At 63.6% G+C, this 57671-nt stretch carries 51 protein-coding genes, 1 tRNA gene and 3 pseudogenes (2 of these 55 only partly in view); 45 read left to right on the top strand and 10 right to left on the bottom strand.

Annotated features, from left to right (window positions below; translation table 11 throughout):
- The 5 genes from glgX to ABH924_RS02145 form a co-directional block, all read left to right on the top strand.
- Positions 1-1081, top strand: the end of a protein-coding gene (glgX, locus tag ABH924_RS02165; protein ID WP_404496523.1) for a glycogen debranching protein GlgX. Its footprint begins 1280 nt before the window's first position; 1081 of the gene's 2361 nt are visible here — the last part of the coding sequence; the start codon falls outside the window, past its left edge; it ends in the stop codon at positions 1079-1081.
- Positions 1078-3396: a malto-oligosyltrehalose synthase gene (gene treY / locus ABH924_RS02160; RefSeq protein WP_404496521.1), complete on the top strand. Its 2319-nt coding sequence runs from the start codon at positions 1078-1080 to the stop codon at positions 3394-3396. Before glgX ends, treY begins: the two co-directional genes overlap by 4 nt.
- Before the next feature lie 58 nt (positions 3397-3454).
- Complete coding sequence (gene treZ / locus ABH924_RS02155; protein ID WP_404496520.1) at positions 3455-5212, top strand: malto-oligosyltrehalose trehalohydrolase; 1758 nt, start codon at positions 3455-3457, stop codon at positions 5210-5212.
- A gap of 77 nt (positions 5213-5289) precedes the next feature.
- On the top strand, positions 5290-6327 hold the full coding sequence (mgrA, locus tag ABH924_RS02150) for an L-glyceraldehyde 3-phosphate reductase (protein WP_404496518.1): 1038 nt from the start codon (positions 5290-5292) through the stop codon (positions 6325-6327).
- 165 nt (positions 6328-6492) lie between these two features.
- Positions 6493-7578 carry an inositol-3-phosphate synthase gene (locus ABH924_RS02145; protein ID WP_234749126.1) on the top strand — a complete coding sequence of 362 codons (1086 nt, stop codon included), beginning with the start codon at positions 6493-6495 and terminating at the stop codon, positions 7576-7578.
- A gap of 144 nt (positions 7579-7722) precedes the next feature.
- On the opposite strand, the gene ABH924_RS02140 is transcribed toward ABH924_RS02145, so the two are convergent.
- From ABH924_RS02140 to mshA, 3 genes are all read right to left on the bottom strand, one after another.
- Complete coding sequence (locus tag ABH924_RS02140) at positions 7723-8682, bottom strand: DUF559 domain-containing protein (protein WP_404496516.1); 960 nt, start codon at positions 8680-8682, stop codon at positions 7723-7725.
- 232 nt (positions 8683-8914) lie between these two features.
- Positions 8915-10609, bottom strand: a complete 1695-nt coding sequence (locus tag ABH924_RS02135; protein ID WP_404496514.1) for a formate--tetrahydrofolate ligase — start codon at positions 10607-10609, stop codon at positions 8915-8917.
- 167 nt (positions 10610-10776) lie between these two features.
- The gene (mshA, locus tag ABH924_RS02130; RefSeq protein WP_404496512.1) at positions 10777-12021 is read right to left on the bottom strand and encodes a D-inositol-3-phosphate glycosyltransferase; all 1245 of its coding nucleotides are present in this window, start codon (positions 12019-12021) and stop codon (positions 10777-10779) included.
- Between the two features lie 175 nt (positions 12022-12196).
- On the opposite strand from mshA, the gene ABH924_RS02125 reads away from it, so the two are divergent.
- The 7 genes from ABH924_RS02125 (at position 12197) to tsaD (ending at position 17989) form a co-directional block, all read left to right on the top strand.
- On the top strand, positions 12197-12700 hold the full coding sequence (locus tag ABH924_RS02125) for a GNAT family N-acetyltransferase (protein ID WP_404496572.1): 504 nt from the start codon (positions 12197-12199) through the stop codon (positions 12698-12700).
- 40 nt (positions 12701-12740) lie between these two features.
- Positions 12741-13847, top strand: a complete 1107-nt coding sequence (locus ABH924_RS02120; RefSeq protein ID WP_404496510.1) for a carbohydrate kinase family protein — start codon at positions 12741-12743, stop codon at positions 13845-13847.
- A gap of 72 nt (positions 13848-13919) precedes the next feature.
- The gene (alr, locus tag ABH924_RS02115) at positions 13920-15125 is read left to right on the top strand and encodes an alanine racemase (RefSeq protein WP_404496508.1); all 1206 of its coding nucleotides are present in this window, start codon (positions 13920-13922) and stop codon (positions 15123-15125) included.
- 26 nt (positions 15126-15151) lie between these two features.
- Complete coding sequence (gene tsaE, locus ABH924_RS02110; RefSeq protein WP_404496570.1) at positions 15152-15727, top strand: tRNA (adenosine(37)-N6)-threonylcarbamoyltransferase complex ATPase subunit type 1 TsaE; 576 nt, start codon at positions 15152-15154, stop codon at positions 15725-15727.
- On the top strand, positions 15727-16398 hold the full coding sequence (gene tsaB, locus ABH924_RS02105; protein WP_234749137.1) for a tRNA (adenosine(37)-N6)-threonylcarbamoyltransferase complex dimerization subunit type 1 TsaB: 672 nt from the start codon (positions 15727-15729) through the stop codon (positions 16396-16398). The genes tsaE and tsaB overlap by 1 nt, the downstream gene beginning before the upstream one ends.
- A gap of 44 nt (positions 16399-16442) precedes the next feature.
- Positions 16443-16883 carry a ribosomal protein S18-alanine N-acetyltransferase gene (rimI, locus tag ABH924_RS02100; protein WP_268818876.1) on the top strand — a complete coding sequence of 147 codons (441 nt, stop codon included), beginning with the start codon at positions 16443-16445 and terminating at the stop codon, positions 16881-16883.
- On the top strand, positions 16880-17989 hold the full coding sequence (tsaD, locus tag ABH924_RS02095) for a tRNA (adenosine(37)-N6)-threonylcarbamoyltransferase complex transferase subunit TsaD (protein WP_404496506.1): 1110 nt from the start codon (positions 16880-16882) through the stop codon (positions 17987-17989). The genes rimI and tsaD overlap by 4 nt, the downstream gene beginning before the upstream one ends.
- A 34-nt stretch (positions 17990-18023) precedes the next feature.
- Here tsaD and ABH924_RS02090 read toward each other — a convergent pair whose 3' ends face one another.
- Positions 18024-19175, bottom strand: a complete 1152-nt coding sequence (locus tag ABH924_RS02090; RefSeq protein ID WP_404496504.1) for a glutamate--cysteine ligase — start codon at positions 19173-19175, stop codon at positions 18024-18026.
- A 175-nt stretch (positions 19176-19350) separates the two neighbouring features.
- Between ABH924_RS02090 and ABH924_RS02085 the strand changes: the two genes are divergently transcribed.
- The 3 genes from ABH924_RS02085 to ABH924_RS02075 all read left to right on the top strand — a co-directional run bounded on the left by ABH924_RS02085 (position 19351) and on the right by ABH924_RS02075 (position 21569).
- The gene (locus ABH924_RS02085; protein ID WP_404496502.1) at positions 19351-20511 is read left to right on the top strand and encodes a GTP-binding protein; all 1161 of its coding nucleotides are present in this window, start codon (positions 19351-19353) and stop codon (positions 20509-20511) included.
- 66 nt (positions 20512-20577) lie between these two features.
- Positions 20578-20700 (top strand): type B 50S ribosomal protein L36, encoded by a 123-nt coding sequence (ykgO, locus tag ABH924_RS02080; RefSeq protein WP_184740519.1) that lies wholly within the window; start codon positions 20578-20580, stop codon positions 20698-20700.
- 50 nt (positions 20701-20750) lie between these two features.
- Positions 20751-21569: a shikimate 5-dehydrogenase gene (locus tag ABH924_RS02075; RefSeq protein WP_234749146.1), complete on the top strand. Its 819-nt coding sequence runs from the start codon at positions 20751-20753 to the stop codon at positions 21567-21569.
- A 23-nt stretch (positions 21570-21592) separates the two neighbouring features.
- On the opposite strand, the gene ABH924_RS02070 is transcribed toward ABH924_RS02075, so the two are convergent.
- The gene (locus ABH924_RS02070) at positions 21593-22831 is read right to left on the bottom strand and encodes an SAM-dependent methyltransferase (protein ID WP_404496499.1); all 1239 of its coding nucleotides are present in this window, start codon (positions 22829-22831) and stop codon (positions 21593-21595) included.
- A gap of 77 nt (positions 22832-22908) precedes the next feature.
- On the opposite strand from ABH924_RS02070, the gene ABH924_RS02065 reads away from it, so the two are divergent.
- From ABH924_RS02065 to ABH924_RS02005, 13 genes are all read left to right on the top strand, one after another.
- The gene (locus ABH924_RS02065) at positions 22909-23319 is read left to right on the top strand and encodes a hypothetical protein (protein ID WP_404496497.1); all 411 of its coding nucleotides are present in this window, start codon (positions 22909-22911) and stop codon (positions 23317-23319) included.
- A 221-nt stretch (positions 23320-23540) separates the two neighbouring features.
- Positions 23541-23837 carry a co-chaperone GroES gene (groES, locus tag ABH924_RS02060; RefSeq protein ID WP_133202308.1) on the top strand — a complete coding sequence of 99 codons (297 nt, stop codon included), beginning with the start codon at positions 23541-23543 and terminating at the stop codon, positions 23835-23837.
- A gap of 86 nt (positions 23838-23923) precedes the next feature.
- On the top strand, positions 23924-25534 hold the full coding sequence (groL, locus tag ABH924_RS02055) for a chaperonin GroEL (protein ID WP_234749153.1): 1611 nt from the start codon (positions 23924-23926) through the stop codon (positions 25532-25534).
- Positions 25535-25790: 256 nt separating this feature from the next.
- Complete coding sequence (locus ABH924_RS02050; protein ID WP_404496494.1) at positions 25791-27836, top strand: acyltransferase family protein; 2046 nt, start codon at positions 25791-25793, stop codon at positions 27834-27836.
- A 207-nt stretch (positions 27837-28043) separates the two neighbouring features.
- The gene (gene guaB / locus ABH924_RS02045) at positions 28044-29555 is read left to right on the top strand and encodes an IMP dehydrogenase (protein ID WP_236812187.1); all 1512 of its coding nucleotides are present in this window, start codon (positions 28044-28046) and stop codon (positions 29553-29555) included.
- 147 nt (positions 29556-29702) lie between these two features.
- Positions 29703-30839, top strand: a complete 1137-nt coding sequence (locus tag ABH924_RS02040; RefSeq protein WP_284980772.1) for a GuaB3 family IMP dehydrogenase-related protein — start codon at positions 29703-29705, stop codon at positions 30837-30839.
- 103 nt (positions 30840-30942) lie between these two features.
- Positions 30943-32703, top strand: a complete 1761-nt coding sequence (locus tag ABH924_RS02035; protein WP_404496491.1) for a glycerol-3-phosphate dehydrogenase/oxidase — start codon at positions 30943-30945, stop codon at positions 32701-32703.
- 39 nt (positions 32704-32742) lie between these two features.
- Positions 32743-33231, top strand: coding sequence for a PTS sugar transporter subunit IIA (locus ABH924_RS02030; RefSeq protein WP_404496489.1), 489 nt, complete (start codon positions 32743-32745; stop codon positions 33229-33231).
- Positions 33232-33325: 94 nt separating this feature from the next.
- Positions 33326-34168 (top strand): SURF1 family protein, encoded by an 843-nt coding sequence (locus ABH924_RS02025; protein WP_404496487.1) that lies wholly within the window; start codon positions 33326-33328, stop codon positions 34166-34168.
- On the top strand, positions 34165-34683 hold the full coding sequence (locus ABH924_RS02020) for a DUF3817 domain-containing protein (RefSeq protein WP_404496485.1): 519 nt from the start codon (positions 34165-34167) through the stop codon (positions 34681-34683). The genes ABH924_RS02025 and ABH924_RS02020 overlap by 4 nt, the downstream gene beginning before the upstream one ends.
- A gap of 120 nt (positions 34684-34803) precedes the next feature.
- Positions 34804-36408, top strand: coding sequence for a glutamine-hydrolyzing GMP synthase (gene guaA / locus ABH924_RS02015; protein WP_404496483.1), 1605 nt, complete (start codon positions 34804-34806; stop codon positions 36406-36408).
- A gap of 128 nt (positions 36409-36536) precedes the next feature.
- Positions 36537-40433: an AAA family ATPase gene (locus ABH924_RS02010; protein WP_404496481.1), complete on the top strand. Its 3897-nt coding sequence runs from the start codon at positions 36537-36539 to the stop codon at positions 40431-40433.
- Positions 40434-40442: 9 nt separating this feature from the next.
- Positions 40443-40688, top strand: a complete 246-nt coding sequence (locus ABH924_RS02005; RefSeq protein WP_404496579.1) for a hypothetical protein — start codon at positions 40443-40445, stop codon at positions 40686-40688.
- Between the two features lie 19 nt (positions 40689-40707).
- Here ABH924_RS02005 and ABH924_RS02000 read toward each other — a convergent pair whose 3' ends face one another.
- The 3 genes from ABH924_RS02000 to ABH924_RS01990 all read right to left on the bottom strand — a co-directional run bounded on the left by ABH924_RS02000 (position 40708) and on the right by ABH924_RS01990 (position 42671).
- Positions 40708-41511 (bottom strand): Flp pilus assembly protein CpaB, encoded by an 804-nt coding sequence (locus tag ABH924_RS02000; protein ID WP_404496568.1) that lies wholly within the window; start codon positions 41509-41511, stop codon positions 40708-40710.
- A gap of 135 nt (positions 41512-41646) precedes the next feature.
- The gene (locus ABH924_RS01995; protein WP_404496479.1) at positions 41647-41910 is read right to left on the bottom strand and encodes an FmdB family zinc ribbon protein; all 264 of its coding nucleotides are present in this window, start codon (positions 41908-41910) and stop codon (positions 41647-41649) included.
- 155 nt (positions 41911-42065) lie between these two features.
- Complete coding sequence (locus ABH924_RS01990; RefSeq protein ID WP_234749169.1) at positions 42066-42671, bottom strand: 5-formyltetrahydrofolate cyclo-ligase; 606 nt, start codon at positions 42669-42671, stop codon at positions 42066-42068.
- A gap of 117 nt (positions 42672-42788) precedes the next feature.
- On the opposite strand from ABH924_RS01990, the gene galU reads away from it, so the two are divergent.
- Both galU and ABH924_RS01980 read left to right on the top strand, forming a co-directional pair.
- Positions 42789-43694: a UTP--glucose-1-phosphate uridylyltransferase GalU gene (gene galU / locus ABH924_RS01985; protein WP_234749171.1), complete on the top strand. Its 906-nt coding sequence runs from the start codon at positions 42789-42791 to the stop codon at positions 43692-43694.
- Between the two features lie 6 nt (positions 43695-43700).
- Positions 43701-44321, top strand: coding sequence for a GNAT family N-acetyltransferase (locus ABH924_RS01980; RefSeq protein ID WP_234749173.1), 621 nt, complete (start codon positions 43701-43703; stop codon positions 44319-44321).
- 129 nt (positions 44322-44450) lie between these two features.
- Here the strand turns inward: ABH924_RS01980 and ABH924_RS01975 are convergent, their stop codons facing one another.
- Positions 44451-44579 carry a hypothetical protein gene (locus tag ABH924_RS01975; RefSeq protein ID WP_404496477.1) on the bottom strand — a complete coding sequence of 43 codons (129 nt, stop codon included), beginning with the start codon at positions 44577-44579 and terminating at the stop codon, positions 44451-44453.
- Positions 44580-44630: 51 nt separating this feature from the next.
- Between ABH924_RS01975 and ABH924_RS01970 the strand changes: the two genes are divergently transcribed.
- The 12 genes and pseudogenes from ABH924_RS01970 to ABH924_RS01915 form a co-directional block, all read left to right on the top strand.
- Positions 44631-45356, top strand: a complete 726-nt coding sequence (locus ABH924_RS01970; RefSeq protein ID WP_404496475.1) for a hypothetical protein — start codon at positions 44631-44633, stop codon at positions 45354-45356.
- A gap of 6 nt (positions 45357-45362) precedes the next feature.
- Positions 45363-46163: an SDR family oxidoreductase gene (locus ABH924_RS01965; protein WP_404496473.1), complete on the top strand. Its 801-nt coding sequence runs from the start codon at positions 45363-45365 to the stop codon at positions 46161-46163.
- Positions 46164-46194: 31 nt separating this feature from the next.
- Positions 46195-46267: transfer RNA gene (locus tag ABH924_RS01960), tRNA-Ala, on the top strand.
- Positions 46268-46601: 334 nt separating this feature from the next.
- Positions 46602-47396 carry a DeoR/GlpR family DNA-binding transcription regulator gene (locus tag ABH924_RS01955; RefSeq protein ID WP_404496472.1) on the top strand — a complete coding sequence of 265 codons (795 nt, stop codon included), beginning with the start codon at positions 46602-46604 and terminating at the stop codon, positions 47394-47396.
- A 464-nt stretch (positions 47397-47860) separates the two neighbouring features.
- A complete protein-coding gene (locus tag ABH924_RS01950) occupies positions 47861-49396 on the top strand; it encodes an amino acid permease (protein WP_404496470.1) in 1536 nt (511 codons plus the stop codon).
- A pseudogene (locus tag ABH924_RS01945) lies at positions 49393-50016 on the top strand (FGGY family carbohydrate kinase); the annotation flags it as partial. The gene ABH924_RS01950 and the pseudogene ABH924_RS01945, both read left to right, overlap by 4 nt.
- 409 nt (positions 50017-50425) lie before the next feature.
- A pseudogene (locus ABH924_RS01940) lies at positions 50426-50617 on the top strand (FGGY-family carbohydrate kinase); the annotation flags it as partial.
- 54 nt (positions 50618-50671) lie between these two features.
- A complete protein-coding gene (locus ABH924_RS01935; protein ID WP_404496577.1) occupies positions 50672-50812 on the top strand; it encodes a hypothetical protein in 141 nt (46 codons plus the stop codon).
- A 17-nt stretch (positions 50813-50829) separates the two neighbouring features.
- Positions 50830-52278: an NAD(P)/FAD-dependent oxidoreductase gene (locus ABH924_RS01930; RefSeq protein ID WP_404496468.1), complete on the top strand. Its 1449-nt coding sequence runs from the start codon at positions 50830-50832 to the stop codon at positions 52276-52278.
- Positions 52275-53531, top strand: a complete 1257-nt coding sequence (locus ABH924_RS01925; RefSeq protein ID WP_404496466.1) for an NAD(P)/FAD-dependent oxidoreductase — start codon at positions 52275-52277, stop codon at positions 53529-53531. Before ABH924_RS01930 ends, ABH924_RS01925 begins: the two co-directional genes overlap by 4 nt.
- Before the next feature lie 90 nt (positions 53532-53621).
- Complete coding sequence (locus ABH924_RS01920) at positions 53622-54008, top strand: RidA family protein (RefSeq protein WP_404496464.1); 387 nt, start codon at positions 53622-53624, stop codon at positions 54006-54008.
- A 151-nt stretch (positions 54009-54159) separates the two neighbouring features.
- Positions 54160-54270, top strand: a pseudogene (locus ABH924_RS01915) (ketol-acid reductoisomerase); the annotation flags it as partial.
- A gap of 88 nt (positions 54271-54358) precedes the next feature.
- Here the strand turns inward: ABH924_RS01915 and ABH924_RS01910 are convergent.
- Complete coding sequence (locus ABH924_RS01910; protein ID WP_404496462.1) at positions 54359-54799, bottom strand: VOC family protein; 441 nt, start codon at positions 54797-54799, stop codon at positions 54359-54361.
- Between the two features lie 220 nt (positions 54800-55019).
- Here ABH924_RS01910 and ABH924_RS01905 point away from each other — a divergent pair, with 220 nt between their 5' ends.
- The 3 genes from ABH924_RS01905 to ABH924_RS01895 all read left to right on the top strand — a co-directional run.
- Entirely contained in the window at positions 55020-56159 is a 1140-nt protein-coding gene (locus tag ABH924_RS01905) for an App1 family protein (RefSeq protein ID WP_404496460.1), read from the top strand.
- A gap of 61 nt (positions 56160-56220) precedes the next feature.
- Positions 56221-56892: a response regulator transcription factor gene (locus ABH924_RS01900; RefSeq protein WP_234748544.1), complete on the top strand. Its 672-nt coding sequence runs from the start codon at positions 56221-56223 to the stop codon at positions 56890-56892.
- Positions 56889-57671: the 5' portion of a sensor histidine kinase gene (locus tag ABH924_RS01895; RefSeq protein WP_404496458.1), read on the top strand. Its footprint extends 510 nt past the window's final position; the window shows 783 of its 1293 coding nt (coding positions 1-783); it begins with the start codon at positions 56889-56891; its stop codon lies beyond the right edge, outside the window. The genes ABH924_RS01900 and ABH924_RS01895 overlap by 4 nt, the downstream gene beginning before the upstream one ends.

Genomic DNA, 57671 nt, shown 5'->3' with positions numbered 1-57671 from the left:
CGGATCGGCGGACCTTTACGAGCATTCCGGCCGCCGCCCGGTGGCTTCCATCAACTTCGTCACGGCCCACGACGGCTTCACCCTGGCCGATCTGGTGTCCTACAACGAGAAGCACAACGAGGCGAACGGCGAGGGCAACAACGACGGCGAATCCCACAACCGTTCCTGGAACTGCGGTGTCGAGGGGCCCACGGAGGATCCGAAGGTGCTGGGTCTTCGTGCCCGACAGCAGCGGAACTTCATCGCCTCCATGCTCTTGTCCCAGGGTGTCCCGATGCTGCTGCACGGTGACGAGCTCGGGCGGACACAGCGGGGCAACAACAACGGCTATTGCCAGGACTCCGAGCTGACGTGGATCAACTGGGACAGCGTGGACCAGCCGCTGGTCGAGTTCACGGCCGCGGTCAGTGCTTTGCGCGCCAAGCATCCCACCTTCCGGCGCAGCCGCTTCTTCGACGGACGCCCGGTACTGCGAGGCGAAGGCGAGAGGCTTCCGGACATCGTATGGCTTGACGTCGACGGAACCACCATGACGCCGTCGGACTGGGACAGCGGCTTCGGCCGCTCGGTAGGCGTGTTCCTCAACGGTGACGGGATCCGCGGCCGGGACAACCAAGGCCGGCGCATCACGGACGTCAACTTCCTGCTCTACTTCAACGCCCACGACGACGAAGTCGGTTTCAAGGTGCCCTCGGACGAATATGCTCCTGCCTGGGACATCATCATCGACACCGCGGGCGGCGGAGCCGACACCGAACCCGTGCAGGCTGAAGCAGTCCTGGGTGTCGGGGCCAAATCACTCGTGGTGTTGAGGGCACACAGCGTCCCGGACACCGATCCGGACCATTCCGTAGCAGCGTCCCTCGCCGCGTTGTCGCAGACAACCACAACCGAGACGGCTTCCTTGACTGCGCCCGCCACACCGGCACCCTCCACCCGGACGCTCCGGGCTGTACCGGAGGCAGCCCCTGAACCGAAAAAGCACCATTCCCCGGAGACGAAGGCTGCCCCCGAAACCAAACCCGCCCCTGCGCCGAAGAAGCCCAGAAAGTCACGCGCCCACAAGAACGGGGGATCATGAGGACGCCCGTCTCCACATACAGGCTCCAAATCAGGCCTTCGTTCACGCTCCAGGACGCGGCTGCCCTCACGGGTTATCTGCGCGAGCTCGGGGTGGATTGGGTGTACCTGTCGCCTATCCTGACGGCGGAGGAGGGCTCGGACCACGGTTACGACGTCACCGACCCCTCCACCGTTGATGCTTCACGCGGCGGCGCCGAAGGGCTCGCCGCGCTCTCCAAGGCAGCAGGGGAAGCCGGCCTCGGGGTCCTGGTGGACATTGTCCCGAATCACATGGGCGTTGCGTCGCCCCCGCAAAATGCCTGGTGGTGGTCCCTCCTCAAAGAGGGCAAGGCCTCCCGCTATGCAGAAGCGTTCGACGTCGACTGGGACTTCGGCGGCGGAAAGCTCCGGCTCCCGGTCCTCGGCAGCGACGCCGACGTCGACAAGCTGGAAATAGTCGACGGCGAATTGCGCTACTTCGACCACCGATTCCCTCTGGCCGAAGGAAGCTACGTCGCGGGCGACAATGCCAGGGACGTCCATGCGCGCCAGCACTACGAGCTGGTCGGCTGGCGCCGGGCTGACGACGAACTGAATTACCGCCGGTTCTTCGCGGTCAGCACGCTGGCCGGGATCCGAGTCGAAATCCCCTGGGTTTTCCAGGAAGCCCACGCGGAGGTCGCCCGATGGTTCCGTGACGGGCTTGTGGACGGGCTGAGGATCGATCACCCGGACGGGCTCGCGGATCCGGCCGGCTACCTGGAGCGCCTGAAGGAAACCACGGCCGGCTCCTATCTGCTCGTCGAGAAGATCCTCGAGCCCGGGGAGGAGCTTCCGGAGAACTTCGACTGTGAGGGGACCACAGGCTACGACGCCCTCGCCGACATCGACCGCCTTTTCGTGGATCCCGACGCCGAAGTGCAGCTTGACGCCTTGGATGCGAAGCTCCGGGGCACCGGCTCGCCCGCCGATTACCAAGCCATGATCCACAGCACCAAGCGGCGTGTTACGGACGGCATCCTGCATTCGGAAATCCTGCGGCTCGCGCGGCTCGTCCCGGAGTCTCCGGAACTGCCCCGCCAAGGGGTGGCCGACGCCCTGGCTGAAATCATCGCTTCGTTCCACGTCTACCGGAGCTATCTCCCGTATGGCAAAGACACCTTGGTAGAGGCCGTTGAACGGGCTGCCCGGAGCAGGCCGGAACTGGCCTCAGTCCTCAAAGCGCTGCTTCCGCTGCTGCTCGACGCCGGCAGTGAACTGGGCCGCCGCTTCCAACAGACCTCCGGCATGGTCATGGCCAAGGGCGTGGAAGACACAGCGTTCTTCCGCTACACGCGCCTTGGCACGCTGACTGAAGTGGGAGCAGATCCCACGGAATTCGCCTTGTCCACGGCCGGATTCCACGAGCGCATGGTACGTCGCGAGGCACTGCTGCCGCTGTCCATGACCACACTGACCACGCACGACACCAAGCGCAGTGAAGACACCCGGGCCAGGATCTCCGTTATCTCCGAGGCAGTCTCCGAATGGGAAGCTTTCGTGGATCGTATGCAGGAACTGGCTCCGATTCCCGACGGGCCACTCGCTGTCCTCGTATGGCAAGCCATCGTAGGTGCTTGGCCGGCCAGCCGTGAACGACTCCAGGGTTACGTCGTCAAGGCGGCACGCGAAGCCGGCAACTCCACCAACTGGACCGAGCCGAACGAGGCCTTCGAAGCGAAGCTCGCCTCCGCCGTCGACGCCGTCTTCGACGTGCCGGAGGTGACGGCCGCCCTGGAAGGGTTCGTTGCCCTTGTGGATCCGTACGGGACGTCCAACTCACTGTCGGCAAAGATTGTCCAGCTGACCATGCCGGGCGTACCGGACGTCTACCAAGGCACCGAGTTTTGGGACCGTTCACTCACTGATCCCGACAACCGGCGCGCGGTCAACTTCGAACGGCGCAGGGCCGCTCTCGCAGCCCTCGACGCCGGTGTCCAGACTGAAGCGCGGGACGAGTTGGCCAAGCTGCTGCTGACTTCCCGGGCATTGCGCTTGCGCCGGGACCGGCCGGAGCTTTTCGGTGGCTACAGTCCCATCAATGCCGAGGGTCCGGCGGCCGAACATCTGATCGCCTTCGGCCGTGGCGCCCTTGCCGCCGGTGGCGGTGCCATCATTTTGGCCACGAGGCTCCCGCGGAAGCTTGAGCGGAACGGCGGGTGGCAAGACACCTTCATTCGTCTTGGGAGCGCGGTCCAGGATGAGCTCACAGGCAACAGTTACCCTCCAGGCGAGGTTGACGTCGCAAGGCTTTTGCAAAGATACCCTGTGGCCTTGCTCGTACCCATTAGCTAGCCAGAGCACCAACAACGGCGGGCAAACGAAGCCCGGACAAGACGATTGAGGGGGAGCGATGGCTGAGAAGACCAGCGCGGGGAAACGATTCGATGTGTGGGCCCCGTTTGCAGAATCGGTCACTCTGCTCGCGGAGGGTCAGCACCATGAAATGCGGTCGCTCGACGGCGGCGCGGCGGGCTGGTGGACGGCGGACGTACCCCGGCGGCCCGGGACTGACTACGGTTATCTGGTGAACGGGGAGGGGCCCTTTCCCGATCCGAGGTCGCAGCGGCAGCCGGACGGGGTCCATGCTCTTTCCCGCACCTTCGACGCCTCGTCCTATGCGTGGAACGACGCGGATTGGGCGGGGCGCGGGCTCGGCGGCGCGGTCATCTACGAGCTTCACCTCGGTACCTTCACTCCGGAAGGCACGCTGGACGCGGCCGTGGAAAAACTGGACTACCTCGTTGAACTGGGAATCGACTTCGTGGAGCTTCTGCCGGTCAATGCCTTCAACGGCCCCCACAACTGGGGGTACGACGGCGTGCTGTGGTTCGCCGTCCACGAGGCCTATGGGGGACCCGAGGCGTATCAGCGATTCGTGGAGGCAGCGCATGCTGCCGGACTGGGTGTGATCCAGGATGTGGTCTACAACCATCTGGGGCCCAGCGGGAACTACCTGCCGAAATTCGGCCCCTACCTGAAGTCCGGCGAAGGCAACACGTGGGGCGACTCAGTGAATCTGGACGGCCCCGGCTCCGACGACGTCCGTCAGTACATCCTGGACAACGCCGCTATGTGGTTGGGCGACTTCCACGTGGACGGGCTACGCCTCGACGCCGTGCACGCCCTCCGCGATGAGCGCGCCGTCCATATCCTGGAAGACCTGGCCAGCCTCGCGGATGGCATCGAAGCTGAAACGGGCGTCCCCAAGACCTTGATTGCAGAATCGGACCTGAACAATCCGCGCCTGATCTACCGCCGGGACACCAATGGCTACGGCCTGGAAGGGCAGTGGAGCGACGACTTCCACCACGCCGTGCACGTGAACCTCACCGGGGAAACAGCTGGCTACTATGCGGATTTCGATTCCTTGGGCGCACTGGCAAAGGTGCTTGAACACGGTTTCTTCCACGACGGGAGCTACTCAAGCTTTCGCGGCAGGCATCATGGCCGCCCCATCCGCCCGGGGCTGGTTCATCCTGCCGCTTTGGTGGTCTGCAACCAAAACCACGATCAAATCGGCAACCGCGCCGCCGGCGACCGACTGGGTTCGAGCCTGTCTTACGGCGGGCTGGCGCTTGCCGCTGTACTGACCATGACGTCGCCGTTCACCCCGATGCTCTTCATGGGCGAAGAATTCGGCGCGTCCACGCCTTGGCAGTTTTTCACATCGCATCCCGAGGAATGGCTCGCTGAGGCCACAGCGGACGGCCGGCTCAAGGAATTCGAACGGATGGGCTGGGACCCCGCATTGGTGCCCAACCCCCAAGACCCGGAGACGTTTGAACGCTCCAAGCTCAAGTGGGAGGAAGCGCATGACGGCGATCACGCCCGATTGCTGGAACTTTACCGGGCGTTGGCGAACCTCAGGCGCTCGACGCCGGAGCTTGCGGGCGGCGGATTCACTGACACGCACGTCGACTTCAGCGAAGAGGACAAATGGCTGGTTCTTAGCAGGGGCGCCGTGAGGGTTGCCTGCAACTTCGGGGACGGGACCCTGACGAAGGCGATGGATGGCGAAGTCTTGCTCGCCACGGACTCCGCGGCCGCCGTCGGGAACGGAAAGCTGACACTCCCGGGGGAGAGCGCCGCCGTCGTGCGCCTTAAGTGATCGTGCGCCTTAAGTGACCGCGCCCACATGACGGACATCGCGCTTCGAGGCTCGAAGGCGGTGGCAGGATGGTAGGTATGACTTATTCGGCTGCGGAAAACCGCTATGAAACCATGCCCTACCGTCGCGTCGGACGCAGCGGCCTCAAACTTCCCGCGATCTCGTTGGGACTATGGCACAATTTCGGCGACGACAAGCGTTTCGAAGAGCAGCGCGCCATCCTGCGGCGGGCGTTCGATCTGGGAGTCAACCACTTCGACCTTGCCAACAACTATGGTCCGCCGGACGGATCGGCTGAAACGAACTTCGGCCGCCACCTGAAGGACGACTTCACGCCGTACCGCGACGAACTCGTCATTTCGACCAAGGCCGGTTACTACATGTGGCCCGGCCCCTACGGGGAATGGGGCTCCCGCAAGTACCTGCTCTCCAGCCTTGATCAGTCGCTTCAGCGCATGGGACTGGACTACGTGGACATCTTCTACAGCCACCGTCCCGATCCCGAAACCCCGCTGGAAGAAACCATGGGCGCCCTGGACCACGCAGTCCGTTCCGGCAAGGCGCTCTATGCCGGAATCTCGTCCTACACCCCGGAGCAGACCCTCGAGGCCGCCCGGATTCTCAAGGAGATGGGCACGCCGCTTCTCATCCACCAGCCCAGCTATTCCATGCTGAACCGCTGGACCGAGAACGGTTCGCCCAACCTCTACGAAACACTTGACCAGGTTGGCGCAGGATCCATCGCCTTCTCCCCGCTGGCACAGGGGATGCTCACCAACCGGTACCTGAACGGAATCCCCGCGGATTCACGCGCCGCCAAGGAACGGTTCCTGTCCGAATCAGCGCTGACCGAGGAAAAGCTGAGCCGGGTGCGTGGTTTGAACGCCATTGCCGAAGGACGCGGCCAGACCCTCGCCCAGATGGCTATCGCCTGGATCCTGCGCGAGCAGCCCAAGGGTTCGCCTGTGACCTCCGCGCTTGTCGGGGCGTCGAGCGTGGCCCAGCTCGAGGACACCGTGTCCGCGATCAACAACCTCGACTTCACGTCAGAGGAACTGACGGCGATCGACGAGTTCGCCGTCGAATCCGACATCAACCTGTGGGCGCAGAAGTAGATTCGGAAACTTAATACACGAACGGGGCCGGCTGGGAACAAAGCCGGCCCCGTTCGGGTTGGCTACAATGCAAAGAGCGCCGAATGGCGCTGTGCCTTTAAGACGCCGTCGTACATTCAGGTACGGACGCGCTAGGCACCTGAGGTTAGTTCTCAAAGGAGTTCCGTGTCTTCACATCCGATTCGTGTCGCCATTGTCGGCGTAGGTAACTGCGCCGCTTCGCTGGTCCAAGGTGTCCACTACTATCGCGATGCCGACCCCCAGGCCACAATTCCGGGTCTGATGCATGTTGAGTTCGGCAAATACCACGTCAACGACGTCCAGTTCGTCGCTGCCTTCGACGTCGACAGCAAGAAGGTCGGCCTCGACCTCGCTGACGCCATCGGCGCCAGCGAGAACAACACCATCAAGATCGCGGATGTCCCCTCCACTGGCGTGACCGTGCAGCGCGGCCACACCCTGGACGGCCTGGGCAAGTACTACCGCGAGACCATCGTCGAGGCCCCGGAAGAGGCAGTGGACATCGTCGCCGCACTGCGCGAATCCAAGGCCGACGTCATGGTCTGCTACCTGCCGGTCGGTTCCGAGGACGCCGCGCACTTCTACGCGCAGTGCGCCATCGACGCCGGTGTTGCCTTCGTCAACGCCCTGCCGGTCTTCATTGCGGGTACCAAGGAATGGGCCGACAAGTTCACCGCAGCCGGCGTGCCGATCGTCGGCGATGACATCAAGAGCCAGATCGGTGCCACCATCACGCACCGCGTCATGGCCAAGCTCTTCGAAGACCGCGGCGTCACGCTGGACCGCACGTACCAGCTCAACGTCGGCGGCAACATGGACTTCAAGAACATGCTCGAGCGCGACCGCCTGGAATCGAAGAAGATCTCCAAGACCCAGGCCGTGACCTCCAACGTCGAGGCCGTCCTGCACGCCGACGACGTCCACATCGGCCCGTCCGACTACGTCGCCTGGCTCGATGACCGCAAGTGGGCGTTCGTCCGCCTCGAAGGCCGCAACTTCGGCGATGCCCCGGTGTCGCTCGAGTACAAGCTCGAGGTCTGGGACTCCCCGAACTCCGCCGGCGTGATCATCGACGCCATCCGCGCCGCCAAGATCGGCCTGGACCGTGGCATCGGCGGCCCGCTGCTCTCCGCTTCCAGCTACTTCATGAAGTCCCCGCCGGAGCAGTTCAACGACGACCTCGCCCGCGACAAGGTCGAGGCCTTCATCCGAGGCGACGTCGAGCGCTAACTCCGCTTCTTCCTCCCGCCCTCCCGGACGCTCGCTCACTTATATCGGGTTTTTGACTGACGCTCGCTCACTTATGTGGGGTTTTTGACTGACGCTCGCTCACCTACATACGTGAGCGGGCGTCCGTCGTCTAACGTTCAATCACTACACGGAGCTTGCAAAGCCGGATGCGACGGCGGGATCGACCCACGCCGATCGCAGTGCCTTCTTGATCTTCTTGGTCGCCAGCTCGAAACCATCCGCCAAATCGTCCTTGCGGAACACGAGGACGGTCCATCCCGCTGTTTCGAAGGCATTGTTCCGGCGTCGATCACTGAGTGTCTGGGCCTCCGCGAGGTGATGGCCGCCGTCGTACTGAATGGCGACCCGCCTTTGGCGGAACCCCAAGTCGGCCGACGGCGAGAACGGATCGTCACTTCGCAACTTGAGTTGAAGTTCGGGTTCGGGGATTCCAGCGTCCAGCATAGCCAAGCGAAGCAGGGACTCAGGCGCGGAATCCGCGCCCACGCGCATCAGTTCGAGCGCCTGCCGGGCCCGCACGACGCCTTGTAAATTTGGATGCCGCTCCACCAGGGCACGCAGTTCTTCAAGGGTCGCGAACGGTGTGTCTCGTCCTTCCAGCGCCTGGCGGGGTACGCGAATCAGCTCGTCGCCCATACAGACGAGGTCGTTCAAAGGCAGCAGCCGGGCCATGTCCAGCCAAGTGCGGGGGCGCGTGCTGATCCGTATTCCATCAACCGATTCGACCTCGTTCTCGGCCGCGATCACCCTATGCCCGATCACCCCTTTGCGGCGCGCTCCAGGCACCGATCGCGGCTTGCTGAGGTGCAGCTCCGTTGAATCGGCAAGCCAAGGCGGAAGGCAGGAACAGCGAAGGCGCGCTGCCGTCACATGGGAGATCCAGGCCCCGGAGGTAGCGGCCGACAGCGCACGGGCGGCGGACTCAAGATTGAAGTCCCAGCCGATCGGACGGTAGAGGCTTCGGCTGACGCGTTCGACGTCGGCGCGAAGCAGGCGATCGCGCGGGACACCTCGGGCTTGGGCCTGGGCGAGCGTGAAAGGTCCTGAAAGCAGTTCAGCGGGAAGGGCAAACTCGTTTCGCATACCCGCATTGTTGCGCAAATGGGCGGGTGCCTGCAGAAGTTATCCACAGGCTCGGGATTCGGCTGTAGATCTTGTCGTCCTCGGGGGCCATGGGTGAGCGAGCGTTTCCCGAAAGTGCCCTATAGGTGAGCGAGGGTTCCTCGAAATTGCCCTATAGGTGAGCGAGGGTTCCTCGAAATTGCCCTATAGGTGAGCGAGCGTTCCTCGAAAGTGCCACATACGTGAGCGAGCGTCAGAAGAGGCCGACCGGATTGCCGTGCTCATCGACGTCCATCCGCATCGCGGCGGGCTCCTTGGGCAAACCGGGCATGGTCATGACGGCACCGGTCAGCGCGACAATGAAGCCCGCCCCGGTCTTGGGAATCAGCTCGCGCACGTGCACCGTGAACCCCTTGGGGGCACCCAACTGGGAGGCGTCGTCGGTGAATGAATACTGTGTCTTGGCCATGCAAACCGGCATTCCGCTCCAGCCATTTTTCCGGATGTCCGCCAGGCGCCTGAGCGCGGGGACGGAAAACTCCACTCCGTCGGCGCCGTAGATTTCCTGTACGATCGTGCGGATCTTGTCCTCCACAGACAGGCTCAGAGGATACAAATGGCGGAAGTCCGACGGCGCTGCTGCCGCCACCGCCGCGGCGACCTTCGCCGCGAGCTCATCACCGCCGTCGCCCCCTCCACCGCGGCCCCAGACATCCGCCACAGCCGCCTGCACTCCCTCCTGGGCGCACCAAGCCAGTAGCCATTCGAGCTCTTCTGTTGTGTCCGTCGCGAATTTATTGATTGCAACAACCGGTGTGACGCCAAACTTCTCGACATTGTGCACATGCCGTTTCAAGTTCTCGACGCCGGCAGCGAGCGCTTCGACGTTCGGCTCCTTGAGAAGCTCCTTCGGGACGCCGCCCTGCATCTTCAGAGCCCTGATAGTCGCGACGACGACGACGGCGGATGGCGCCACGTCTGCGATGCGCGACTTGATGTCCATGTACTTTTCGGCCCCAAGGTCGGCGCCGAATCCCGCTTCCGTGACCACGATGTCCGCGAGCTGTTGGGCCGTTCGTGTGGCGATGAGCGAGTTGCAGCCGTGCGCGATATTGGCGAACGGGCCGCCATGCACCAGGGCCGGGGTTCCTGCGATGGTCTGCACGAGATTCGGCTTGATGGCGTCCTTCAGCAGCATGGTCAGCGCACCCTGGACACCGAGATCGGCCACGGTGGCCGGCCGCCGGTCATAGCTGTATCCGAAAGTGATGCGGCCGAGGCGCTCGCGAAGATCATCCAAATCCGTCGCGAGGCAGAAGACGGCCATGATTTCGGAGGCGACGGTTATGTCGAAACCGTCCTGTCGCGGCACTCCTTGAGCGGGTCCGCCCAGGCCAATGATGACCTCGCGCAGCGAGCGGTCGTTCATATCAAGGACCCGTTTGAAGGTCATGCGGCGGGGATCAATGTTGAGCTCGTTGCCTTGGAAGATGTGGTTGTCCACGAGGGCCATGAGGGCGTTATTGGCCGAGGTGATCGCGTGGAAGTCGCCGGTGAAATGCAGGTTGATCTCGTCCATGGGGAGAACTTGGGAGTAGCCGCCACCGGTCGCTCCTCCTTTCATACCCAGGATCGGTCCAAGGGACGGTTCGCGCAGCGCGATCATCACCCGGTGACCGGCCCGCGCCAAGGAATCGGCGAGGCCTACCGTGGTTGTCGATTTTCCCTCACCCGCCGGCGTCGGAGACATGGCCGAGACGAGGACTATCTTGCCTGCGCGTTTGGCATCTGGGAGACGGAGCTTGGCGGGATCGATTTTCGCCTTGAACCGGCCGTACAGTTCCAATGCATCGACGTTGATCCCGGCACGCTCCGCGATCTCCTCGATGGGACGTATCGCTGCGTTCTGGGCAATTTCAAGGTCGCTCAAGATCTTGTTTTCAGACATCCTTGTCCTCAACTCCGCGGGAACACTGTCCGCGACAATCTATCAGTCGGGTCCCCGAGGTGAGCGAGCGTTTGGGGAATTGACTTCAGAGGTGAGCGAGCGTTTGGGGAATTGCCCTTATAGGTGAGCGAGCGTTTGGGGAATTGCCCTTATAAGTGAGCGAGGGTTTAGCTTGGGCGGACGAGGACCGCACCGATGGCTGCGTGGTAGCTCTCGAGCGTGATGGCTGCTGTCCTGTGCCAGCCGAAGGCCTCCGCATGAACGGCAGCGGCACGGCCCATGTCTTCGCGGGTGCGGGGATCGTCGTACAGGGCTTCGATGACGTCGGCCCAGCGGGATGGATCGTGGCCGTCAACCAAAATACCCGTCCGCCCGTCGGCAACGGCACGGGACAGGCCGCCCACGTTGGTAGCCACCACCGGGGTGCCGCAGGCCTGCGCCTCAAGGGCAACCAGCCCGAACGATTCGCTGAAGGAAGGCATCACGACGACGTCGGCCGAACGGAACCAGCCCGCCAGCTTCGGCGCCTTGACCGGCGCGCGGTGCGTTACGACGTCGTCGAGCCCCGCGGCCGTAATGAAGGACTGCAGATTGAAGTCCTTGGCGCCGCTCAAGGCGCCCAGGATGGTCAGTTCGAGGTCGATGTCGGGCCGCCTCTTGCGGAGGATGCCAACAGCTTCGATGAAAACCTGCGGGCCTTTGAGCCGCTGGATGCGTCCGGCGAAGAGCAGGTGGAAACTGCCGGGCCGCACGCCAAGCTCGGCGCGGGACCGGGCCCGGAACGCGGGAGTGAACACGGTCAGGTCAACGCCGGGGGGAGCGATGTCGATATGGTCGAAATCGGCGTTGTAGTGCGATACAAGCTCCTGGGCTTCGGCGGGAGTGTTGGCCACGAGGCGCGTGGCTCCATCCACGATCCTCTGTTCGCCGTCTTCACGCACTCGCGGTTCGGGCCGCTCGCCGGATTCGAGCACCAGGTTCTTGACCTTCGCCATCGTGTGCATCGTGTGGATCAGCGGCACGTTCCACAATGCGGAGAGTTCAAGGCCGGCCACACCGGACACCCAGTAGTGCGAATGGATGGCGTCGTAACGGCCGTGCGGTTGCCGCTGCCGGATCCTCTCGACTTCGGCAACCATGGCGTGGAGGAGCTCGGGAAGTTCCTCCTTGGGCAGTTTCCGGGGCGGGCCCGCCAAGACGTTGTGGACGCAGACACCCGGACCGGGATGCTCGACGGCGGCCTGCTCGGCGGACGTCGAACGCGTGAAGATCTCTACCTCCACGCCGAGATCCGCCAACGCGATGGCCAGCGCCCGGACGTAGACATTCATGCCGCCCGCATCGCCCGAACCCGGCTGCTCCATGGGCGAAGTGTGGAGTGACAGGAAGGCAACGCGACGGATCAACGACACCGCTACCTCCTATATCCAACGCAATTCAACAAGCCCCGCAAAGCGATAAATCCTCTGCGTCCCAGCGAAAACACTACTCCTGACCTCCCTGGCATTGCAGCCGGCCCGAGGGGCAGGCAGTGCACGGCGGGCTGATACCGTAACGGAGGTGAGCCACTCAAACAGCGAAGCAGGAATGTCGGCGGCCGTTAGCTACGAGATCCGGCCCGCCCGGGCAAGCGACTGGCCCGGGATCTGGGCCGTCCTGGAACCCGTGATCCGGGCAGGGGAGACCTTCACCTGGGACCGCGACACTTCCGAAGAAGCTGCCCGGATCAAATGGTTCAAGGAAGCGCCCGGCCTGACCTTTGTGGCAGTGCGCGACGGCGACGTGCTGGGTACCGGTGAACTGCACGCCAACCAGGGCGGCGGCGGAAGCCACGTAGCCAACGCCGGCTACATGGTCCATGCCGATCACGGCGGGCAGGGAATCGCCCGAGCACTTTGTGCCTATTCCTTGGTTGTCGCCCGGGATGCCGGGTTCAAGGCGATGCAGTTCAACGCGGTCGTCGAAAGCAACGTCCGCGCAGTGGGCCTGTGGCAGTCCATGGGCTTCCGCATTCTGGCGACTATCCCCGAGGCCTTCCAGCATCCGACCCTTGGCTACGTGGGGCTGCACGTCATGTACCAGGAGCTCTGAAAGCTTTGCACAATCGTGGCCGCGGCGTAGTCTGCGGTGCATGGACGTAACGCCCAGGACTGGATTCGACCCCCTCGCCGCTATCCGGGTGGATGCGGGGGAGGACGGGGCCGATTCAGGCTGCGATCTCCTGCTGACGGGCACCGTGTTCCAGGACATTATCTTTACCGGACTGGACCGCAGCCCTGAACCGGGAACCGAAGTGTGGAGCCAAGGCATGGGGACCTGCCCCGGCGGCGTGGCCAACCAGGCCATCGCGGCTGCCCGGCTTGGGCTGCGGACCAGCCTCGCGGCGGCCTTCGGGGATGACGGATACGGGGACTTCAACTGGCGGATCCTGGAAAGCCAGGAGCACGTGGATCTCTCCCTGTCCAGGCGGTTCGAGGGCTGGCATTCCCCGGTCACCGTCTCCTTGTGCGTGGATCAGGATCGTTCCATGGTCACTCACGGACATCCCTCGCCCATGAGCGCTTCTGAACTGATTGGCGATCCGCCCAAGGCCCTCGCCGCCGTCGCGGATCTCGGCGAGGAGCCAGAACCCTGGATGCTGGCGGCGAGGAAAGCCGGCGTCAAACTCTTTGGCGACGCCGGATGGGATCCGACGGGAGAGTGGTCGTCGAAGCGGCTGGACCAGCTCAGCAATTTCCACGCCTTCATGCCGAACCAACGGGAAGCAATGGCCTTCACCGGCAAGGACAACCCATGGTCTGCGCTCTACACGCTCGCCGACCGGGTTCCGGTGGCTGTAGTGACGTTGGGAGCGCAGGGAGCCATGGCCGTGGATTCCGAAACCGGCGAGGAGGAGTGGGTGCCGTCCCTTCCCGTGACGGCGTACGACCCCACAGGAGCGGGCGACTGCTTCGGTGCGGCGTTTGTTGTGGGTTGCCTGGCTGGATGGCCTTTGGGAGACCGGCTCCGTTTTGCCAACCTTTGCGCCTCGCTGGCGGTGCAGGAAGTGGGTGGCTCGCTTGCTGCGCCTGGTTGGGGAGACATCGCCGATTGGTGGCAGCGAGCGAACGCCCGGAGGGAGCGGCAGTCCAGCCAGTGGCTCAAACGGTTCGCTTTCCTCGAGGACATTGTGGCGGATGTCCCGCCCGGGGCCCAACGTCGTGCAACAGCAACGATCGCCCACAACTCGGACGCTTGAGCGGCGCTTACCTCCAGTCGACCCGCTCACCCCAGTCAACCCGCACGCCGTCGCGGCACTAGAATCGTGAGGGTGACTTACGAAGCAGCTGCCAGTTTCGAGCCCTCGACGAAATCGGGTTCGGCAACGGTCCTCGAACGATCAGCCGTCATCGACTTGGACGCCATCCGGCACAACGTACGCCAATTCGTGGCTATCGCCTCGCCCGCAACCGTCATGGCCGTCGTGAAGGCCGACGCCTATGGGCACGGTGCGGTGCAGGTGGCGCGGGCAGCCCTTGAAGCCGGCGCCCGATGGCTTGGCGTTGCCCATATTTCGGAGGCTTTGGCGCTGCGCGCTGCTGGAATTGACGCCCCCATGCTCGCCTGGTTGCACACCACCCAAAGCAACTTCCAGGCGGCAGTCGCCGCCGGCGTCGACGTCGGGATATCCGGCTGGGAGCTGGACGCGGTGGTCGCCGCGGCACGCGAACAGGAACGACCGGTCCGCATCCACCTCAAGGTTGACACCGGCCTGGGGCGCAACGGCTCCACCATCGCCCAATGGGACAAATTGGTGGGCCAGGCCATGGAGTACCAGGACGAGGGCCTCCTACGCGTGGTGGGCATCTTCTCGCACTTGGCCGTGGCCGATGAACCGCACCGTCCCGAGACCGATGAGCAGTTGGCAGCTTTCCGGGAAGCAATTGCCGTGGCCGAGGACGCCGGAGTGGACACCGAGGTCCGGCATCTGGCCAACACGCCCGCCACGCTTTCGCGTCCGGATGCCCACTTCGACCTCGTCCGCGTGGGGCTCGGGCTCTACGGACTGTCCCCTTTCGAAGGACAAAACTCCGCGGAACTTGGTCTCCGCCCCGCCATGACAGTGCGCACCCTCGTTTCCAATTGCAAGCGGGTGCCCGAAGGCCAGGGCGTGTCCTACGGACTCAACTACCGGACGCCCGGTGAGAGCGCCTTGGGCCTGATCCCGCTCGGATACGCCGACGGCGTGCCGCGGGTCGCCACCGGCGGACCGGTCCGGGTCAACGGGGTCAACTACCCCGTTGTGGGCCGGATCGCCATGGACCAGATGGTCATCGACCTGGGAAACGCGGTGACCGACGAAGCCGCCTGGCTGGGCGCCGAAGCCGTCATGTTTGGTGACGGCGCCGACGGCGGCCCGACGGCGGACGACTGGGCCGCCGCCGCGGGAACCAACAACTATGAGATTGTCACCCGCATCAGTCCGCGCGTCCCGCGCATCTACATCAACGAGACCCCGGGGGCGGATGCCCGGTGAGCGGGGCCCCGATTGATAAGACCCCGTTGCGTGAGGCCTTGTGGGAACGGACCGTCAAGGTCGCGACGGCGGAGCAGACGCACGCTTTGGGCTCGGCGCTCGCCGGGGTCCTTGAGCCCGGTGACCTGCTGGTCCTGACAGGCGAACTCGGTGCCGGCAAGACCACTTTCACCCAGGGACTCGGCGAAGGACTGGGCGTCCGTGCCGGCGTCATCTCGCCCACGTTTGTCCTGGTGCGCATCCACCCCAACCTGCCGGACGGGCCGCGGCCCGGCGGCCCCGATCTGGTCCACGTTGATGCTTACCGGCTGGCGTCCGCCGCGGAAATCGACGACATCGACCTCGAAAACACGATGGACAACTCCGTGACAGTGGTCGAGTGGGGGCGCGAACGCGTGGAACACCTTTCGGATAGTCGCCTGGACATCGAAATGCACCGGACAGTGGGCGGCGCGGAGAGGGCGGTAACCCGCCCGGAAGCAGACCAGGACGCCGTGCTGGACTTCGACCCGGAGGACGACGACGAACCCCGCGCCATCGTTTTCCGCGGCTTTGGCCCTCGCTGGAGCGCCGTGCCCGAAATACTGGAGGAGAACGCCTGATGCTGATCTTGGCCATTGATACTTCGGCCGTGGCGAGTGCGGCACTCATCTCGGACGATGCCATGGAGGGTGTCGTGGAGTCCTTCGCCACGGAGGACACCCGCAGCCATGCCGAGGTCCTGGCTCCCGGCATTGAGAAGCTTCTTGCCGACGCCGGTGTAAGCGGCGCGGACATCGACCTCATCGTCACCGGTGTTGGCCCTGGGCCGTTTACGGGCCTTCGTTCAGGGATTGCAACCGCCCGCACTTTGGCATTTGCCTGGAACAAACCTCTTTTCGGTCTCATGAGCCTGGATGCGATCGCTTTGGAAGTGGCCGAGTCAACGGAGGCGCAGGCCGAGTTCCTGGTGGCCACGGATGCCCGTCGCAAGGAGGTCTACTGGGCGCGCTACACGCTCAATGATGGCCAGCTACCGCAACTCGTGGACGGTCCGCACGTCGGGTTCGCCTCGGAGTTGCCCGATCTCCCCGTCTTCGGTGCCGGCGGCGGCATCTACGCGGACGTCGTCAACGCGAACGAGGAATTCAGCACCACCCAGCCCGACGCCGCCTCGTTGGGTCAGTTCGCGATGGCCCTCCTGACGGCCGGCGCGGAACTGCCGGATTCCACACCCTTGTATTTGCGGGAATCCGACGCGCAAGTGCCGGGCCCTAGAAAGCGTGCCCTGTGAACCCCTCGTACCAATTCAAGCTCGACGGCGTGACCTTGCGCGACATGACCGCCGACGACGTCACCGCGGTCGAGGTCTTGGAGCGCCGGCTCTTCCCGGTGGACGCCTGGCCGATGCAGATGTTCTTCGACGAACTTGCCCAGGTTGATACCCGCCGCTACGTGGTGGCCGAAGCCGACGGGCAGATTGTGGCCTACGCCGGGCTCATGTGTATCGAGCCGATCGCGGATGTGCAGACGATCGCCGTGGTGCCCGAATTCGAAGGCAAGGGAATTGGCTCCGCCATCCTCACGGAACTGATCGAAGAGTCCCGACGGCGCGGCGCGGTGGAAGTGCTCCTGGAGGTCCGTGCCGACAATCCACGAGCTCAGGCACTGTACGTGCGCTTCGGTTTCGAGCAGATCCACGTCCGTCGGCGCTACTACCGCGACGGCACGGACGCCCTCATCATGAGGCTGACATTGACTGAAGGAACACCGGCATGAACCACCCCGCCACCATCCAGCCGCTCGTGCTGGGGATCGAGTCCTCCTGCGACGAAACCGGCGTCGGGATTGTCCGGGGCACCACCCTGCTGACCAACACGGTGTCCTCTTCGATGGATGAGCATGTCCGTTTTGGCGGCGTCATTCCGGAGATCGCTTCGCGTGCGCACCTGGACGCTTTTGTTCCCACGCTGCAGGAGGCCCTGCACGAAGCAGGGGTGACGCTGGACGATATTGACGCCATCGCCGTGACCTCCGGTCCTGGCTTGGCCGGCGCACTCATGGTGGGTGTCTGTGCGGCCAAGGCGCTCTCAGTTGCCACGGGCAAGCCGCTCTACGCGATCAACCACTTGGTGGCCCATGTCGGCGTCGGGCTCCTTGACGGCGCCGCGGGTGGTGGCACCGGACCCGGTTCGGGCGGTCGGCTGCCGGAGAATCTCGGTGCGTTGCTGGTGTCCGGCGGACACACGGAAATCCTGCGCATCCGCAGCATCACCGACGACGTCGAGATGCTCGGCTCCACGATCGACGACGCCGCAGGCGAGGCCTACGACAAAGTGGCCAGGCTGCTGGGCCTCGGCTACCCGGGCGGACCGGCCATCGATAAACTCGCCAAGCAAGGCAACGCCAAGGCCATCCGCTTCCCGCGCGGCCTGACGCAACCCAAATACATGGGAACCGCCGAGGAGCCGGGACCCCATCGCTACGACTGGTCCTTCAGCGGGCTCAAGACCGCCGTCGCGCGCTGCGTTGAACAGTTCGAAGCGCGCGGTGAGGACGTTCCCGTTGCCGATATCGCCGCTGCATTCCAGGAAGCGGTAGTGGACGTCATCACGTCCAAGGCCGTGCTGGCCTGCAAGGAAAACGGCATCACGGATCTCCTGCTCGGCGGCGGCGTTGCAGCCAACTCCCGGCTCCGTGAGCTTACGGGGCAACGCTGCGATGCGGCGGGGATCACCCTGCATGTGCCGCCGCTGGCACTTTGCACCGACAATGGTGCCATGGTCGCTGCCTTGGGCTCCCAGCTCATCATGGCGGGAATCGGTCCCAGCGGCGTCGCGTTCGCTCCGGATTCGTCCCTGCCGGTGACCACGGTTTCGGTGTAGGCGCGGGAACCCGGCCGGAGGCTTGACTGCAGGGCTAGGCGGTCGGCACGGACCGCATTTGCTCTACGAGATCCTGGACGACCGCATGAAGATCGCCGTCGTGCTGGGCCGCGACACGGCGCTGGCGCTGGTAGCCTGCTCCGCGGGCGATGATCTTTTCGACGTCGGCCAGTTCCGCCGAGCAACCCAGCTTCTCGGCGACAGGCGCCAGGCGCAGCAGCGTTTCCTTCAGGTGCTCAGTGACGAGCTGCTCGTTGCCCTCGGCGTCGAGGATGATGATCGCTTCCATCCCGTAGCGGGCGGCGCGCCACTTGTTTTCCTGGATATGCCACGGCGGCATGGTCGGAATGCTGCCGCCGTTGTCCAGGATCGTGGAGAACTCGTCCACCAGGCATTGGGTCAGGGCTGCAACAGCGCCGACTTCTTCGAGGGTGGCCAGGCCGTCGCAAATGCGCATTTCGATGGTGCCCAAGTTCGGTACGGGACGGATGTCCCAGCGAATTTCAGACAGGGTGTCGATCACTCCGGTAGTGAACATGTCCTGGACATAGGACTCGTATTCGGCCCAGCTGGGGAACTGGAAAGGCAGTCCTGCTGTGGGTAGTTGCTGGAACATGAGCGCACGTTGTGACGCATAACCGGTGTCTTCGCCGCCCCAGAACGGGCTCGAAGCGGACAATGCCTGGAAATGGGGGAAGTAGTTGACCAGGCCATCGAGGATGGGGAGCGCCTTGTCCCTTCGGTCCAGGCCGACGTGGACGTGGACTCCGTAGATGACCATTTGCCGTCCCCACCATTGGGTGCGGTCGATGAGCTTGGCATAGCGTTCTTTGTCCGAGACGGGCTGAAGCTGCGGCGGGCTGAAAGGATGGCTTCCGGCGCAGAAAAGCTCGACACCCATGGGGTCGGTGACTTCCCTGACGGCCTGAAGCGAGCGGGCGAGGTCTTCCTTGGCTTCCTTGACGGTGTTGCACACGCCCGTGACAAGTTCCACGGTGTTCAGGAGCAATTCCCGCTTGATGTGCGGATGCTCGTCGTCTTCGTTCAAGTCCGGATGCCGCGATGCCACGCCCCGCAGGACCTCATTCGCCACCGAGACCAATTCGCCGGTGCGTGCGTTGACGAGCGCGAGCTCCCATTCCACCCCCAGGGTCGACTGCCTGGATGAAGCGAAATCAATCTGCACGTGGGTCCCCTCGGTATTTGCCAAAAACGCCCTGAGCAATGCCCGCCGTGGGGCCGTCAGCGGTTGGCTCAAGTCTAATGCAGGGGCGGTACGGTACCGCATGATGGGTACCGCGAGGTAAAACAGGAAAACGAATCGGCTTGCTAATGAGAATGATTTGCATCTAAGATGAAGCATGCATCTTTCTGTTGTCAGCTCACTGGACAGCCAATGCCGCGAAGCAGCCACCACCAGGCTTGGGTGGACCCACCGCGATTCGGTCGTGGTCCTGCACGACCTCCTGGACGGCTCCATCGTCCTGCGAAGGATCTTCCGCAATGGCGAACTGGTAGAACAGGGGCAAACCACTTTGGAACACGGTTGCCTCAGCTGCACGGTCCGCCTCGATGTTGTCCCGACGGCGGAACGCCTCGCGTCCTCCGGCCATGACCACATCGTCCTGGGCCTGCCGCCCGGTGTCTCCGTGGACATGGCGGTGGCGGAACTCAAGCGCGGCCTGGAACGGCCCGCCGTCATCGACAACGCCGTGTTGGCGATCGATCCCTCCGGACTGGAAGACCACATCTGGGACAAGCACACGCTGTATGAATCCGGCTTCACGGCCATGCCCGAGGATGAGCGCACCAGCGGAGAATTTCTCATCGGGGAATTGGGCCACGCGGATACCGTCATGGTGCACGCCGGTCTTGGGGCGGAGCTGGCAGGCTTGCGCCCGGACTCAAGCGAGGCCTGGGCCCAAGGGTTGGAACTACTCGGGCAGCTTGCGCCGCACGCCGCCATTTCCGCGAGCGACGACGACTTCCGCCCCGGCTGCTACGACGGCGCCGAGGCTCTCGCCAGGGTTCGTCGTGGTTCCGTGAGGGTTCCGCTCGAGGAGGAGTCGGGGAGTTTCCGGACCGTGCTCCACAAGGTGGAGCGTCCGCTTCATCCAGGACGCTTCCAGGAGGCGCTACCCAAGTTGGCCGAGGCATGCCACTGGATGCGGGGCCGCTTGTGGATTGCCTCGGCGGCCAAGGTCCGGATCGCGGTGCAGGGAATCGGGCCGCGCGTCTGGCTCGAGAGCACCGGCGAGTGGCTCGCGGACGCCGGCACCGGCCCTGTCCCCGACGGCAAAGGCCTGCAGCACGGAAAGGGACTCCCCGACGTCGACGCCGCCCTTGACTGGCATCCCCGCTTCGGCGACCGGGGCACGGTGCTGGCCGTGACCGGACGAGGGGAAGACCTCGACGCCGCCGAAATCCGGGCACTCCTGGACGGATGCGCGCTGAGCGAAGCGGAGATGCGGCTCGGCTTCGCCGGACTCGAGGACCCTTTTGAACTCGAATCCACCCTTTAGCCGAGCTTCAGCCTCGGTGGAACAAAACCGCAATCAAACAAGTCAAAACCCCAGAAGGAGAACCCCATGAAAGTCAGGAATTCGCTGCGTGCCCTCAAGAAGATCCCCGGCGCGCAAGTTGTCCGCCGGCGCGGACGCACCTTTGTCATCAACAAGCTGAATCCGCGCTTCAAGGCGCGCCAAGGCTAGCTCCCCGTCTAGGCTGGGCAGAGAACCCGCTACGCGAAGGAAGCCCCGTTATGCCGATCCTCAATAAAGACATGACGCTCTGTATTTCTCTCTCTGCCCGGCCGAGCAACAACGGAACGCGTTTCCACAACTTCCTCTACGAGGCGCTCGGCCTGAACTGGATCTACAAGGCCTTCGCTCCCACCGACCTCCCGAACGCGATCGCCGGCGTGCGCGGCCTCGGCATCCGCGGCTGCGCCGTCTCGATGCCCTACAAGGAAGACGTCATCGCCCTCGTCGACCGCATGGACGCTTCGGCCGCCGCTATCGACTCGGTCAACACGATCGTGAACGACGCCGGCGTACTGACGGCCTACAACACGGACTACACCGCGATCGCCCAGTTGATCGAGCGCAACGCGATCGACCCGGCGTCGTCCGTGTTGCTCCGCGGTTCCGGCGGCATGGCCAAGGCCACCGCGGCTGCGTTCCGGGACGCCGGATTCTCCCGCGTCACCGTGGTTGCCCGGAATGAAAAGCTCGGGCAAGCCCTCGCGGGGCTCTATGGCTTCGGCTGGCAAGCCGAAGTAGGGGAGTCGACGGCGGACGTGCTCGTCAACGTGACCCCGATCGGCATGGCCGGCGGACCTGACTCCGGCTCACTGTCCTTCCCCGAAGCGGCGGTGGCGGCCGCGCAGGTAGTGTTCGACGTCGTCGCCCTCCCTGCAGAGACGCCGCTCATCAAGGCCGGCCGTGCGGCAGGAAAGACCGTGATCAGCGGCGCTGAAGTGGCCACGATCCAGGCACTCGAACAGTTCGTGCTCTACACGGGCATCACGCCGACACCGGAACAAGTGGCCGCGGCTGAGGAGTTCACGCGCTCCCAATAGGGCGCCGCGGGTCAGAGACCAGCTCAGGCAGCCGCTACGGGCTCCACCACAACAGCCACCTTTTCCTCGCCGATCCTGGTGAGGACCAGGGTGGCTGTTTTGTTGCCGCGGGATTTTGCCGAGTTCTTTCCGGCCGGCAGCAATTGTTTCCGCAGCTCTTCGGGGGTGACGGAGGTGCCGCGCTTCTTGATGTCCAGGACACCGACGCCGTTGGCCTTCACCCAGGCCTTGAGGGCCTTGACGTTCAGCGGCATGACTTCCAGGACCTTGTAGGCACGGGCGAAGGGGGTCTCCACCAGCTCCGGAGCGCAAATATAGGCAATGTGTTGGTCCACCAAGTGGCCGCCCAGCCGGAGCGCGACGTCGGCCACCAGGCCCGCACGGATCACCGCGCCGTCCGGTTCGTACAGGAATCCCTCCACGGGCCCGACGTCGGGCACCGGGCCGCCGTCGAAATCTTCGCCGCTGGTGATCTCTGCTGCCCCCCGCGGCCCGAGCACCAGCGCGGCGCGGCGGATGCCGGGACGGGCTACGTCGTTGAACCACAGCGTTACTTCCGTAACGTCCCCTCCCACCGAAACCCACTGTGCCTCGCAGCCGGCCGGAACCGATTCGTGTGGCATCCCCGGGCCCATCTTGACCCCGACGGACTTGCCGGTAGCGGCCAGCGATTCAACGAAGGACAACGGCGGCGAGAACGCCTCGGGGTCCCAGATCCTTTTGGTTCCCGACGACGACGTCGTGCGGCGCGCCGGATCGAGCCACACGCCGTCGACACCGTCGAGGGGCATCGCCGTGGCGTCGGAGTGCACCACCGTTGCGTGCGGGAAAGACATGAGGTTGATGGTGGCGCAGGCGGCGGTGGTCTCGTCGAGTTCCACGGCGGTGACCTTGATGTCCATGGACGCCATGGCCATGGAGTCGGCTCCAAGCCCGCAGCCCAGGTCCGCGACGTGCTGCGTGCCCGCCTTGGCGAAGCGTTCGGCATGCCTGGCTGCAACATTGAGCCGGGTGGCCTGTTCCAGGCCGGCCTGGGTGAAGAGCATCTGCCGGGCGAATTCGCCGAACTTGGCCTCGGCCCGGGTGCGGAGCCTGGACTGGGTGAGGACGGCGGCAACGAGTGCGGGGGAGTGGCCGTCCTTGCGCAGGCGCGCATTCAGGGCGAAGGCTTCGCCATCGCGGTACGGTCCCAAGGACGCCAGCAGTTCCCAACCTTCCGTTGTCAGCAAGGGGGCAATCTGGTCCGGGGATGTGTCAGCCATGGGAACTAGCCTAGTGCTCGCCCGTCATACGGGGTCGGGAGGGATCCGGGACCCCTCGGGCCGATAGGGTTGATGCCATGGAAGACAACCCAGTACGCCAGCCCGACGACGCCAATGGTTCTCCCTCTGCCCCGGATAAACGTCAATTCGCCGGAAATCTCTCCAAGTATGCCCGTCCTGCGCTCATCGTGGGTGCTTTGATTGCCGTTGTCTGCATCGCGCTGTTGATCATTATTTTCTTCCTAGACTCTTTCAACGCGGCCACCTACTCGATGACCGGTAATAGCGTCCAGGACGCCACGGATGAGGCCCGGGACATCCGTGACACCTACACCGGTGCCCGCATCGGAGCGATCGTCGGGCTGGTGGTGTTCGGCGTCGTCGCGCTCGCAAGCGGCGTCGTGCTCTACCTGAACCGCGGAACCGCACCGAAGGAAGAGTACGACGACGGCGAGGACGTTGACTTCGACGACCTCGCCGGGCAATGAGCGTGTGAGCCGGAAGCACCCTTTGGACGTTCACCCGTGACGGAATTCTGGCACTCGCCTTGACCGAGTGCTAATGCTTACATAGAGTCTTGATTAGCACTCTCCCTAGGCGGGTGCTAATCATGCCGCCAGGCACTTACCGGCACCGCGACGACGGTAAGCCGCCACGGCACCCCTGGTTTGATAGTCCATGTACTACCTCACGTAAAGGAGAGATCCGAGTGTCGGTCTCCATTAAGCCTCTCGAGGATCGCATTGTTGTCCGCCCGCTCGAAGCAGAGCAGACCACGGCTTCCGGCCTGGTCATCCCGGACACTGCACAGGAAAAGCCGCAGGAAGGCGAAGTTGTTGCAGTTGGCCCCGGCCGCTTCGATGACAACGGCAACCGCGTACCCGTCGACGTAACCGTTGGCGACGTCGTCATCTACTCCAAGTACGGCGGAACTGAAGTCAAGACCGGCGGCAGCGAATACCTCGTTCTGTCCGCCCGCGACGTTCTGGCAATCGTCGTTAAGTAATTCCCTGGATCCCGCATCGCAGATCGAGTCGGACGTCTTCCGGTCGAATCAGCGGTGCGGGTTTTCCGTCTTGAAAGGACACAACCATGGCAAAGCAGCTTGCGTTTAACGACGCTGCCCGTCGCTCGCTCGAAGCAGGCATTGACAAGCTCGCCAACACCGTCAAGGTCACCCTTGGCCCGCGCGGGCGCAACGTCGTTCTGGACAAGAAGTGGGGAGCTCCCACCATCACCAACGACGGCGTGACGATCGCCCGCGAAGTCGAACTCGACGACCCGTATGAGAACCTTGGCGCGCAGCTGGCCAAGGAAGTCGCCACCAAGACCAATGACGTCGCAGGCGACGGCACCACCACGGCCACCGTGCTGGCACAGGCACTCGTCAAGGAGGGCCTGCGCAACGTTGCCGCCGGAGCCGCCCCTGGCGAAATCAAGCGCGGCATCGAAGTTTCGGTCCAGGCCGTGGCTGCCCGCCTCCTGGAAAACGCCCGCGAAGTAGAAGGCACACAGGTTGCCAGCGTTGCCGCGATCTCCGCCCAGAGCGATGAGGTTGGCGAGCTCCTCGCCGAGGCTTTTGGCAAGGTCGGCAAGGATGGCGTCATCACCATCGAAGAGTCTTCCACCACGCAGACCGAACTGGTCCTCACCGAGGGCATGCAGTTCGACAAGGGCTACCTGTCCCCGTACTTCGTCACTGACGCGGAACGCCAGGAAGCTGTTCTGGAAGACGCGCTCATCCTGATCAACCAGGGCAAGATCTCCTCGCTGCAGGAATTCCTGCCGCTCCTCGAGAAGGCCCTGCAGGCAGCCAAGCCGCTCTTCATCATTGCTGAGGACATCGACGGCGAGGCACTGTCCACGCTGATCGTGAACCGTATCCGTGGCACCCTGAACGTCGTTGCCGTCAAGGCTCCGGGCTTCGGCGACCGCCGCAAGGCCATGCTGCAGGACATTGCCACACTGACCGGCGCACAGGTTGTCTCCCCGGAGCTCGGCCTGTCCCTGGACCAGGTTGGCCTCGAGGTCCTCGGCAGTGCCCGCCGGATCACCGTCACCAAGGACAACACCACCATCGTTGACGGCGCTGGTACGGCTGAGGACGTCGCAGCACGCGTCGCCCAGATCCGTGCCGAGCTGACCCGCACCGACTCCGACTGGGACCGGGAAAAACTGCAGGAACGGCTCGCAAAGCTGGCAGGCGGCATCGGCGTCATCAAGGTCGGCGCAGCCACCGAGGTCGAGCTCAAGGAAAAGAAGCACCGTATCGAGGACGCAGTTTCCTCGACGCGTGCTGCCCTTGAAGAAGGCATCGTCTCCGGCGGTGGATCCGCCCTCATCCACGCCCTCAAGGCACTGGACGAGGACGCCGCCGTCAAGGCACTGGAAGGCGACGCGGCTGCCGCCGTCGGCATCGTCCGCCGCGCCCTGACCCAGCCCCTTCGCTGGATCGCCCAGAACGCCGGCTTCGACGGCTACGTCGTCGTAGCCAAGGTTGCCGAGCTGGAAGACAACCACGGCTTCAACGCGAAGTCCGGTGTGTACGAGGACCTGATCGCCGCTGGCGTGATCGACCCCGTCAAGGTCACCCGCTCCGCGCTCCAGAATGCCGCGTCCATCGCAGCCTTGGTTCTCACCACCGAGACCCTGGTTGTCGAGAAGCCGGCCGAGGAAGACGAGCACGCAGGCCACAGCCACTAATATTGGTTGCTCGATGCGCGAGGCCCGGTCCCCTTTGGGGGCCGGGCCTCCTGCATGTGGGGGTGCGGGATGACGACCAGACGCCGGTAAGACGGCATGGAGGATTGACCCAGACAACGTTCCGGAAGCTCCCAGCCGCTTGTGTCCTAATGGATCGTAGGAAGTTGGTTGAACGCGGTCTCAATTGACGATGAACATTTCGAATCAGTAGGGTAGACGGTTTGAGTAGCACCCTGGAGGCAAGACTTTGACAACCATGCGCCCGATTGCGCTACGGCGAACTAGCGGCGAGACGCAGAATTCGGCACCTAAATCGACCTTCCGTCCTGAAATCCAGGGACTTCGATCTGTTGCCGTCCTCATGGTTGTCACGTACCACATCTGGTTTGGCCGGGTCTCCGGCGGGGTGGATGTCTTCCTTCTGGTCTCGGCGTTCCTCATGACGGCGCAGTTCACGAGACGGTATGCCGGCGGGCGGCAAACAGAACTGATCAAGCACTATCTTCATCATTTCCGGAGGCTCTTGCCCGCAGCCGTCACGGTGATTGTTGGAACGCTGGCCGCCACCTACCTCTTCATGCCGGCCACCCGCTGGGTCGATACCATCAAGCAGGGCTGGGCTTCACTTTTCTACGTTGAGAACTTCCTGCTGCAGTCGCAGGCCGTCAACTACTACGCTGCGGACCACAGCCTGGCCAGCCCGTTACAGCAATTCTGGTCGCTGTCCATTCAAGGACAAGTCTTCATTGTCTGGCCGATCATCTTTGTGGGAGCAGGCTGGGCGGCGAGAAGGTTCAGGCTCGCGTACGTTCCCCTCCTGCGTTACATCTTCGGAATAATCTTCCTGGTTTCCCTGGTGTATTCGGTCGTTTATACCGCTACGGACCAATCGGCGGCGTACTTCTCGACGGCGGCCAGGCTTTGGGAATTTGCCCTTGGAACTCTTCTGGCCCTCTTCCTGCCTTCGCTCAAAATACCCAGGTCGGCCAGGATCGTCCTTGGCTGGATCGGCGTCCTGGCGATGCTTAGCTGCGGGCTCATTCTCGACGTCGAGGGCGTCTTCCCCGGGTGGTTGGCTTTGTGGCCCACCCTGGCCGCCGCCTGTGTGCTCGCAGCGGGCCAGACCCAGAGTCGATTCGGAATCGACCGGATCCTCAGTTCCAAGCCGCTCGTGCGGATGGGGAACAATTCGTACGCCCTCTACCTTTGGCACTGGCCCATGTTGGTCATCTATTTGGCTTGGTCCGGCAAGACCCACGCTGGCTGGTTGTCCGGCACGGTGATTATTATTGGTGCCTTCCTTTTGGCTGTTCTGACCACGAGGTTCATCGAGAGGCCGCTGCGGGAGTGGAAGTGGCCCGAGGCCAACCGGCGCAGAAGCGTGATTTCGCTGGTTGCGGTAGGGACCGTGGCTATTCTGCCGCTGGCGGGTTGGCCCCTGCAGATCGAGCAGACAAACCGCGCGCTGGTCGCAAACATGGATGCCCGCAACCCCGGAGCGGCCGCCGTCGGCGGGGACTTCGTCTATACCCCCGATCCGGGGGTGCCCTTGGTTCCAAGCATGACCGCAGTTGATGGTGACTGGCCGGTTTTCCCGACTCCCTGCACGGGGACGGCGGACCCGCAGGAATTCGTCAACCGATGCACCAACGGGATCAAGAACGGGACGAAAAGCGTGGTGGTCATTGGCAGTTCGCACGCCCACGTGCTGAACACGCCGCTGCTTACGATGGCCGCAAAGAACCATTGGAGCCTGACGTCCATCACGAAGGGATATTGCCCGCTTGGCGAGGACACTGCGGCGGACATTACGCAGGCCTGCGTTGACTTCAACAAGGCCACGCTCGCAGAGGTCCTGAAGATGAAGCCGGATGTTGTGGTGACAACGAGTACGCGAACCAATGCGCAGAGCAACGTCCCCGAGCGGCTCGATCCCTCTTGGGTCACGGAGGTAAAGACGCTTAACGACGCCGGAATCCAAGTGGTTGCCTTCCGCGACACTCCACGCGCAGCCCAGCCAGTTCCGGCCTGCCTGGAGAAGAACCCGGGAGCATATGTTGCCTGCGGTTCCCAGCGTGCCGAAATCTACTCCGAAGATTCCCCGACGGGGGCGGTGGCCGCGGGAATGCCCGACACGAAATTCCTGGACCTTTCGAAGTATTTCTGCCCCGATGCGAATTGTCCGGCAGTGATCGGCAACGTGATGGTCTACAAGGACGACAACCACGTGACCGCCACATACATGAAGACCTTGACCCCATACTTTGAGAAGGCGTTCATGGCCGCGACCGGGTGGAGCTAGGCGGCCGGAGCTGAGCAGCCGGGTTGCTCGTAGGCGGGTGCCGGGTGCTGTTGCTCACATTGCCCTCGCGGAATATGGGGATCGGCGGCGAGGTTCTACTATTTATTCAGAACCTTTCTGCACAGGCCAGTCCCGTAATGACGGGCTGGTCATCAGCTGCAACCCCTACCAGAGCAACCCCCAAGAACCAAGGTAAGAGGCGCACTCATGACCCAGCCCGAACACGATCCCTTTGGCTTTGTCGGCCTGACTTACGACGACGTCCTGCTGCTGCCGGGCCACACCAACGTCATTCCGTCAGAAGCTGATACTTCCTCCCGGATCTCCAAGCGAATTTCGGTCCAGACGCCGTTGCTGTCCGCCGCCATGGACACCGTCACCGAGTCCCGCATGGCCATCGCCATGGCCCGCCAGGGCGGCCTTGGCGTGATCCACCGCAACTTGTCGATCGAAGACCAGGCCGACCACGTCGACCGCGTCAAGCGCTCCGAGTCCGGGATGATCACCAACCCGCTGACCATCCACCCGGAAGCCACCCTTCAGGAACTGGACGAACTGTGTTCCCGTTACCGGGTTTCCGGCCTCCCTGTCATCGACCCGGACGGCCGTCTGCTGGGTATTGTCACCAACCGCGACACCCGCTTCGTACCGGAGTCCGACTTCCCGCTGCGGCTGGTCAGCGACGTCATGACCAAGATGCCGCTCATCACGGGCCACGTCGGCATCAGCCGCGAAGAGGCCTCGCACAAGCTGGCCACCAACAAGATCGAGAAGCTGCCCCTCGTTGACGAGCAGGGACGCCTCAAAGGCCTTATCACCACCAAGGACTTCACCAAAGCGGAGCAGTACCCGCTCGCGACGAAGGACGAGGAAGGCCGTCTCCGCGTCGGCGCCGCCATCGGGTTCTTCGGCGATGGCTGGGAACGGGCCATGACCCTGATCGACGCCGGTGTCGACGCGCTCTTCGTGGACACCGCCAACGGCCACTCGCAGGGTGTCCTGGACCTGATCACGCGCCTGAAGTCCGACCCAGTTGCCGCGCACGTTGACATCATCGGTGGCCAGGCTGCCACCCGTGAAGGCGCCCAGGCACTGATCGACGCCGGCGCCGACGGCATCAAGGTGGGCGTGGGCCCGGGCTCCATTTGCACCACGCGCGTTGTTGCCGGTGTAGGCGTTCCCCAGATCACGGCCATCTACGAGTCCTCGAAGGCCGCCATCCCTGCCGGTGTTCCGCTGATCGCCGACGGCGGCCTGCAGTACTCGGGCGATATCGGCAAAGCCCTCGTGGCCGGTGCCGACACCGTCATGCTCGGCTCTTTGCTGGCTGGCTGCGACGAGTCGCCGGGTGAGCTGATCTTCGTGAACGGCAAGCAGTTCAAGAGCTACCGCGGCATGGGTTCCCTGGGTGCCATGCAGTCCCGTGGCAAGAACACGTCCTACTCGAAGGACCGCTATTTCCAGGCGGACGTTTCCGGCGATGACAAGCTCATCCCGGAAGGCATCGAAGGCCGCGTCGCCTACCGCGGCCCGCTGTCCTCAGTGGCATACCAGCTGGTCGGCGGCCTGCGCCAGACCATGTTCTACACGGGTGCACCGACCATCGCCGAGCTCAAAGCACGCGGCAAGTTTGTGCGCATCACCGCGGCCGGGCTGAAGGAGTCCCACCCGCACGACATCCAGATGACCGTCGAGGCCCCGAACTACGGTTCCCGCTAGGCGTAATTCCTGTCATAGGCAGTTTCAAGCGAGCCCGCCACCTCCCAGATGGAGGTGGCGGGCTCGCTTATTTACGAGGCATCGCCTGTCGTCATGCTGTACGTCACCCTGCCGGTACATCGCGCCGCACTGGGATAACCTAGAGCAGTGACTTACGAGATTGAGATTGGCCGTGGCAAGCGTGGGCGTCGTGCCTACTCCCTGGATGACATCGCGATCGTCCCCAACCGCCGGACGCGCGACCCCAAGGACGTTTCCGTCTCATGGCAGATTGATGCCTACAAGTTCGAGATGCCAGTGATCGCCGCACCCATGGATTCCGCGATGTCGCCTGAAACGGCCATCGCCCTTGGCCGGCTGGGCGGCCTGGGCGTTTTGGACCTCGAGGGCTTGTGGACGCGGTATGAGGACCCCCAGTCCGTGCTGGACGAGATCTCTGCCCTTGCGGATGAAACGGCCAGCCCGACCGTCACCCGACGCATGCAGGAGCTCTACAAGGCCCCCATTCAGCCCGAACTGATCACCACCAGGCTCGCGGAAATACGTGCTTCCGGCGTGACCGTGGCAGGCTCGCTGACGCCACAGCGTACCCAGGAACACTACAAGACCGTGGTGGCCGCCGGCGTCGACATTTTTGTCATTCGTGGCACCACAGTCTCGGCCGAACACGTCTCCAAGAACCATGAGCCGCTGAACCTCAAGCAGTTCATTTACGAACTCGACGTCCCCGTGATCGTCGGCGGGGCCGCCGGCTACACCCCGGCATTGCACCTCATGCGTACCGGAGCGGCCGGCGTCCTGGTGGGCTTCGGCGGCGGCGCAACGACCACCACGCGCCGTGCACTCGGCATCCATTCGCCCATGGCTTCCGCCATTTCCGACGTCGCTGCTGCGCGCCGCGACTACATGGATGAATCCGGTGGACGATACGTGCACGTGATCGCCGACGGCGGCATGGGTTCTTCGGGTGACATCGTCAAAGCCATTGCCATGGGCGCCGACGCCGTCATGCTCGGCAGCGCCTTGGCCCGTGCGGAAGAAGCCCCGGGCAAGGGCTGGCACTGGGGCCAGGAAGCCCACCACCTAGAGCTGCCCCGCGGCGACAGGGTCAACGTCGGCACTGTCGGTCCCCTCGAAGAAGTACTCTTCGGGCCGGGCCACCACACCAACGGCACGTCCAACCTGATCGGCGCGCTTCGCCGTTCCATGGCGACCACCGGCTATTCGGACCTGAAAGAGTTCCAGCGGGTCGACGTCGTCGTCTCGCCTTACTCGGGCCGGTAGCTTCCGCTCGGGCCGCTCTGGCACTCGCGCGAAAACCCTGCCCAAGCCGCTGGACAAGAAGTAGTGTGGGGAACTACGGGCTTTGTGCGATGGGAGGCGTCCAATGAGCAGTGTTGCAGATGGTTCGCAAAGGGATGATGCATCAACGGGTGCATTGAGTCCGCAGGCGCGGGCCAGATCCATCGAAGTTCTCAAGGGCACCACCGAGCCTGGCAAGGAACTCGACATCCTGATTGTCGGGGGAGGCGTAGTCGGGGCCGGTGCGGCTTTGGACGCGGTGACCCGCGGTTTGTCCGTCGGCATTGTCGAGGCCCGGGACTGGGCTTCGGGCACGTCGTCAAGGTCCTCGAAGCTGATTCACGGCGGGTTGCGTTACTTGGAAATGCTGGACTTCGCGCTGGTCCAGGAAGCTCTCCAGGAACGCGGATTGCTGATCCAAGTGATCGCACCTCACCTTGTCCGGCCGGTTCCGTTCCTGTACCCGCTGACCCGGCGTTTTTGGGAGCGGCCCTACGTTGGTGCCGGGATCTTCCTCTACGACACTCTTGGCCTCACCTCCGGCCACAGCCGCGGCGTGCCCATGCACAAACACCTCTTCCGGCGCGGAACACTGAGGGCCGCACCCAGCCTCAAGAGCGATGCCTTCGTCGGCTCCATCCGCTATTACGATGCACAGGTCGACGACGCCAGGCTGGTGGTCAATGTCGTCCGCACTGCGGCACATTACGGTGCGCATGCCGTGAACAGGATGCGCGTGGTGTCGTTCGTGCGCGAAGGCGAACGCGTGGTGGGCGCCAAGGTGGAAAACCAGGAAGACGGCAGCATCATCGAAGTCCGCGCCAAGCAAGTGGTCAATGCCACGGGAGTCTGGACGGACGAGACCCAGGCCATGGTGACGGATCGCGGCCAGCTCAAGGTCCGCGCTTCCAAAGGCATACACCTTGTGGTCCCGCGCGACCGCTTCCAGTCCACGGTGGGATTGATCCTGAGGACCGAAAAATCCGTGCTGTTCGTCATCCCCTGGGGGCGGCACTGGATCATCGGCACAACGGACACCGACTGGAAACTCGACAAGGCGCACCCTGCCGCGTCCACGAAGGACATCGACTATGTTCTTGAACACGTCAACCGGGTCTTGAAGCGTCCCCTGACCCGTGAGGATGTTGAGGGCGTATATGCGGGGCTCCGTCCGCTGCTGGCGGGGGAGAGCGACTCCACGGCCAAACTTTCACGCGAACACGTGGTGGCGCACCCCGTTCCAGGCCTGGTGGTGGTTGCCGGCGGAAAGTTCACCACGTACCGGGTCATGGCGAAGGATGCGGTGGACGAAGCGACTCGGGCCATGGACGAGCGCGTACCAGCGAGCTGCACCGACACCATCCCGCTCCTGGGCGCTGAGGGGTTCAAAGCTGCATGGAACCGGCGGGCAAGAACCGCTGATGAGGCCGGGGTCCACGTCGCAAGGGTGGAACATTTGCTCAACCGCTATGGCTCCATGACCCCGGAAGTCCTGGCGATCATCAAGGACAACCCGGCCATGGCCGAGCCGCTGCCGGGGGCAGACGACTATTTGGCGGCAGAGGTCGTCTATGCCGCGACCCATGAGGGCGCCCGGCATGTCCATGATGTCCTGACCCGACGCACCCGCATCTCGATCGAGTCGTGGGACAGAGGTGTTTCCGCGGTCCCCGTTGTCGCTAAGCTGGTGGGAGAAATTCTTGGCTGGAGCGACGCGCAGCGGGAAAGCGAAATCAAGCACTACCTGGCCCGGGTGGAAGCTGAACGGCTCAGCCAACAGCAGCCCGACGACGAATCGGCCGATGCTGCGCGCATGGGTGTCGATGACATCGTCCCCCTCCGCTAAGCGGCCCGGGTTGGCTGGGCACACTGGAGGGAAAACGACTTGGCGGAACCACTGGACCCATATGATGCCGAACTGACGACGCCGGAGACCGTCATCCTGGAGATGGAAGCGGTCGACAAAACAGATGCCGCGGGGCAGCTCGCGGAAAGGCTCTACGCCGCCGGGCGCATCACGGACCTTGAGGGCTTCCTCGGACATGTCAACTCGCGCGAACACCAACTTGCTACCGGGCTGCCGGGCGGCATTGGCCTTCCGCATGCCCGCAGCGAGTTTGTCTCCCGGGTCTCGATCGCTGTCGGCGTCACGAAGTTCGGACACTCATTGGACTTCGGCGCCAGCGACGGACCGGCAACCCTGGTCCTGCTCATCGCTACGCCCGCCAGTTCATTCTCGGACCACCTGGAAGTCCTCGCGACCCTGGCCCGCTCGCTGTCCAAGGAATCCTTCAGGGAATCCCTCCGGCGCGCCCACGATCCGGAAGTGATCGCCGAACTGATCAACTCCAGCCTGGTGTTCTTCGACCACTGAATTCCGCCCCATAGGGGGCAGACCCTGCTGCCTCACTCTAGGGGCGGGTCCTTTCGTTTAGCTGTTCTACAGCTTGACGAAGTACGGTTAAGGGGTGTTGAAAACCGCTCTGAAGCCCCGCTGGATCGCAGGACTTGTCTTCGCGCTCCTGCTCTCCGGGGTGTTTGTGCTGCTCAGCCAGTGGCAGTTCGGCAGATCCACCCAGAGCGACGTCCCGGTTGACGACCCTGCGGTGGAGCAAGTCAAGCCGCTTACAGGGGAATTGCAGCCTGGAACGTTCTTCCCGGGTTCCGCGTCAGATCAAATGGTCAGCGCCAAGGGTAGTTACGACCCCGCCAAACAGGTCCTTGTGGAGGGCCGGTTGCTCGCCGGGCAAAAAGGGTACTGGGTAGTGACCGCGTTTGCTGTCGACGGGGCCCCCATCCTCCACGGCGTCGGCGCCTCCGCGAAGACCTGGATCCCCGTAGCCCGCGGCTGGGTCGCCGATCCCGCCCAAGCTGGGCCGCCGCCGTCGGGCACCATTGAACTGACCGGACGGCTCCTGCCGTCCGAGGCGCCGGTGCCAAACGTCGACGCCGGAGCGGGCCGCACGTCTGCTGTTTCGGTCGCGGAACTCATCAACACGTGGGAAGTCTCAAGCTATCCCGGCTTCGTCGCCGCGACGTCGGAAGTATCGGCGGGCAAGACGCTCGCGCTTCCCGCGCAGCTGAAGCCTTTGAATATCCCGGCCCAGCCCCCCAACCAACAGATCAACTGGCTCAACCTTTTCTACTCCGTGGAATGGGTCGTCTTCGCAGGATTCGCCCTCTACGTCTGGTGGCGCATGGTGGCCGATGACTACCGGCGCACCCTCGAAGAAGACGAGGAAGAGCCCGACGACGAATTCCCGTCCGACGATTTGCCAGCAATTACCAAGCCAGAACAGGTAAAGCCATGATTGAGCCCAAACCGGCCATCCAGCCCGAACAGTCCGGAGAGTCTGCAGCAAAGCCAAGCGCGGCCAAGAAACGCCGCTTCGGCGGAACGACGGCCCAGATCCGCTCGGCCCTGAAGTTCTACAAAGTCATGGCCTACCTCACCGGCACCATGCTGCTGCTCCTGTGCGCTGAGCTTGTTGCGCGCTATGTGTTCGGCGCGTATCTCTTTGCCGGCGGTACCAACGCAATCACCGGTCAGCCGTTCGGTTTCGGATTCGCCGACGCTGAGTCCAAGGCGGTCCTGGGCGGGGTCAACGTCTCCGTGGGCGTCCTGATCGTCCATGGCTGGATGTACGTGCTGTACCTCATCTCGGACTTCCGCTTGTGGTCGCTCATGCGCTGGCCGTTCACGAAGCTCATCCTGCTCGCCTTGGGCGGCGTCGTCCCCCTCATGTCCTTCATTGTGGAGAAGAAGTTCAACTCGGAGGTAGAGATGGAACTCGCCGCGAATCCGCAGGCGTCCAAGCGTTACTGACGGACCTGGCCCGGCGGGCATTGTGAGTTCGCTAACGTCGGACTGTTTTCGCGGGTGATTCCGGGCTTCACGACTGGTTTCAAGGTGCACCGGGGCATCCCGGCAAAGTAGGCTGTTACGGTGACTACTCCCACCGCACCCTTCAGTTCTGAAGCTCAGACTTCCCAGAAGCCGGTGCTGGTTGTTGACTACGGTGCCCAGTACGCGCAGCTGATTGCCCGCCGCGTCCGTGAAGCGAATGTGTACTCGGAAATTGTTCCGCACACGTTCACCACCGAGCAGCTTCTGGCCAAGAACCCGGCAGCGATCATCCTCTCCGGCGGACCTTCAAGCGTTTATGCCGAGGGTGCCCCGAGGGTTGGCGCGGACCTTTTCGAGGCCGGCGTCCCGGTCTTCGGTATTTGTTACGGTTTCCAGGCCATGGCGAACGCGCTCGGCGGCAAGGTCGCGCAGACCGGTTTGCGCGAGTACGGCGCCACCGAGGCCACCACGGTTGGCGAGGCCCGCTCCATCCTTGCGGGCGTTCCGGACTCCCAGAATACCTGGATGAGCCACGGAGACTCCGTTCATGAGGCTCCTGAAGGCTTCGAGGTCCTGGCGACCACCGCAGGCGCACCTGTGGCTGCTTTCGCGAACGAAGAGAAGCATCTCTACGGCGTGCAGTGGCACCCTGAAGTAAAGCACTCTGTCCACGGCCAGCAGGTTCTGGAGAACTTCCTGTTCAACGGAGCCGGCCTGAAGCCGAACTGGACCACCGGCAACATCCTCGAAGAGCAAGTGGACCGGATCCGCCGGCAGATCGGCGACTCCAAGGTCATCTGCGGCCTCTCCGGCGGCGTCGACTCGGCCGTTGCCGCAGCCCTCGTCCAGCGCGCCGTGGGCGATCAACTGACCTGTGTCTTCGTGGACCACGGCCTGCTGCGCGAAGGCGAAGCCGAACAGGTCGAGCGTGACTTCGTTGCCGCAACCGGCGTCAAACTCTATGTCGCCAACGAGCAGGAGCGATTCCTGTCCGCCCTGGCAGGGGTCAGCGATCCCGAGACCAAGCGTAAGATCATCGGCCGCGAGTTCATTCGTGCGTTTGAGGAAGCAGAGCGGGCCATCATCGCCGAGGCTGCGTCCGAAGGCGAGAGCATCAAGTTCCTCGTCCAGGGCACCCTGTACCCGGACGTCGTCGAATCCGGCGGCGGCGAAGGTGCCGCGAACATCAAGAGCCACCACAACGTGGGCGGCCTGCCCGAGGACCTGCAGTTCGAACTCGTTGAACCGCTCCGTGCGCTGTTCAAGGACGAGGTTCGTGCCGTGGGCGCGCAGCTCGGCTTGCCGCAGGAAATCGTCGGACGCCAGCCGTTCCCCGGGCCCGGCCTGGGTATCCGCATCGTCGGCGACGTGAATAAGGAACGGCTCGACCTCCTTCGCAAAGCGGACGCCATCGCGCGGGCCGAACTGACGGCGGCCGGACTCGACAATGACGTCTGGCAGATGCCTGTCGTACTGCTGGCCGACGTCCGCAGCGTTGGCGTGCAGGGCGACGGCCGCACCTACGGACACCCGATCGTGCTGCGTCCCGTTTCCTCAGAGGACGCCATGACTGCCGACTGGTCGAGGCTCCCCTATGACCTCCTCGCCAGGATCTCCAACAGGATCACCAACGAGGTTGACGGGGTCAACCGCGTGGTACTTGATGTCACCAGCAAGCCGCCGGGAACCATCGAATGGGAATAGCATTCTGAGTGACCGGCCCCTGTTCCAGGGGCCGGTCACTTTGTCTTTCCCCTGAAATCAGGGCTAATTTGCCTTTCCACCAGTGTTGCGGTGCGGACTGCCGGTCGATTCCCGCTACCCTCGAAAGTATGCCGATTTGGTCCAAGTCGTCTCGAGCTATAACAGAAAAGAAGGCAGCGGTGTCAGTAGGTCAAAGCCACGAAGAGAGCTCCGTAGAGCTCCGGAAATGGCTGTCCGGGCTCAAGTCCGTGACTGGCGCGGACACCATGCTGCGCTTCGTCAAGACGCCGGAAGGGTCGATAGACCTGAGCAACGGCCACCCCTCAGGCCTGGCACAGCTCCTGGCCGGGCGTCGCACCCGGCTTTCCACCCTGATCCGGGATCGCCAGCAGTATCTTGTTGCCGCGCGTGCCGCCAGGAACCTTCGCTCCAAGATTTTCGAACTGGGAAACGACCGGGGGATCGACGCCGGGTATCTGTCCTGCGGCACGGTCGTGTGGACGTCGGCGGTCGGAGGAAAACCCCAAAGAGTCTCCGCGCCCGTGATGTTGGCTGCTATCTCACTCACGGCGCGTCCGGGCGAAGATGACTACGAGCTTCAACTCACCGAGCAGGCGGGCATCAACCCCGCGTTGGTCCGGCATCTGAAGACCGTCCATGGAATTGTCTTTGACGTCAACGCCGTGAGCCGCATGGCCTACAACACCGCGCGCCTTGATCCCCAACCGGTCCTTGACCGTCTGGCCACGCTGGTCCAACCGATCCACGGTGCCGAGGTAACCCCCAATCTCCTCATAACGACCTTGGCGGATCTCTCGGGGAATTTGGAAGACCCCTGGATCAACGAGAACAGCAGCGTCGTGGCCTCCCTGTTTGAGGCGGCCAACGGCGGCGACGTGGAGCCCGAACCCATCAAGTCCGGACGGTTCCCGAACCTCGACGAGCGCGACCCCGCCGAAGAATCGCTCCTCCTGGATGCGGACGCGGATCAGCAGTACGTCGTGGATGCCGTCCGGGCAGGCGATTCGCTGGTGGTGAGCACCCCGCCAGGCAGCGGCCAGACCCAGACGGCCATCAATGCCATCGGTGCCCTCGTCAACGAGGGCAAATCGGTGCTTGTGGTGGGTGACCGTCGGGCGAGCCTCAACGGTCTCGCGGGCCATTTTGAAGCCCTGGGCCTCGAATCGATGCTGTTCAGGCCGGGCAACGGTGCCACGCCCCAGCAGCTCAAAGGCCAGCTGGTCAGCGCGATCATCCGCAACGAAAAGTCGCTCGAGCCGCAACTCGCGAATCTCCACAAGACCCTGACCGAGCATCGCCATGCCCTCATGGACCATGTCGCGTCTTTGCACAATGTACGCCAGCGCTGGGGATGCTCGCCCTATCAGGCTATGCAGTCGCTCGCGGAGCTGACCTCGATCCAGCCTGCCCCCGCGACGACGGTGCGCTTGAAGCGCAGCGTGCTGGACAACATCAAAGACCGGGCTGAGCTGGCTGAAAGACTCCGACGCGCTGCCGAGCTTGGCAGCTTCAGCCGCGCATCGACGTCGAGCCCCTGGTACGGGGCGCGCCTGGTCACCCGCAAGGAAACCGAGGAAGCCCAGCAACTGGCCAGTAGTGCCGCCGAACAACTTCCCCAGTTGCGGGAACGGATGAACCAGGTCGCGGAGCACTCCGAAATCCGGCTTGGGGCGAACTTCGCCGAATGGGGCGCCCAGCTTGAGCTCTTGATAGCTGTACGGGAAAGCCTGGACAAATTCACCCCGGATATTTTTGACCGGCCGGTCCACGATCTGATTTCCGCTACCGCTACCTCCACGTGGCGCCGTGAGCGGGGAGTCGAGATGCCCTCGATGCAGCGCTCCCGTCTTCGTCGCGTGGCAAAGGAATATGTCCGGCCCGGTGTCCACATTGCGGATCTGCACAGCTCCTTGGCGCTCGTTCAGGAACAGCGGGCATTGTGGGCCCAGTACGCGACCACACAGCGCCATCCGGCAGTGCCCTCCGGACTCGCGGACTTCGGCGCCAGCTACCGCGAACTGGACCGGGATCTCCGCCGTCTGGGTGATTGCCTGAAACACACTGCCGGCGGCGGCGACCTTCACGCGACCCGTTACGAAGATCTCATGGCGCGTCTTGAGCGCCTTGTGGCCGACACGGGAACCCTGGAAACGCTCCCGGAGCGCACCCTTCTGGTCGAGAATATGCGTGAGCATGGACTCGCCGAGCTTCTTGCTGACTTGGCTGAACGCGAAGTGCCTGCCGAATCCGTCGCCGCGGAACTGGACCTGGCCTGGTGGCAGTCCGCCCTGGAAGCGATGATCAGCGGTGACGACTACCTCGCGATGTCCGACGGCGACTCCCTCCGCCGGCTCGAAGCGGAGTACCGCCTGGCGGACCACGCTCACATCGCCAGCGGCGCCGCGCGGCTGCGCTGGAAACTCGCTGAAATGTGGCGGGCCGGAATCGCTGAACATCCCCGCCAATCGGAGCTCCTGCGGAACCTGATCAAGGATGGCCGCGTTACCCTCTCGGCGCTCAGCGCCCAGGCGCCTGCCCTTGTCTCCCGCTTGGTTCCCGTGTGGTCCATCAGTCCGTACCTGCTGACCAGCCTTTTGCCTGCAGAGCAGAAATTCGATGCGGTGGTGATTCTCGATGCCGAGAGCACATCCTTGCAGGCCGTGCTGCCGGCCATCGCCCGAGCCCAGCAAGTGGTTGCCTTTGGCGACGCCAAGATCGCCAATGCCCGCACCTTCAGCGTTGCCGTGGAGCCTCCCATGGCCGGTGCCGCGAGCCAAGACACAGTGGACAGTGCATTCAGTGCTTTGGCCCGGGTCCTGCCCACATGGCAGTTGAACTGGGTGTATCGAGCGGTAGACGAAGATCTCGTGCTTCAGCTGAGCAAGAACTACTACAACGGCGGCCTGCGTCGGCTGCCGGACGGCCAATCCGTAACGGGGCTGGACCGCTCGGTAGTAGTTGAGTACATCCCGGATGGCACCGGCCTGCCCGGGGCGGATCACGAAGGTGTTGAATCCGTCGCCGCCGAAGTGAACCGCGTGGTTGACCTGGTGTTTCAACACGCCAGTCTTAGGCCTCGGACCTCGCTCGCCGTTGTCACCGCAAGCCTGCGCCATGCCGCGAGGATCGGCGAAGCCATCAGGCTCCAGCTTCCTAACTACCCGCTGTTGTCGGGTTTCTTCAACGCCAGTGCGGAGTCCTTCCGCGTTGTGGATTTGGAGCGCGCGCAAGGACTGGTCCGCGACCACATCATCTTCTCCCTGGGCTTCGGGCGAACTCCGCATGGCCGGGCGCTGCACAGTTTCGGGCCCTTGTCCGTCGAAGGCGGGCGAAACAAATTTGCCTTGGCAATGACCCGCTCCCGGAGATCGCTGCACGTCCTGAGCTGCTTCCGTCCGGAGGACCTCGATCTGGACAGGTTGGCTCACGGCGCCGTTGATTTCCATGAACTCCTTGACCGTGAACTGTCCGGGAATTCGGATCTTGGGACGCCGGCCACCCGGGCTGCGGCCAGTGAGCAAGCGCTCGGTGAGGATCCGTTGGTGGCGGATCTGGGCGAGCGACTCCGTGCCCGTGGAGCCCGGGTGTGGCACCACTACGACGGAGCCTTGGACATCGCCGCGGCAGCCGATCCCGTGCACACCATAGGCCGTGATGACTCCGAAATGCCCACCCCGGTGGCCATTGAGTCGGATGGTACGGAACGATACCGCCGCATGAGCGTCAGGGAGCGCAGCAGGCTCCGGCCCCAGCTCCTGGAACACCTTGGCTGGCGTTATATGTCCTTGTGGACCATTGAAGTATTCACGGATCCCTCGTCCTGCGCTGACCGCATCGGGTCCTATCTGGGACTGGAGAAGCCGGTAGCACCCGCGTATGGTGCCGTCCACGATGGATTCCTGGACATCGATGTTGAACAATTGGAACTGAACAGTCAGGCGGACCCGTCCGCGGCCGGGCCTGGCGGTACGCAAGGCCCTGGCTCGGGACCGGCTATCCCCTAAGGAAGCGCAATGGCGGGAAGCGAAAGCACTCAATCCAAGAACCCTGCGGACACCGGTGCCGATGCGGTAGGCGCTGACACCGAGTTGGACGAGCAGGAGAAAACAAAAGTGAAGCCCGCACCGGAGCGGAAGCCGGCAGGAGAAAGCATTCTGCCCAAGAAAGCCTCCGAAGATGATCCACGCCGTTGGGGTGATGAGCCTGGCTACGACCACGACGCCTGGCTGAAGGAGCAAAGGCCCCCGCACTGGGGCTGAACGTTCCATTTGCTCGTGACTATCCGGCCGGGGTCTGGATCTGCCGCTTGTCAGAGGGATTGACGAGTACAAAGAAGAGTTTCCCGCGTGTCGAAGCGCCGGCGAGGATTTCGGCCTGTTGCGGATTGGCAGCGACAACCACAAGGCCGTCCGCCTCGTTCGTGCCCAACCATTGGCTGGCCTTGCCTCCTTGCGCGGACGTCCACAAAACCGGGACCGCAGCTGCCAGGAGCTCGGATTTCTTACCGGGCCCTTCAAGTCCATCTGCTGCCGTGAGCACAACGTTGACCAACTGGCCCGGCGAGATGAGCTGGATTGAAGCGGGATCGGCCATGCGAAGTGGAACGGCCGCCGTCGCGGGTGCGGTGCCGGTCAGCAGGCCCGGTCCCAGGAGTTGGGCGTCTGTGGGGATCTGCCCCTTCTGCAGGGGCGAAGCAAGCTGCTTCCCGCCATATCCAGCCCTGGAGGTGAGTGCCCCGGCTGGAACTCCATCAGGAAGGACTTCGATTGGTTTGAGGTCGGAATCCATCAAAGTGGATCCGGAAGGAAGATCCCGTGCGGCGGCCAGGACCGTGGCTCGCTGCTCCGAGGCTGGAGTCAGTTGATGGACGGCGATCCCGGCGGCCACGCATAGAAGGAGTGCCACCACTAGGCGCCGGTTGCGGTTTAGCCAGCTGCCGAAGCTGCGGTGCTTGGATTGTCCCGCGGGAGCGCCAGGGTGCCCGCCAGCCCTGAAGGGGAGAGCCTGAAGACGGCGGGTGCGTGCCCTGTTAACCGGCGCGAGGAGTCTATCGCGCGGAAGCGATAAGGGTCCGGCTGACATGGGGTCCGGGGATACGTTCGGAGTTGCTGGCATGGTGCCACGCTAACCGGGCACGCAGGCCCCGTGGCAGGGCCTTGTTGAGCTATGTGGAAACGTTGAGCTATGTGGAAAACCGAAGGCAGCTGGAAGCCGGAATCAGCTCGCAGCAGCCGCCGGAACCGACGCTGCGGCCGGAGACGCAGCTGGTGCCGCGGCAGCGGCCGAAACGGTGCTTCCCTTGGAGTCCCGGGAGTCGGTGCGGTAGAAGCCCGATCCCTTGAAGACGACGCCCACGCTGTTGAACTTCTTGCGCAACGACCCTTGGCATTCAGGGCAGTCGGACAGGGAGCTGTCCGTGAAAGCCTGGACGATGTCAAAGGCATGTCCGCAGTCTTTGCAGGCATAGGCATATGTGGGCACTGGTGATCCTCCTCCGGGACGAACTACAGGTCCTGTGGTGCCAAGGCGGATTGTTCCGTCCGTTAGCAGTCCCTGGGCCTGAGTGCCAATTCTATCATCCAGAGCCGGGGCCTTTACCACAGAATGTGGCGGAGTAGACAGGCCGGAAGCCCCGGTCAATCGGCCGGAACCAGTCGGACGATCCGGTATGGGGTAAGTGCCTCCGCGACGGCCTTATCGAACGGTTCGGCCGGGATCGTCCCCGCGGGCAGGACTTCGTGGTCATAGACAACGGCGACAGTCGGCGGACGCTGCCCGTCGGCGTCGAGCTTGTCGAGGAGCCGGTCGTAGTAACCGCCCCCTTGGCCGATCCGGTTTCCGCCTTCATCGACGGCGGTGGCCGGGAGGAAGATTCCCGTCGCATCCTTGATGACGTCACTGTCGAATCGTTCGCCCAACGGCTCGTCAATCGGGGCGTACTTCGAGCGGACAAAGGCCGTCTCCGGTGTCCAATAGACCCAGCTCAGACGCCGTTCGGGTTCACAGACGGGAAGGAGGATCCTGTGCCCGGCGGCATGTAGGGCCGTAAGCAAGGGCATTGTCGGCGGCTCGGCAGCCACTCCGACATAGGCCGCGAAAGTCGACGGTTTCCCCTGTGCAACCGCATCCGCCCACGAGAGGCCATGGCGGGCAATCCCCGTTCCGGCGTCAGCGCGCTGTTGTCCGGTCAAGGCGAGCCGGCGCTTGCGGTTGTCCCGGCGGATATCGTCTTTCAAAGTCATCTTTGCTCCAGTTCTCGCTGCTGTGCGGCTCGAGGCCGGGGAAGGAACGATGGGTTCCCTTCTGCCCGCCCAGGTTCCTTTTGCCCAATGTCCAGCTCCTTCCGTTAGATTAGTCCGGTGACTTCCAATAGCTGCGCCGTCCGCAAGGCCGTGATCCCCGTTGCGGGGCTCGGTACCAGATTCCTGCCGGCTACAAAGGCCATGCCCAAGGAAATGCTGCCGGTAGTTGACAAGCCGGCCATCCAATATGTGGTTGAGGAAGCCGTGGGCGTCGGCCTCAACGACATCCTGATGATCACGGGACGAAACAAGCGCGCACTGGAAGACCATTTTGACCGTGTCCCCGCGCTTGAAGCGACCCTTGAGGCCAAGGGAGACCTCGCCAAATTGGATGCTGTACAGGCCACGAGCGGCCTGGGCGACATCCACTACGTTCGCCAGGGCGACCCCAAGGGCTTGGGCCATGCAGTGCTGCGTGCCAAGCAGCACGTCGGCTATGAGCCGTTCGCGGTTCTTCTCGGGGACGATCTGATCGACGCCCGGGACACTCTCCTCAGCGACATGATTGAGGTCCAGCAGAAGACCGGCGGATCCGTTGTAGCCCTCATTGAGGTGGAGCCCTCCCAGATCAGTGCCTATGGCTGTGCGGACATCGAGGATATCGGCGAGGACGGCTACGTCAGGATCAAGCAGCTTGTGGAAAAGCCGGCTGCAGATGAGGCTCCATCCAACCTGGCCGTGATTGGCCGCTATGTGCTTCACCCCGCCGTATTTGACGTACTTGAGCACACCGAACCGGGACGGGGCGGGGAAATCCAACTGACGGATGCCCTCCAGGTCCTGGCCGCCGAGCAGGGCGAGGGCCGCGGCGTCTATGGAGTGGTCTTCCGCGGCCGTCGGTACGATACCGGGGACAAGCTCAGCTACCTCAAAGCCTGCGTCCAGCTGGCGTGTGACAGCGAAGACCTCGGTCCCGGTCTGCGTGAGTGGTTGCCCGGCTTCGCCGCCGGCCTCAGCAAGTAGCCCATTTTGTGGGGGGCGGCCATTTGGCCAGTGACGCTGGAGAGTGGCGACCTTATCTTGCGTCCCATCCATTACCGGGACAAGAAGGAATGGACCGAGGTCCGCTCACGCAATAGTGATTGGCTGGCGCCTTGGGAAGCCTCCAACCCGGCCCCTGGTGGCCGCCTGCCGAACTACCGGCAGATGGTGGCTTCCCTTAACGCGCAGGCCCGGCAAGCGAGTGCCCTTCCGTTTGTGATCACGGAGCGTATTCCCGGGTTCCCGGAGCCCAGGATCGTCGGGCAGCTCACGGTCTCCGCGATTATGTGGGGGTCGGCGATGACGGCCACGCTTGGCTACTGGGTCGACCAGGCTCGGGCCGGTCGCGGAATAGCCCCCACTGCGGTTGCCATGGCCACCGACCATTGCTTTGAAGCCCTTGGACTGCACCGGATGGAAATCAACATCAGGCCCGAGAACGGGCCGAGCCTACGGGTCGTTGAGAAGCTGGGATTCCGCGACGAAGGCCGCCGTGAGCGCTTCCTTCACATCAACGGAGAATGGGCTGATCATCGAAGCTTTGCGTTGACCTCGGAGGAGGTCCCCGGGGGCTTGCTGGCTGCTTGGCTGAGACGCGGAGCCAACTAGTCCGTTTGGGTGAATGAGAGTCGGTAAATCCATTGATTTGCCGACTCTCCGACGACACACCGTGGGCAATGCGGTGGCCTCTGCGTATTTGCTTCTACGGTTTTGATTGTGGACTTCCCTCTCAGCAGCTCAGTGATATTGGTCATTGCTGTCGCGCTGTGGATTGTTTGGGTTGCGCCATACATACTGCGGAATCGTCGCAACCACGTCCAAGTGGCCGGTGACGTCCCAGCGGATGTTATCGACGAAGACGCTCATGAACTGCAAGCCGGGGTGGTTCTGTCAATCACCCCTCGGCAGGAGAAAGCAATGGAAACCATGCAGAGCACCGCAACCGCATTGCCCGGGGTATCGGCCGACGCCGGCGAACGGTGTGATGCTGCATCGGATGCAGCGGTCTTCAAAGTCAGATACGGGCGCTGCGCTCTTGCTCTGGCCGGTCTCCTCCTCCTGCTCACGGCAGCCGTTTCCGGCGTGCTGCGCATTCTCGGCCTCGTTTCGGGTTGGCTGCCACTGGTATCCATCGTCGGCGTGGTCGGGATCGTCTTCCTGCTTCGACGGCTGGCCATCAGGGACCGCAGGGCGAAGATGAACAGGGCCTTCCGCAACGCAATGGGTCCCACAGTTGAGAGTCCTCGCGTAAGTCCTCCGGCCTCGGACCGACCGGCTACCAAGATCTTCGACGCGGAAGCCCATGCCCGTGAAGCGACGCGCCTGACCGCCGTCGAACTTCGTCAGGCTGCCCTCAACGTTGCTGTCGCCGCCGGCGACAACACAGTCCGGTTTACGGCGGAATCCAAGGAATCTGAATGGCAGCCGGTGGACGTTCCCAAACCAACATACGTCGACGCCGCCAAGGCGCCCCGGCCGGCACCGGAACCCCTCGACTTGCCTGAGGCTCCCAAGCCCCTCGGAAAGCCGACATTGAAGCCGGCCAGCGCGCCGTCCGCCGGCCCGTCGGTCCAGGCGCAGCAAGGCAAGCCTCAGAGCGCCCTCAGCAACCTCGACGACGTTTTGCAGCGCCGCCGGGCATAGCCTCCCTTGACTATTGTCTGCGTCGCAGGGGGCACGGGACAGGTGGGCCGTGAAGTCGTCCGTTTGGCGCTCGCCGCCGGACTTGACGTGAGGGTGCTGAGCCGCCGCCCGCCGTCGGGCACGTCACCAGTCCATCACGACGGCGCCCGCTACTTTCAGGCTGACGTCACCACAGGCGCCGGACTGGCAGAGGCCCTGCAGGGGGCCGACGTCGTGATCGATTGCTTGGAAGGGCGGTTCGGGAAGGCCCGCAAGAATTTCGCCGACGGCGGCGCGCGCCTGCTCGCCGCGGCCGCCGGTGCCGGTGTCCGCAAGGCGGTTCTCCTCTCGATCATCAACTGCGACCAGAGCAACGCGGCCTTTTATGTCTCCAAAGCAGACAAAGAGCGGGTCTACGCGAATTCGGCGCTTGAGACGGTTGCTCTGCGGGCCACCCAGTTCCACAGCCTCGTGACGGCCGTTTTCCAGGCCGGGGCGAAAGTCCGCCTCATCCCGGTCTTCAAGGGCACACGCTTTCAGACGATTTCACCGTCGGATGTGGCGTCCGAGTTGCTGACTCAAGCCGTGGGGGGGCCTTCAGCAGAGCGACACCGGACACGAACCATCGGCGGACCGGACATCCGGACCATGCGTGAACTCGCTGAGATCTGGCGAGGAGCTACGGGACAGTCCGGGCGGATCGTGGAGCTGCCGTTGCCGGGAGCGATGGGCAAATATCTTCGGAACGGACTGAATTTGGTGCCAAGCCAGCGGACGGGAACAGACACGTTCGAGTCTTGGTTGGCAAAGCGCGAAGATAGTTTGTAGCCTAGGGACACTGGCAACGCACGGTTGACCAGGGGCTATAGCTCAGTTGGTAGAGCGCTTCGTTCGCATCGAAGAGGTCAGGAGTTCGAATCTCCTTAGCTCCACAATGAAGGCCCTTTGACCTGCGGAAACGTTGGGTGGGAGGGCCTTCGTCTTGTCTGTTGTGAACCCACCCCATGGAAACCACGCGTTTTCGGATGAAAACCTGTGGCAGACCGTGTCAATCGCCAAGGCGAGGCCCGCGTGGTCGGGCGGGGTCGAACACTTGAGGCCGGTTGGCAAGTTGTGGAAATTGTTGCAAATTCGTATGATACACACAGAATTGCATCCTGCATTGGTGCTCCCGCTGGACGAAGGTGTCCAGTCGACGCATCGGCACGCCGGTCAAGCCGGGCAGGAGCCAACTAGTAGAGGGCACTGAAGGCGATGGTTAGTCCAATGAAGCAGCCCCCCGAGGTCAGGCGCCGAAGAATCCTGGAACTCGTCAGCGAAGGGGATTTCCTGAGGCCCGCCGACATTGCAGCCATGATGTCTGTCTCCGGTGAAACCGTGCGCAGGGACCTTATGGCTTTGGAAAGATCCGGGGAGCTCAAGCGCATCCACGGCGGAGCGATGCCTCCTGTCAAAGTGACGGAGAGCGAACCCGACAGGGCCAACCGCTCAATGGAAAACCCTCAGGAGAAGGGCGAAATCGGGGCTGCGGCCGCCGCGCTTATCGGTGACACCGACACAATCTTTCTCGACGTCGGAACCACTGTGGAAGCTGCGGCGAGGGCACTGCCTCCAACATTCCACGGCATAGTCATCACGAATAGCCTGGTGGTGGGATCCATCCTCAGTGACCGTCCGGATGTTGAACTGTATGTGCTTGGCGGTCGCGTCCGAGCCGGCGAAATGACCACGTACGGTCCCGACGCCCTTGCCCAGGTTCGAAGCTTCAATGCGAACTGGGCCTTTCTTGGCGCCGGGGGAGTGGATGTCCGGGCGGGCCTCACGGACTATTCATCTGAGGATGTGGCAATCAAGCAACTGATGATTGAGAAGTCAGCGAAGACTTATGTCCTGGCAGTTGGTGACAAACTGGGACGGATTGCTGTCCGCCATGTCTGCGACCTTGACGAAATCAAAGGGGTAATCACAGACAGCAAGGCCAGCGGTGCCCGGATCAATTCCCTGAAGGACGCAGGCATTGAAGTCGTCCAAGGCGGGGAGCCGCGTGAGGTGTCCAGCTAGTTTCCAGCCGACACCGCGCGACTCCTGAGCCGGCTCGTACCAATCGAGTCCGGGCCCGCTCTGGTTGCGCCGTGGAGATGCCCCGCACGAAAGTGCGGGGCATCTCCATTTAAGGAGGCAGATCGTGGAATTATGTGGACAGTGATTTGGTCGATTTTTGCCGCGAATCCGCATGAAACCAAGGAAAAGCAGGGCGATTGTGACGCCCGCAACAATTACCCCTTGACGCGCAGCCCTCGCGGATCCATACTTTTCCTTATGAATCCTCATAAATCCACATAAAGCGTGGATGCGATTCCAACGCACGTGGCTCCCAGTGCCCCGTAGGCCTCATCCGGCCGCTGTCATGTCGCCGTGAACATGAGGCACCAAGGAACAAGCAATTCCAACGAACCGACACCCCGCGCCCGGCCTAATCCAGCAACGACGCTCCGACGGGCACTTATCGAAGGATCCCCGCTCCAATGACACACAACCCTCCACCAACAGGCAGTATCGTGCCGGGCACGGACACCAACGTTGCAGAGTACGGCTACAAGCAGGAAATGAAGCGCGGCACGGGCAGATTTGCCTCTTTTGCTGTCGCTTTCGCGTTCGTTTCCATCGCCACGGGCATCTTCACTACCTATGGCGCAGTTCTCAACAGCTCCGGGCCTGCGGGCATCTGGACCTGGCCGATCGTCACGGTCGGGCAACTCATGGTCGCTCTTATTTTCGGCTCGTTGGCCGCCCGCATCCCTGTGACCGGCTACTCCTACCAGTGGATGTCGCGCTTGGCCAACCCGGTACTGGGTTGGATCATGGGCTGGATCTCCTTCACGTTCCTCGCAATCGTGGTGGTCGCAGTCGACTACACCATCGCGTCAACCGTCCTGCCTGTTCTCCTCGGCTACGAGGGAACCCCTGCGAACGCCTGGCTGATCACCAGCATTGTGCTGGCCTTGCAGGCCCTGTTGGTTGCGTTTTCCACGCGCTGGACAGAACGGGTGAACAACTTCGCCGTCTCGGCCGAACTCATCGGCATGATCCTGCTTGTCGTGTTGCTCATCGTCGTCGGCGCAGTGGCCAAGGAATTGAACGTGGGCAATCTGTTCTCCACGGGTTCCCTCCCGGCGCAGGATTACTTCAGCGTCGGGTCCTTGCTCCACGTGGGGCCTTGGATGATGGGGACATTGCTGGGCGCGTTCACGATCGTGGGATTCGAGTCCGCCGCCAACCTCGCCGAAGAAACCAAGGACCCTGCCAGGGTGGTGCCCCGTGCTATGTGGCAAGCCGTCCTCGCTTCAGGCATCCTGGGCTTCTTCTTCCTCCTGGCCATCACCATGCTCGCCGGCGATCCCGCAACCCTGGCCGGGTCCGGAACTCCGGTTGCCGACGTCATCAACCGTGTTCTCGGGCCGGTCGTAGGCACCGCGCTGCTGGTGATGGTCGTCATCGCAATCTTTGCCTGCGGCATGGTGATCCTCATGACCGGAGTCCGGCTCGTTTGGGCGATGTCCCGCGACGACAGATTCCCGGGCCACGCCGTGTGGCGCAAGGTGTCACCGCGCTTCGGAACCCCGACGGCGGCAACCGGGCTCATGTTTGTCCTTGGCGAGCTGATCCTCGGCCTCTTCGCCTTCCAGACCGACGCGCTCTTCAGCCTCTTTGGTGCCGCTACCCTGCTCCCTGCGGTCATCTACGCTTCCACGGTCCTGCTGTATATCCTCAAGCGCAAGAGCCTTCCCCCAAGCAAGGGATTCACCTTGGGCAAGTTCGAGGTACCCGTCATCATCCTCGCCGCCGTGTGGCTGATCTTCATGCTGTCTATTTTCAGGGACGCATCCTTCATCAACTCCTGGCTTTACGTGGCCATCATGGTGGCAATCGGCGCTGTCTACCTGGTCTTCCTGTTGATCCGACGCGGCGGTCCGTCCGGACTCGCCATGCCAGATCTGCACTCGATCGATGCCGAGCTGGACGCCGACGCCAAACATTCCGAAAGGGCGCAGGGCAAGTGACCACCGTTCTATCCATTGATCAGGGCACGTCCGGAACCAAAGCCGTCGTCGTCGACGGCAGCGGAAAAATTCTGGGCCTGGCTGAACAAACAGTCCGGCCGCACTACCTGCCTGGGAGCGGCGTCGAGCAGGACCCGCAGGAACTGCTCGACTCAGTCCTCGACACCGGGAAAGCCGCCGTCGCGCAGTCCGGTGCGTTGATCGATATCGTCACCATCGCCAACCAAGGCGAAACCGTCCTGGCCTGGGACCCCGCGACCGGCAAGCCCCTATCCAACATGATCGTGTGGCAGGACCGGCGCGCCGAAAGCATCTGCGCCGGCCTCGCAGACCATAGGGACGAATTCGCAAGCCGCACCGGACTTATCCTCGACCCGTACTTCTCCGCCCCCAAGCAGGCCTGGATCCGGAAAAACGTCACCCGGGACGGTGTTGTCACCACCTCCGATAGCTGGCTCATCCACCATCTGACCGGGGACTTCGTCACCGACGTCAGCACGGCCAGCCGGTCCCTGACGACCGATCTGGACAGCACGGAATGGGACCATGAACTGCTGGATTTGTTCGAACTCGGCGACGAAAAGCTTCCCAGGATTCTGCCGTCCGACGCGATCGCGGGCTCAACCAGTGCCTTCGGCGGGATCATGGCCGTCGGCGGACTCATTGTGGATCAGCAGGCGGCCCTCTTAGCCGAGAACTGCCTCGAAACCGGCGAAGCGAAGTGCACCTTCGGAACGGGCGCTTTCCTGCTGGCCAACACGGGAACATCGGCAACACGCTCAACGGCCGGACTTGCCGCATCCGTTGCCTGGACCGTCAAAGACAAGCCCACCTACTGCTTTGACGGACAGGTGTACACGGCAGCGTCCGCCGTCAGGTGGCTCCAAGGAATGGGCTTCATCAAGTCAGCTTCAGAGCTCGACGTCGTAGCCGCCGCCGATTCCGGCGGCGTGCTCAGCGTCCCTGCTTTCTTTCGCCGGCCTCGCTGCCCCATGGTGGAGCCCGGAAGCCAAAGCCTCCCTCACGGGAATGACGCTGTCCACCGGGCCGGAACATATCGTGCTCGCCGTCTTGCAGGGTATCGCCGCGCAGGTCGCCGAGCTGGGCTCCCTCGTCGCTTCAGACATCGGCCATCCGCTCCAGCGGCTGCGGGCCGACGGCGGGCTGACGCAAAGCCGGGTTCTGATGCAGGCCGTCGCCGATCTCATGCAGATAGAGATCGACGTATACCCCTCCCAGCACGCTACGCCCCTGGGCGCGGCAGCCCTGGCCAGAGTGGCACTTGAACCGTCCCGCACACTCCAGGACGCCGTCGTTCCCTGGAGCCCCAGCACTGTCTATGAACCGAAGTGGTCGGCAGACCAAGCGGCCGAGTTCCGCGCGCGGTGGGCAACCGCCGTCGAGGCAACCCGGTGACGAAGGAGAACACCCGAATGAGCAACACCCAGAACAAAACCTACGATGTCGCCGTGATCGGCGCCGGCATTGTGGGCTCAGCCATCGCACGGAAGCTGGCCGGGTACCGGCTCAGCGTCGCGCTCCTCGACGGGCGCGAAGACGTAGGGGACGGGACGAGCAAAGCGAACACGGCGATCCTGCACACAGGATTCGACGCCAAGCCCGGAACCCTTGAGTCGAGAATGGTGCACGAGGGTTACCACTTGCTTTCCGAGTACGCTAAGCAGACGGGAATTCCGGTCGAACACACCGGCGCCATCCTTGTGGCGTGGGATGACGAGCAGCGCGACGCCCTGCCTGGCCTGAAGGTAAAGGCCGAGCAAAACGGATACGCCAAGACCGGAATCATCGACGCGGCGGAGATCTACCGGCTCCTGCCTCATCTAGGCGAGGGCGCCCTGGCCGGGCTCTCCGTCCCGGACGAGTCCATCATCTGCACCTGGACTACCAACCTTGCCCTGGCCACCGACGCTGTACAGCGGGGAACGGAGCTCCTGCTCCGACGTCGCGTCGCCAGCATCGACAGGGTCGACGGCGTCACGCATCTCTACACAAGCATCGACCGGATCAGCGCCCGCTGGGTCATCAACGCCGCCGGACTGGGCGGGGACACGATCGACCAGCTCTTCGGCTATGACCGGATCCACCTGACCCCCCGACGCGGCGAGCTGCTGGTGTACGACAAGCAGGCACGGCCCCTCGTGGACAAGATCGTTCTGCCGGTGCCCACGGCATTGGGCAAGGGTGTTCTGGTCAGCCCCACCATTTACGGCAACGTGATGCTGGGCCCCACCGCCGAAGACCTCAAGGACCGCACTGACACGGGAACGTCCGAGAGCGGCTTCGCCTTCCTGAGGGGCAAGGGCGAGAAGATCATGCCCAAACTCCTGGATGAAGAGGTAACGGCCACTTACGCCGGACTACGCGCAGCCAGCGATTACCCCGATTACCTCATCGAAGTCGACACGGAGCAGCAGTACGTGATCGCCGGCGGCATCCGCTCCACCGGGCTGACCTCCGGTATCGCCGTGGCCGAGTACGTCGACGAACTACTCAGGGCATCGGGTGCCATCGAGCTGGTGGAGCGCGACAACTTGCCCGAACCACCGCATATGCCCAACATCGGCGAAGCTTTCCTGCGCCCTTACCGGGACGCAGCGAGGATCGCGGAAGATCCTGCGTACGGGAAGATCGTGTGCTTCTGCGAACGTGTCACCGCCGGTGAAATCCGGGACACCTTCAGTTCCCCGATCCCGCCGTGCACACTGGACGGGCTGCGCCGCCGGACCCGCGCCCAGAACGGCCGCTGCCAAGGCTTCTTCTGCGGCGCGGAAGTAAGCGAGCTTCTCGAATCCCGCGGCCAGAGCGCCAAGGTCCCGGTCAATCCGAAAGCAAAAGTTGCCAGCGTGGAGGTCACCAAGTGAGCACCAACGGCACGGTCCTGACCCCGACCGTCCTGATCATCGGCGCCGGACCATCCGGCTTGCGCGCCGCAGCCGAATTGGCTCCGCGCGTGAGCGGCGAAGTCCTCGTCCTTGAACGGGAAAGCGTCGCCGGCGGCATCCCGCGGTACAGCGACCATCCCGGCTACGGAATCCGCGACATGGGCAAGTTCATCGACGGGCCCAAATACGCCCGTGTTCTGCGTGAGCAGGCGACCGCTGCCGGTGCGAGGATCCTCACCAACGCCATGGTCACCGACTGGGCAGGAGAGCGTTCTGTCAACGTCACGATGCCCGACGGGCGAGTGCGCGTCGATGCGAAGGCGATCATCCTCGCCACCGGTGCCAGGGAACGGCCCCGTCCTGCCCGGCTCATTCCAGGTGACCGCGGCAAAGGCGTTTACACCACCGGGCACCTGCAGAACATCATCCACCTCAAGCACGGCAAGGTCGGCAAACGGGCTGTTATCGTCGGTGCGGAGCTGGTCAGCTGGTCGGCTGCGATGACCTTGAAACACGTCAAGTGCAAGACGGTACTGATGACCACCGAATACCCGAAGGCGGATGCCTACCGGCTATTCAGCGGACCCGGAAAGCTGTTCTTCGGCACGAAGGTGGCCACCCGCACAAGGGTCACACGGATCATCGGGAAGCCGAACGTTCAGGGTGTGGAGATCGAGAACATCGACACCGGTCAACGACGGATCGTCGACTGCGACACCGTCATCCTCACCGGCGATTGGATCCCGGACAATGAACTCGCCCGGGCGGCCCACGTCGACATCGATCCCGTCAGCAAATCACCACTGGTGGACGCCGCCCTGCGGACCAACAAGGCCGGCATCTTTGCCATCGGCAACATGCTCCACCCGGTGGATACCGCCGACGTGGCGGCCCTCGACGGCGCTGCCGTCGCCGAGCACGTTGTCAACTACCTCCGGGGCGACCGGCCGGCAGGAGCACCGCTAACTCTGACCGCCGACGCTCCGTTCAGGTGGGTAGCGCCAGCCTTGCTGCGCCAACACGATCCGGCGCCGCCCCGCCGTCGGCTTCTGCTCTGGAGCGATACCTACGTCCCGTTCCCCGAAGTAGTGCTGCGTCAAAACGGCGCAGTCATCGCCCGGAAGCGGCTTTGGTGGCCCGCAGCACCGGGCCGCGTTTTCCGTGTCCCGTCCAGCATGCTCAGCCAGATCAACTGGAACGACGGCGCCGTCACCATCGGCCTCGCCAACTAGTCACCGGCACCCGCTGGGCGCGCCCCCTGATGGGGGCGCGGCCCGACCATGCCCTGCACCAGCCGGGCAATCCTACAATCAGGAGAACCCATGAACCAGCGCCAGAACATCTCATCCGGATCCGCCCGCGAACCGATCCTCGGCTACTCCCGCGCGGTCCGCGTCGGAAACCAGATCCTCGTGGCGGGAACCACTGCCGGCTCCAGCAAGGGCGCCGTCGGCGGAAACGACGCTGCTGCCCAGGCCCGCGAAATCTTCAACCGCATCGAGACCGCCCTCATCCAGGCCTGCGGATCATTCGCGGACGTCGTACGCACCAGGGTCTATCTCACCAATATTGAAGACTTCGACGCCGTCGGCGCCGTCCACGGTGAAATCTTCGGCGACATCCGTCCCGTGACCGCCGTCGTCGAGGTTGGCGCCCTGGCAGCCGACGACCTTCTGGTCGAAGTCGAAGCCGACGCGATCCTGCTGTAGCCTCGCCACCGCCTCGTCACCGCGTCACGCCACGCACCTTTTTGGCGCCCAGACTGCTCTGAAACCCCGGAATCCCGGGCTCGCAGTCCGTTGGGGGCGTCGAAAACCTGCTCGGCGTGACGCGGCCCGGAAGTGTGAAGGCCGTTCTCGCCGCAAGAAAGCCGAGTCACACCCGATCGAGGCCACCGGCCGCGAGCTCCGCGGGCTGTTCTCCTGGGCCCAAAGCGACGACGACTACACGGAGGGAACCGCAGCCCGCTGACCTTCCGACGACTGGGCCCGGTAGTGAACAGGCGAACTGTTCACCACCGGGCACGTCGTATCGGGGCTGCGACTACCAGCGGGTCTCGTCAGTTGATCCGCTCGGCCAGGGCGACGATGATTCCCTCTGGACCGCGAACGTAGGCCATGCGCCAGGCTCCCTCATACTGGCCGATGCCACCGACCAGCCCGTATCCCCCTGCTGCCAGCCGGTCGACGTGGGCCTGAAGATCGTCAACTTCGAAGGACAGACTGCGCAGCCCGAGTTCGTTGGCCATGGCGGCGGGCGATCCCGGCACGGGGTCCGGCCTGGCGAAGCTGGATAGCTCCACCCCTGTTCCTCCGTCACGTGTCCGCAACATGACGATCTCCGTACGGGAATCAGGGATGGCTATGACGGTGTCGATGAACTCGCCCTCCACGAACGTCCGGCCCTCGACCTCGAGCCCGAGTCCAACGAAGAACGCCGTCACGTGGTCGAGGTCCTGAACGGTGACACCGACGTGGTCGAATCGCATGATTGGCGACATGGGAAAAGCCTCCAAGTGTTCGTTAACCCGGCCCAAGACGGAGCCTATCGCGGACTTTACGGCGGATTCACGTCGGGAGAAAGACTCCTGCCGCGCGGCAGACTCCGCGTAGGGTTGGGATTCCGTCCTGGCCGGGGGCCCGGCTGGGGTGTCGGCAAGCCCGCCGGTCGGCGCACGGCCGGTGCGGAGGCTTAGGGGGTGACCATGTCAGACTGGACGCATGTGTCCCCTCCCTGTGAAGCCGCGCGCTCTGTCCGACAGCGTTGACAGCGGGAGTCCGACGCCGCCGAGCAGCGCGCGCCGCCACCTCGCCCTGAGGCTCGACGACGGCTGGCTCAGGTTCCAGACGCGTCTCGCGATCCGGCGCGGTCGGGTGGAGACCGTCATCCCTTACACCGGTTACGGCACCACGTCCTGGGTCCGGGTGTTGGCGCGCATTGTCCGCAGTGAACCGCGGGACACCGGGAGCGGTCGCCAGGCAGGTGCGCTCAAACCGCTGAAGGATGGCATGCGCGGCTGGCGCAATTTCACCAGTGCGCCCATAGCACACGCCGCCGTGCGCGTGACCATCGCAGGCACTGTCCATGACGTCGAAGCCGACCGCGGAGGCGTCGTCGACGTGCGTATCCCCGTAGGCCTCGACGCCGGCTGGCATACAATCACCGTGCAGTCCGGGGGATCCAGGATCGTGGAAGCCCCAGTGCAAATCGTCGCGGACGATACAGACTTCGGTGTCGTCTCCGATATCGACGACACCGTGATGGTCACAGCGCTGCCCCGCCCGTTCCTGGCCGCCTGGAACACCTTCGTACTCGACGAACACGCGAGGACCCCGACGCCGGGCATGGCTGTGCTCTACGAGCGGATCGTAAGGACGGTGCCCTCGGCCCCCGTGGTGTACCTGTCGACCGGAGCGTGGAACGTCGCACCGACGCTGTCGCGATTCCTGTCCCGCAATTTGTATCCCGCCGGTCCGAAGCTCCTGACCGACTGGGGTCCCACCCCGGACCGCTGGTTCCGCAGCGGCCAGGAGCACAAGAGGACCTCCCTGGAACGTCTCGCGGCGGAGTTCCCCGGCATCCAGTGGCTGCTGGTCGGCGACGACGGACAGCACGACGAGGCCATCTACGCCGAGTTCGCCCAACGCCATCCGCAGAACGTCAGGGCCATCGCGATCCGCCAGCTCTCCGCTAGTGAAGCAGTGCTTGCGGGCGGGCGGTCGAAGTCCGCAGGTCCGCCCACGCCGGGGGTCCCCTGGATCTACTCTCCGGACGGTGCGGGAATGTCGGCCCAGCTTGAGCAGTTGGGCATCATCCGGCGCAGCGTCCGGCCCGCAGACGTGCCGGAGGAATCCGGCTGAGAAACAGTTCCATCAGGCTGTGTCAGGAATCCGCCCCAGCTCCGACGCCTATACTCCGACTATGAATGAGATGAAGCCGCGCATTCTTCTGGTCGAGGATGACGTGGAGCTTCGGGCGATGCTGCAGGAGTTGCTGGTTGGCGAGGGCTACGAAGTATCCAGCGCTTCAGATGGACAGAAAGGCCTCCACCTCGCCCTGACCGGGGAATTCGACGTCCTGGTTCTGGACCGGGGCCTTCCGGTCATGGACGGGTTGAACCTGTTGACGAAACTGCGCAGGGAGGGCGTCGAGACGGCCGCGCTCATACTCTCCGCATTGGGCAATCCTGCAGACAGGGTCGAGGGGCTCGACGCGGGCGCGGAGGACTACCTGTCGAAGCCTTTCGACGTCGATGAACTTCTGGCCCGCTTGCGTGCCTTACGACGCCGGCATATCACCACCGCGACGACCCTGCGGATCACCGGTGGGCATTTTGACCTCGAATCGCGCAGCGTGACCCGGTCTGATGGTTCCGTCGTCGTCTTGTCCGAACGGGAGAGCGCCTTGCTGGAGGAGCTGGCACGCTGGCCGAACCGGGTATTCGGGCGTGGCGAGATTCTTGAATATGTCTTTCCGAACGCCGAAGAGGCAGGAGTGGTCGACACGTATGTCCACTACCTCCGGCGGAAGCTGGGACGGGGGAGCGTGCGGACGGTCCACGGGGTCGGCTACCGGATCGGCACGCTCGCATGAAGGGTCAAGCCGAGGACGAGCTGCAGCGGTCCTCCTGGCGGCTGGCCCTACAGACCGGCGCTTTGCTGGTGCTGCTTTTGGTGGCGATAGCCGGATCGGTGCTGTTGATTGTCAGCACGAGCCAGGCCACCGCAGCCCAACGCCTTCTGACCACCGCCACCGAACACGTAGATTCGATCGTCGACGCCCCCGCCGGAACCTGGCTGGCGATCTCCAACCAAGGCGTCTTGACTGTGTCCCCCGGGATGCCGTCTGGGCTGCCGGATCTGAAGGCTATCGATGCTGTCGCCGCCAACGGAGTCGCCGCCCAGGAGGACGTTTCGATAGCGGGCCGCCCGTACACCGTCCGTACGGCGGATTCCGGAGGCCGGGTAGTCCAAGCGGTGTTCGATCGTCACGAGAATCTCGAGGAACTGAACCGGTTGGGCGTTGCCCTGCTGCTGACCTGCGGCGGAGCCGTGGTGTTGGCGAGCCTTCTAGCGGTGTGGTTGGCGCGGCGCACCATGCGGCCCATGGCCGAGGCTCTCGACCGGCAACGGCGATTCGTCGCGGATGCAAGCCATGAACTGCGCACGCCGCTGACCCTGCTGAGTATGCGGGCGCAAATGCTGCGGCGCCGCGTGGCATCCTCTCGATTGCAGGAGCCGCCGGCAAACATCGAGGCGGACGTAGACGCCATGATCGAGGATTCGCGCTCACTGACTCGTCTGCTCGAAGACCTGCTCATCTCGGCGGATTCACGGAGGGTCGAGCTCACGGACGTCGACGTCGTGGCGCTG

It is taken from the genome of Arthrobacter sp. GAS37 (assembly GCF_044908325.1).
GTDB classification, from domain to species: Bacteria; Actinomycetota; Actinomycetes; order Actinomycetales; family Micrococcaceae; genus Arthrobacter; species Arthrobacter ramosus.
Note: the sequence above shows the minus strand (reverse complement) of the source record. Positions and strands in the feature narration are given on the sequence as shown.

Excerpts from the sequence above, each read along its gene's own strand:
- ABH924_RS02000 (WP_404496568.1), bottom strand. The coding sequence starts at position 41,511 with ATGTCAGCCGGACCCTTATCGCTTCCGCGCGATAGACTCCTCGCGCCG.
- ABH924_RS02010 (WP_404496481.1), top strand. The coding sequence starts at position 36,537 with ATGCCGATTTGGTCCAAGTCGTCTCGAGCTATAACAGAAAAGAAGGCA.
- ykgO (WP_184740519.1), top strand. The coding sequence starts at position 20,578 with ATGAAAGTCAGGAATTCGCTGCGTGCCCTCAAGAAGATCCCCGGCGCG.
- ABH924_RS01930 (WP_404496468.1), top strand. The coding sequence starts at position 50,830 with ATGAGCAACACCCAGAACAAAACCTACGATGTCGCCGTGATCGGCGCC.
- ABH924_RS01905 (WP_404496460.1), top strand. The coding sequence starts at position 55,020 with ATGTGTCCCCTCCCTGTGAAGCCGCGCGCTCTGTCCGACAGCGTTGAC.
- ABH924_RS01975 (WP_404496477.1), bottom strand. The coding sequence starts at position 44,579 with ATGAGCGTCTTCGTCGATAACATCCGCTGGGACGTCACCGGCCACTTG.
- ABH924_RS02005 (WP_404496579.1), top strand. The coding sequence starts at position 40,443 with ATGGCGGGAAGCGAAAGCACTCAATCCAAGAACCCTGCGGACACCGGT.
- ABH924_RS01970 (WP_404496475.1), top strand. The coding sequence starts at position 44,631 with ATGGAAACCATGCAGAGCACCGCAACCGCATTGCCCGGGGTATCGGCC.
- ABH924_RS02135 (WP_404496514.1), bottom strand. The coding sequence starts at position 10,609 with ATGTCTGAAAACAAGATCTTGAGCGACCTTGAAATTGCCCAGAACGCA.
- ABH924_RS01900 (WP_234748544.1), top strand. The coding sequence starts at position 56,221 with ATGAATGAGATGAAGCCGCGCATTCTTCTGGTCGAGGATGACGTGGAG.
- treZ (WP_404496520.1), top strand. The coding sequence starts at position 3,455 with ATGGCTGAGAAGACCAGCGCGGGGAAACGATTCGATGTGTGGGCCCCG.
- treY (WP_404496521.1), top strand. The coding sequence starts at position 1,078 with ATGAGGACGCCCGTCTCCACATACAGGCTCCAAATCAGGCCTTCGTTC.
- ABH924_RS02070 (WP_404496499.1), bottom strand. The coding sequence starts at position 22,831 with ATGGCTGACACATCCCCGGACCAGATTGCCCCCTTGCTGACAACGGAA.
- rimI (WP_268818876.1), top strand. The coding sequence starts at position 16,443 with ATGACCGCCGACGACGTCACCGCGGTCGAGGTCTTGGAGCGCCGGCTC.
- tsaB (WP_234749137.1), top strand. The coding sequence starts at position 15,727 with ATGCTGATCTTGGCCATTGATACTTCGGCCGTGGCGAGTGCGGCACTC.
- ABH924_RS02065 (WP_404496497.1), top strand. The coding sequence starts at position 22,909 with ATGGAAGACAACCCAGTACGCCAGCCCGACGACGCCAATGGTTCTCCC.
- ABH924_RS02140 (WP_404496516.1), bottom strand. The coding sequence starts at position 8,682 with ATGCGAAACGAGTTTGCCCTTCCCGCTGAACTGCTTTCAGGACCTTTC.
- ABH924_RS02035 (WP_404496491.1), top strand. The coding sequence starts at position 30,943 with ATGAGCAGTGTTGCAGATGGTTCGCAAAGGGATGATGCATCAACGGGT.
- ABH924_RS02085 (WP_404496502.1), top strand. The coding sequence starts at position 19,351 with ATGCATCTTTCTGTTGTCAGCTCACTGGACAGCCAATGCCGCGAAGCA.
- groL (WP_234749153.1), top strand. The coding sequence starts at position 23,924 with ATGGCAAAGCAGCTTGCGTTTAACGACGCTGCCCGTCGCTCGCTCGAA.
- ABH924_RS02050 (WP_404496494.1), top strand. The coding sequence starts at position 25,791 with ATGCGCCCGATTGCGCTACGGCGAACTAGCGGCGAGACGCAGAATTCG.
- ABH924_RS02075 (WP_234749146.1), top strand. The coding sequence starts at position 20,751 with ATGCCGATCCTCAATAAAGACATGACGCTCTGTATTTCTCTCTCTGCC.
- ABH924_RS01990 (WP_234749169.1), bottom strand. The coding sequence starts at position 42,671 with ATGACTTTGAAAGACGATATCCGCCGGGACAACCGCAAGCGCCGGCTC.
- ABH924_RS02125 (WP_404496572.1), top strand. The coding sequence starts at position 12,197 with ATGTCGGCGGCCGTTAGCTACGAGATCCGGCCCGCCCGGGCAAGCGAC.
- ABH924_RS02120 (WP_404496510.1), top strand. The coding sequence starts at position 12,741 with ATGGACGTAACGCCCAGGACTGGATTCGACCCCCTCGCCGCTATCCGG.
- ABH924_RS01910 (WP_404496462.1), bottom strand. The coding sequence starts at position 54,799 with ATGTCGCCAATCATGCGATTCGACCACGTCGGTGTCACCGTTCAGGAC.
- ABH924_RS01920 (WP_404496464.1), top strand. The coding sequence starts at position 53,622 with ATGAACCAGCGCCAGAACATCTCATCCGGATCCGCCCGCGAACCGATC.
- guaB (WP_236812187.1), top strand. The coding sequence starts at position 28,044 with ATGACCCAGCCCGAACACGATCCCTTTGGCTTTGTCGGCCTGACTTAC.
- ABH924_RS02020 (WP_404496485.1), top strand. The coding sequence starts at position 34,165 with ATGATTGAGCCCAAACCGGCCATCCAGCCCGAACAGTCCGGAGAGTCT.
- ABH924_RS01950 (WP_404496470.1), top strand. The coding sequence starts at position 47,861 with ATGACACACAACCCTCCACCAACAGGCAGTATCGTGCCGGGCACGGAC.
- tsaD (WP_404496506.1), top strand. The coding sequence starts at position 16,880 with ATGAACCACCCCGCCACCATCCAGCCGCTCGTGCTGGGGATCGAGTCC.
- ABH924_RS01955 (WP_404496472.1), top strand. The coding sequence starts at position 46,602 with ATGAAGCAGCCCCCCGAGGTCAGGCGCCGAAGAATCCTGGAACTCGTC.
- mgrA (WP_404496518.1), top strand. The coding sequence starts at position 5,290 with ATGACTTATTCGGCTGCGGAAAACCGCTATGAAACCATGCCCTACCGT.